The following is a 57,671-nucleotide window of genomic DNA, read 5'->3' on the forward strand; positions in this document are numbered from 1 at the left end:
ATGGCAGGAATATATCTTTTAATAATAACCGCTTGAAATATATGCACGATAAAATGAATAGCGCAGGCACTAAAGCAACCAAGCCATATCAGCCAAACAAATTTATTATCCGCCCATACAGCCAATATGCAAATTATTATGCACAAAACAAACTCTTCAAACACTCCAAAAGCAAAGGCTTCAGAACTAACGCTCCCATATCTTTTTAATACAAAAGGATAATTTTTCTCTAAAAAATTCCTATTTTTATCAAGCCAAAATCTAAGAAAAATAATCTCTTCAAAATCATGAAATACAAAAATGATCGGAAACAGCCAGACATATTCTTGCATAACTTATCCTTTGTATAATCTGCTTTGTAAACACAAGATAGTTAAATTTGTAGGATTAAATGCATAAATAAAGGCACGGCGATAAGCCGAGTTCTGTCGTGAGTGATTATTTATCTAATCCAAATTTCGCAATTTGGCTCTAGCGAAGGGTTTAACATAAGACTAAAACCATCCCTTCTTGCTGCAAGTCGGGTTTATATAGCCGCCATGCTTTCGCGTGGCGCTGGTGGGCTCTTACCCCGCCGTTTCACCATCACCGCCGAAGCGGCAGTCTGCTTTCTGTTACACTATCCCTTAGGTTTCCCTAGCCATCCGTTAGATGGGACTTTGTCTTATAGCAGCTCGGACTTTCCTCTTTTAAACCGAAATTTAAAAGCAATCACTTGCCGTGCCGATGAGATTATAGCGACTTTGCGCTTAAAATAACCGTTTCTTCATCCCGAATTAAAATCGCTTCGGAGTTATTTATCGCTTTTAGATCTATTTTCTCGCCAAAATTTGCAGTTATACTCCTGCACGCATCTTCAAACGGAAATTCGCCCAAATGAGGCAAGGTATAAAAACTCACTAAATTTAAGCCGCTAAGATCCTTTAACTCCACTAAATTTTCATCCATTAGCCCTATATACTCGATATCAGGCGATGTTATCACGGCGCCTGCCGATTCGCCGATATAAATTTTGCCGCTATTTACAAGGCTCTTTAGCTCGCTTATAACTCCTGATTTTTTAAACTCGCTTAAGAGATAAAAGGTGTTTCCGCCACATACGTAGATGAAGTCGTTTTGGCTAAATTTCTTCAAAATTTCCGTCTTGTCGCTTACCGAGATATCAAGCTCATCGACTTTCACGTCCGCATTTTTAAAGCACTCTTTTGCCTCATCTACGTAGAAATTCACCTCTTCAAATTTGCCAGCCGTTGATATGAAGCAAACACTCTTTCCCTCGCAGTCAAATTTATCCGCAAAGAGCTCAAAGACTCCTGCAAAATAAGAGCACAAAAAGATATTTTTCACGATTTTCCTTTTTGGTTGCTTTTTGATTTTTTAAAATTTTCTTGCTCTTCCTTGATCTCGCAAGGATCTTTTATGTATTCGATACTACTCTCAAGCTCGCTTTCCCACTCAAGCTTACCGTCTTTGTTTTTATCAAATTTTTCAAACTCCGCTTCGCTAAAATCTCCAAATTTAACTCTAAAATTCTCCATACTCTTTACATTTTTCCACTCGTTCATATCAAGTACGCCGTCTAAATCCATATCATTTTCATAGACGAAAGCTTCCGCAGCAGGAGGCGACTCGCAAGCCTTTGCAAATCCCAAAAAACAGGCTAGGCACCCTAAAACAATCACAAAATATCGCATATTATCTCCTTATTCGAAAATATCCTTATGCAAAATTTCTTCCAAAACCACAGTCGCATATGAGCCCTTTTGCAAAGTAAAATTTATGCCAAAATGCGCTTTTTCAGGATTGTATTTATATTGAACATTTTCAAGATAGCTCCAAGCAAAACGCCTGCTTCCGCTCATCTTAGCTTCAAATTCACTTGCCTCGCTAAAGATATCATCCTCTATCTTTTTAGCAAGCCCCTCGCTTTTATACGCCCTACTTCCCACGATAAGCCCGCAGCTGGTTCTATCTTTGAGATTAAATTTCTCAACCTCGCTTTGCAAATCCTCACACAAAAAATACTTGCCAAAAGGATAATGACCCAAAACTTCGCCACGAATTAGCTTAAAAAACTGCTTTTGACTCTTTAACTCCCTTATCTCGTCCGTACTCATAAATTTATAAATTTCAGCCAGCTCTTTTGCGCTAAATTCATCTGCAAATCGCGAAATTTCGATACGTTTACTAAGCCAGCGGTTAAAAAGATCGCTTTGATAAGCGGAGATTAAAAACTCGCTCATTTTTGGATTTTTAAGCTTTTTGCCATTTAGAGTTCCGTGCTTTAAAATTTCAAATCCACTAGCTGCATTATCGCCAAATTTGCCAAACCTCTGATAACCAAAATAGTTCGGATATCCGATCTCATCTAGCTTCTTAATAGCCTGCTCAAGCTTAAGAGCATCGGTTGCAAGGACCTTTTTAAGACGGATAAAAAAACTATTGCCCTTTAAATGACCTATTCTTAGCTTATTGTTATGAGCGTTCATGTTTAGAATTTTCATTTTATCGTGGCTAAAATTTGCCAAATTCGCCTCAAATTTACGCGGCATAGAGATAAATTGAGTAGTCATTCCCTGCTTATCCTTAAGCCCCGCATAGCCAAATTCTCTTATCTTAACGCCCGTAAAGTCGCTTAAAGCCTTTAGGGCTTCTTGTGTCGTCATATCTTTTTTGGAAATTTCAACGATAAGATGCTCGCCGTCTCCGCTAAATTCGTAAAGCGGTATTTCACGCACTACAAAATCATCCGAATTCTTGCTAAAGTAAGCATTTATAGGAGTGTGTGCGAGTGCATATAAGGGCTTAAAAGTGGTGTTGTTTTGCATGGTTTTTGTATCTTCCTTTTGTGATTTTTCCAAAAATATTTATTTTTACGCGAGCTTTTTTGGCTTCATTTTCTATCCTGCTCAGGTTTTTTGCGCTAAAGGTAAATAGCATTTCATACTCTTCCCCGCTTTTTAGCTCGTTTTTAGTGGGCTTTTTGCTAAATTTTACCCCTTTTTTGCTGGCTTTTGCGAGCCTTGCAAGATCGGTTTCAAGACCGTCGGAGATATCCATGGCTGAGCTTATAAATTTAGATGCCGAATAGAAAAATTTAGCCCTTAACTTAGGCTTTTTAAAGCGCGAATTTTTACCTATCTGAGCTCCTCTCATCAAGCTTTTTAGCCCCTTTAAACTCTCTCCAAGCTTACCGGTATAAGCTATAAGATCGCCTGTTTTTGCGCTGTTTCGATAAACCGCCTTACCTGATAAATGCGAGATAATCGTAACGCTTATAAAAATTTTATCCGAGCTTATCGTATCGCCGCCTATTATCGTTATGCCAAACTCATCGCAGGCGCGCTTAAAGCCTTTGTGCAAAAGCGAAATTTCAGCCTCGCTCATCTTTTTTGGCAAGCCAAGTCCTAAAAGAGCGTATTTAGGCACGGCATTCATCGCGATAGCATCGGATATATTTACGATCATCGCCTTATAAGCGATCTCATCGAGGCTAAGCCAACCAAGCTTGAAGTGGCTGTCCTGTGCAAACAGATCCTTGCTATAGACCCATTTGCCAACAACCGCGCCGTCATCTCCTATAAAAGAATTGCTAAATTTATCGATTATTCGCTGCTCTTTATCCATGCCACATTTTATAAAATTTGACGTTAAAATCTACTTCAAACGTTAGTTAAGCTAGAATTTTATAAACTACAAAAAAGCATTTTAAGGACTAGCATGCTTGAGGTTAAAATTTTTAGATTTAACGCCAAAAACGATGTTTTAAGATACTATAAGCCATATTTTTTCGATAGCTGCCACTTTATGGGTGTCGCCGAGCTACTTTACGAGATCAAAAAAAATGATCCTTATTTTGACTACGAAGGTTGCGAATTTGTAAAGATAAACGGCGTAGTAACGCCACTTTCCGCAAAGATGGATAGAGTTTTGGCTCGCTTTGGAGCAAATTTGACCATAGAGCCTCTTAGCACGAAAAGAGCGACTAAAGATCTGCTTATAGATGATAGCGATTTTTGGGCGAAATTTGAGCCATTTAGTAAATTTGCCTCAAAAGACGACAAAGCTTACTACGCGAGTTTAAAGCCGTATTTTTATGCGGGGTTTATGAGTGAATTTGAGCCAAATTTCATAGGTTTAAGCGCCATTATCTTTGCTAAATTTTTATGCGAAAAGTATCCTGATAAAAAAGATCAAGTTTTAGCCTTTGTAGATAACTCGAAATTTGGAGTTTGGATAGCTTGCGACTTAGAAAATTTTATCTTTGAAGGAGCAAACGAGCTTGCAAATGCCATTAGCTACGTAAAATCAAATTTAAAAGAGCCATTACGAAAACTGCTGGAGATAAAAGGCGAAAACGCGCTAACTAAATTAAACGCCAAACATGACTTTAAAGAGTTTGTTATCGCTACTTACGGAGAAATTTTGCCTGAAATCAAAACTTTAAAGGCGAAATTTATCACTCTTGAAAGCGCAAATTTACCCTGCGGGTTTGATCTGCTTGGATTAAATGACGAGTTTGCCTTTAAGCTTGCTAGTGAAATTTTATTTGAAGCTTTTGATAGCGGAGCTGATTTTTTACTGGTTAGTCACGAAAAAGCGTTTTATATGCTTGATACGCTTTATAAAAAGCTTGAGAAATTTGCAGGCAGAAAGGTAGAAAATTTCTACGTTTTACGTCAAAACGAGCTCGTGCAGATAGCAAACGGCGAAGTTCCGCAAAGCTTAAAAGATCACAAACTAAAAGTCCATCTGATATAACTTAGCCTCTTTTTTGTAATATTGTTACTGAAAAATCGTAGCGATGATAGTAGCATAAACAGAAAAAAGGATAAGCGATGGATAGACGAAATTTCTTTAAATTTAGCGCTGTTTCTGCGCTTGGAGCAACCGCTGTAGAGGCTAAAGCCTTACCTGATAAACAAATAGCCAGCATAATAGACGTAGATCTTTGCGACGGTTGTGCAAACGAGACTATGCCTCTATGCGTAAAAGCCTGTAAAATCAAAAATGAGCCTATATTTCCGGTTCCAAAAGAGCCAATCATGGACTATTGGCCTCAAACTAAGCACGAGGACTACTCAAAACAAAAGAATAATATCTCAAGGCTTACTCCATATAACTTCACATATATAGAAAAGCTCGAAGTGGACGGCAAAACGCTTCATATCCCTAGACGCTGCATGCACTGCGATCATCCTCCCTGTCAAAAGATCTGCCCATTTGGCGTTATAAGCAAAAGTGAAGAGGGTGCAGTAGATATAAATAAAGATTTTTGCGTGGGCGGCGCGAAATGTAGAGATGCTTGTCCGTGGGGAGTGCCTCAAAGACAAGCGGGAGTGGGAATATATCTAAAGGTAATGCCAAAACTTGCAGGTGGCGGTGTGATGTTTAAATGCGATATGTGCAAGGATCTGCTAGAACAGAACAAAAAACCGGCATGCGAGGTCGCCTGTCCTAAAAACGCTATAAAATTTGGAAAGCGAGATGAAATTTTCGCCATTGCAAATGAGATGAAGAAAACTCGCTTTATATACGGCATGGACGAAAATGGTGGTACATCAACCATCTATGTAAGCTCTATTGATTTTAATAAAATTGATAGGGCAATATCCAAAAAATATGAGAACAAGCCAAAAATGGGAATAATGGATATGAAAAATCATCCAAATCCTATGGAAAAATCCGAATTTTTAGCTACTGCGACTCTAGTAACTCCTCTTGCCGCAATAGGTGCCGCAAGTATAGCTGTCATCAAGAGTATAAAGGATAAAAAATGATATCAAATACCAATGAAACAAAACAAAAAATAAAAAGACAGAGCCTGCAAAACCGTATTATCCACTGGGGCATAGCTATAAGTATATTTGGACTGATAGTGACTGGAATTTTGCAAATGCCGGTTGCAAAAAGATACAATATAACCAAAATTTTTGAGTGGAGTGGGGAGTATTATTTCACACTAAGCCTACACTATGTATTCTCCATGGCGCTTATATTTTTTGCTTTTTATCACGTTATATATCATGCGATGAAGCGCGAATTTGATATATTTCCGAGAAGAGGAGATATTAAAAACAGCTTTCTTGTAATTAAAGCGATGATTACAGGCGCAGAAGAGCCGGCAAGCGATAAATATCTACCTGAACAGCGCATAGCGTATCTTGGCGGAGTGCTTATAATAGCGCTTTTGATAGTTACTGGTATGATAAAATCGTATAAAAATATACTTGGATTTGATATCTCAAACGATCTTTATATGTGGGCCGCCCTGCTTCATAATTTAGGCATGGTTTTAATAATTTTATTTATAATAGCTCATCTAATGGCTTTCGTTCCAAAAGCCAATCGCCCTCTTTTAAGTGGTATGTTTAGCGGTAAAATAGATGCGAAATACGCCAAACACAGACATAGCTTGTGGAAAGATATCAAAGACGAGTCTAATTTTTCTTAGACACTCGACTTTTGTTTTGCCAAATTCGCATACCTAATGCCAAATTTAGCAAATTCCTTTGCAAAAAATTGATTCAAATCCCTTAAGCTGTCATCATTCATCTCGATTAGCTTAAGGCGGTTTTTCTTGTAAATTTTAATCTTCTTTTTCTTGCGCTTAAGATAAGCTGGCGTTTCAAGTCCCCAAAATTCGATATAAACATCATACTTAACCAAATAAAAGTCGCTGATCACCCTTTGTCCGGCATTTGCCTTTTTCTCATAGACAAACTCAAATCCGCGATAAAAGAGCCAGTTTGCGATAACCAGCTCCGCGCGACTCTTTACCATATCGCCGCTATCGCTTTTATAGCGAGTTTGCTTGATCTTGGTTTTCTTTGAAAGCTTTATCAAAAGAGCTATCAGCACCAAAACAAGCAGCGAGATAACCGCTAAATCAAGGTCTATTTGCAAGAAATTTCTTTAAATTTACAGATGTTTTTAAGCGCCAAGATACTTTCGCCTGATCTCGTCGTTGCCTATCATATCTTTTGCAACGCCTTGCATAGCGATCTTTCCGTTTTCTAAAACATAGGCATAATCGCTTATCTTAAGTGCCGCAAAGGCGTTTTGCTCGACTAAAAGTATGGTTATACCCTCCTCTTTTAGCCTAACTATGGTATTAAAAACCTCTCCGACGATCTTAGGTGCAAGACCAAGGCTAGGCTCATCAAGCATCAGCAGTTTTGGCTCGCTCATTAGCGCGCGTGAGATGGCTAGCATCTGAGCCTCTCCACCGCTTAAAGTGCCTGCAAGCTGGCTCTTTTTATCAGCCAAACGAGGAAAGAGTCTATACATCTGAGAGCGTAGGTGTTCGTAGTTTTCGTCGTTATTAAAGGCTCCCATACGCAAATTTTCATCAACCGTTAGATTTATGAACACTCTTCTGCCCTCAGGCACAAGAGATATGCCGTGTCTAACGAGGGTGTGGGTTTTGTGCCTTCTGGTATCATAGCCTAAGAAATTTATCTCGCCTGTTTTTTTAACACTATTTAAAAGAGCGTTTAAGGTCGAGGTTTTACCCGCGCCGTTTGAACCGATAAGAGAGACGATATCGCCTGTTTTAACCTCAAAATCTATCCCTTTAACAGCTTCTATAAGTCCGTAATAAACGTGCAAATCTTTAACGCTAATCATTGAATAAAATCTCCCAAATAAGCAGACACGACCTTTTCGTTACGCACGGCGTCGCTTGGCTTACCCTCAAAAATTACCTTACCGTAATCAAGTACTAAAACGCGCTCGCAAAGGTGGTTTACAAATTTCATATCATGCTCTATAAGCAAAATACTAAGCTTGTATTTTTCCCTAAGCATAAAGATAAGCTCGGCAAGATCTTCGGTCTCTATAGGATTCATACCTGCCGCAGGCTCATCTAGCAGCAAGAGCTTTGGGTTTGTCGCCATAGCTCTTGCTATCTCGACCTTCCTTTGAACCCCGTAACTTAAACTTGTAGCAGGCTCATTCGCATAAACGCTTAAATTTAGCTCGTTAAGTATATCCATAGCTTTTTCGCGTGCGATTCGCTCCTCTTTATGAAAGCGTCCCATGTGCAAAAAGCTCTCGATAAAGCTATATTTTATATGTCCGTCAAGTCCGATTAAGACGTTTTCAAGCACGCTCATAGAGCTAAAAAGGCGGATATTTTGAAATGTCCTTGCTATGCCATGCCTAACGATAATGTTTGGCTTTTTGCCGTTTAGCGTAACGCCGTTAAATTTAACCTCTCCGCCGCTTGGTTCGTAATTGCCCGTGATGATATTAAAGATAGTCGTCTTACCCGCACCGTTTGGACCTATAAGACCAAAAATTTCACTTTCGTTTACATAAAAGCTTGTGTCGTTTATAGCGGTTACTCCGCCAAATTTCTTGCTGATATTTTTTAGCTCTAAAATCATCGCTTAAGCCTTTTGATAGCCGATCTAGCTACATCGGTTAGCTCTCTTTTGCCAAAAATTCCTTCTCTTGCAAAGAGCATGACAAGTATGAGAATAACCGAAAATACTATCATTCTAAGCCCAGGCATCGCGTCAAATGTATGACCAAACAGGCTTAGCGGCTCATCTAAAAATCTAAGCCACTCTCCGCCTCCTATCACCAAGATAGTGCCTAAAATAGCTCCAGTCATAGAGCCAAGCCCGCCAAGAACGATGATAATAAGCAGCTGGAAAGTGAGGTAAAAATCAAACTCATTAGGCACGATAGAGGCAAATGAGCACGCCCAAAGCCCTCCGCCGACACCTTCTAAAAACGCCGACGTGCTAAAAGCGGTAGTCTTAACGGCAAAGGTATTTACACCCATAGCAAGTGCCGCATCCTCGTCATCTCTTACGGCTTTCATCGCGCGACCGAATTTCGAATAAACTATATTTAGCACCATAATAACGCTAATAATAGCAATCCCGCCCGTATAATAAAGCGTAGCATGCTGAGGTATGGAGCTAAGTCCAAGCGAGCCGTTCGTGATGGACGGATAGTTGATGGCTAAAATTTTAATAATAAAACCAAAGCCAAGCGTAACGATAGCTAGATAATCTCCTCTTACGCGAAATACAGGAAAGGAAAGAACCAAAGCAAGTATAGTCGCACAAACTCCTGCAGCAAGTAGAGCTAGCAAGAAATTTGACGAGTGAAGCCAAAGGACAAATGCTGCAGGACTTTCAAGATCAAACTGATAGTTTTTAGCGTCCGCATCAAGAAGTATAAGAGCCGCTACGTAAGCTCCAACCGCCACAAAGCCATTTGGCTCAAGCGAAAACTGCCCCGTAACGCCGTTTATAAGGTTATAGCTAACCGCCAAGATAATAAAAATGGCGATATTGTTTAAAACCCTCAAAGAATAATCATCAAAAATATAATGAGATATAACTAAAAAACCCACAGCCAAAGCAAAAAATATGATATGCGTAATCTTAGGAACTCTCATCTAAAACCTACTCTTTTCAAAGTCATAGCCTAAAATTCCCGTAGGCTTAAATATAAGTATAAGAATCAAAAATATAAAAGCAAAAGCATCTTTAAAACCTGAAAATTCAGGGCTTAAAGATACTACGACAACTTCCGTAAATCCTATGATAAATCCTCCAAGCACGGCTCCGCCAACTGATCCTATGCCTCCAAGAACGGCTGCGGCAAAGGCTTTAAGACCTATCAAAACTCCCATCATAGGCTCGATGGACGGGTAGTTTAGCGACCAAAACACACCGCCGATAGCCGCAAGCATAGAACCAAGCGCAAATACTATAGCAATAATCAAATTTGCGTCTATTCCCATTAAATTTACGGTATGGATATCAAAGGCAAGGGCTCTTATCGCCATGCCGTATTTAGTGCGGTAAAGTATAAAAAGCGTAATAGCCAATAAAACAAGAGTGATGATAGGAACAAAAACCGCACTCATAGCCAAAGTAATATCTCCAAACGTTAATACCTTTTGCAGATATTGCGGTATGACAAAGGCTTTAGCCTCGCTACCAAAAATCACGTTAAATAGGTTTTCAAGTAAAAAACTAATGCCAATCGCAGTAATCAGTAGCGAAATTCTAGGCGCTTTACGAAGCGGCTTATAAGCTATCGTGTCCGTTATGATACCAAGGGCTGCGCATATGGTTACGGCAAAGACAACCGCCGCGATAAATGGCAAATTTAAAGAAACCATACCAAAAAAGCAGACATACGCACCAACCATCATGATATCGCCGTGAGCGAAATTTATAAGCCTCAAAACCCCATAAACCATAGTATAGCCTATGGCAATAAGCGCATACATACTGCCAAGGCTAAAACCGTTCACCATATTTTGTAAAAATAGTGAAAATTCCATCATCACTCCGAGTTTAAAGTATTTAAATTTTAAGGATTAACGTTTGCTTTAAACGTCGGTTTACCGCCAACTATCTCTTTCATTACGACAGAGCGGATGGCATTTCCCTTAGAGTCTATACTGATTACACCCGAAACGCCTGAAAATTCTTTAGTTTGGTGAATTTGATCGTTTACGCAAACCGAATCGCTAGGATCTGCACACTTATCCATAGCCTCAACCATTACAAAATAAGCATCAGCTCCAAGAGCCGTAAAGCCCGCTATATCTCTTGTGCCTTTATCTTTTTCATACTCGTCTAAAAATTTCTTTGAAAGCTCCGTAGGAGGGTTTGAAGCGTCAAACGAATCGCTAAAGATAAATCCGTCTACCGAATCTCCGCCAAGCTCGATAAAGGTCGGATTTGCCACACCGTCTGATCCAAGCATAGGTTTATTTAAATTTATCTGCTTGGCTTGGCGCGCTAAAAGCGACGCTTCAGGATGATACGTAGGCACATAGACGAAGTCTGGATTTTGGCTTTTTATCTGTGAAACTATCGCCTTAAAGTCCTTATCTCCGGAGCTTATTCTAAGCTTTGTTAAAACTTTGCCGCCGTTTTTGGTAAATTCAGCCTCAAACGTCTTAGCAAGCCCAAGAGAATACACCTGCGCTTGATCCACGACGATAACTGCAGTTTTATATCCTAGATCCTTTGCCGCAAATTCAGCCGCAGCCTTGCCTTGAAACGAATCCATAAAGCAAACTCTGCTACCGAATTTCACATTATCAAGAAGCTTATCCGATGTCGCAGCAGGAGCTATTACGGGAATTTTGTTTTTATCCGCTATCGCCATTACCTGCATAGTGTTAGCAGTAATTAGCTCGCCGATGATACCTACGGCTTTATTTTGTGAGATAGCCCTTGTGGTGGCGTTTGAAGTCTCAACCTTCTCGCCTCTTGTATCAAGCAAAACAACCTTGATCGTATCGCCGTTTTTTAGAGTCGGACGCATTTTATTTGCCAAGGTTACTCCCTCGTAAGCCGTCTGTCCATAAGCGGCAACAGCACCGGTTACCGGCATAACCGCAGCTATAGTTATCTCTTTTGCAAAGCCAAACGAACTGATAGCCGCCAAAGATAGCGCTAAAGTAGTTATCTTTTTCATTTTTACTCCTTAATAATTTATGTGTTACATTATATTACAATTTTAAGAGCAAATGAGTGATTTTGATACTATTATGATAATTTTAAATGCGTATTAGTTAAGAATTTACTCAATCTATATAAAAGTTATTGTTAATTAGTAACATTTTAGTAGGATATCTTATAGCAAAAAGAATTGTAAAAAATAAAAATATAAAATTTTACGCCCGAATTTAACAAATTTACTCAATCAAATTCGGGCAAGGGCGTAATCTATCCAAATATCTCAAATTTTTTAAACAGCTTCTCATCGTTTTCAACGATACCTCGCTCAATGAGGCTTCTTACAACTTCAGGAGTGCAATCAGTCTGCTTTGGCCACCCTCTTTCATAGCCGTCCTCAATCCCTTTTTGCGTGGCATCCACAAAAACCACGCTTTGTTTTATGTATATATCGCGCATAGCATCTATGTTATTAGTAACTCGCCAAACGAGCATATATGGATTTTCAAGATAGTTTTCAGCCCCTACGAAAACAACTATTTTAAAGTACTCTTTAAGCTGCATAAATTTATCAAGCGTCTCTTTTAAAGGGCATTTTTTATCATATTTGATGACGCAGATAGGAGATTTGGTGCCAGTTTTAAACTGCCTAATCTCAAGAACATCCCCATCAATCTCTTTAAACTTCTCAAGTAAAGTATCATCGGCTAAAATTTCCACCTCGCCTTCGCTAAAGTCCGCAGTCGCGTCTATGCCAAGCTTGCCTCCATAGCAAGAATTTGGGCTGGCATGGTCAAGCTGATCGCAAACTCCTTCTGTTATCAAAAGCCCTTTTACTCCAAATCTGTTTAAAACATAGTCGGTAAATTTATCATACTCGCTAGGATTTGGTGCGCTCTCATCTACAAACACCGCATGCTTGACAAAGCTCATCTGCCCAACACCCCAAAATGCATGCATAGCCTGCTTGGCATGCCCCGGATATAGCGTCTCAAGCTTTGCTAAGATAAGGTTGTGAAACACTCCATTTTCAGGCATATCATAATCAATCAGCTCAGGCACGGTAGTCTGAAGAAGCGGTAAGAAAATTCGCCCCGTAGCCCAACCCATATATTTATCCTCAAGTGGTGGCTTGCCCACAACGGTCGCATGAAAAATCGGCTCTCGCTTATGCGTAATTGCCGTAACATCCATCACGGGAAAAGGTTCAATTGGTGTATAAAAGCCCGTATGATCGCCAAAAGGACCCTCAAGCTGGGTCTTATCGGTATCAACAAATCCTTCAATAACAAAATCCGCATCATGTGGGATATAAATTTCATTTGTAAGAGATTTTACGAGTTTTGCAGGGCTTTTTCTGATAAAGCCGTAAAGAAGCAGTTCAAAAATGCCTTTTGGAAGAGGAGCCTGACCGCACCAGATATAAAGCGGATCACCGCCGATCGCTACGGATACAGGCATCTTCTTGCCGGCACGCTTATACTCGTTAAAGAAATTTGCGCCGTCTTTATGTATCTGCCAATGCATTCCAAGGCTATTTTTATCGTAAATTTGCAAGCGATACATGCCCAAATTCGCAAGCTCTCCATCAAGGCTTTGAGTATAAACTTGCCCCATCGTGATAAACGCGCCTCCATCAAGCTCCCAAGTCTTAAGCATAGGTAAGCTAAAGAGATCAACCTCATCACCCTTAAACTTAACTTGCTGGCACTCACCCTCACCGCTTAATCTTTTAGTAAAAATTTTTCTCATCCCAAAAAGATAGCTGGCAAAATTTAGCTTTTCTGAGAAATTTTTAGGCTTTTTTGGCTTTAGCAAAGCTGAAATTTCATCCGCCACCGCATCAGGCTCCACGCCAAAAATAAGCTTCGTAGCCTCAAAACTGCCAAATATATTAGTAAGCACGGGAGCAAATTTGCGTCCTGATTTTTTACAAACCGGATTTGTAAAAAGTAGTGCTTTGCTGTCATCTTTTTTCACCTCAATATAACTGGCATGCGCTATCTCAAGGTCGATATCTACTGGCTTATCGATGATTTTTAGGAGATTATGTTGTTTTAACAGATCGATGTATTTTTGCATAAATTTCCTTTTTTGTTTTATGTCGTCTTAAAAAGATACCATTTGGGGGCTATTTTTTCTATCATTATAAAGCGGTTTTTGTTCATCCTCGGCACATCTTCATCTTTTCGCACTCGTAAAAATCCCACCGCATTATCAACCATACCGCCGATTACGAGCATAAAAATACTTTCGTCATTTTCTATATGTGAAAAATGCAAAGTTTTTAAAATCCGCTTAATTTGCTCGTCTTTATCTGCTAAATTTGAGCTGTGAATCTCAAAAATTCGCTCAAATTTATCCAAATTTTGCTTGCCGAATTTTATAAGCTCGCTATCTTGCGCGACAGTAAGCTTTAGATTTTCAAGATCAAGATCTTTTCTAGCCTTATCGCCAATCTTTTCATAGTAATAAATCAGATCTTTCATAATGCCCGTCATCGCTAGCGATCTAACCGCATAAATCGCATCTTCAAGCATATAAACATAAAGATCAAGATGCTCGCCGCCATCATTTGAGCTTAAGCTAACCCTAAAGACATCAAATTCATCAGCCTTTCCAAGAGGGGCGATATCCTTTATATGAAAGCGCGTTAGATAAAAATCGCTATTACGCGCAGCCATTTCGCCTTTAAAGTGCTTAGCTTTATCAAAATTCGGATTTGTAAAAAAGCTCTCTTAAGAGCTCTAAATTTGAACTACCAAAGGCAATGGCAAAGCTTAAACCTAGAGCTGCAAGCGCTCTCATGCTTCGTTAGCCATCTCCTCGGCGCGCTTTAAAAGCTCTTTTGCACCGCGAGCGATAAATTCACGCGCAAGCTCTTTGCCTGCGTTTGCAAATTCGCTCTTTTGAACGCTTAAACTCTTTTGTAAAACTTCGCTTCCATCAGGAAGTCCCACAATCGCATTTATATGAATTTGCTCTTTATCAAGCTTTGCGTTTATACCGATAGGCACTTGACACCCACCCTCAAGCAGCGTCACGAAGTCGCGCTCCACCGTTGTTTCTATAACGGCTCTTTCATCGCGCAAGAACTCTATCGATTTTAAAATTTCCTCATTTTCTACAGCCTCTATCCCAAGCGCACCCTGCCCCATCGCAGGTATCATCTGACTTAATTCAAAAGGATAGACAAATTTAACCTCATCTTTTAAATTTAGGCGGTTTATGCCCGCCATAGCTAGGATTATCGCATCAAATTCGCCCTCTCTTAGCTTTCTTAGTCTGGTTTGGACGTTTCCTCTAAGCGAGATAATTTCTAAATCAGGACGCATTCTTAAAAGCTGCATTTTGCGCCTTAAGCTCGTAGTTCCTACTTTGGCACCCTTAGGCAGATCTTCAAATTTACCAAATTTTTCGCTTATCATAGCGTCGCGCACATCTTCTCTAGAACATATCGCGGCAAGCACAAGCCCATCGGGAAAAGCTACAGGCACGTCTTTTAGACTATGAACCGCGATATGAGTTTCGCCTTTTAGCATGCTATCTTCAAGCTCTTTAGTAAAAAGCCCCTTGCCGCCGATCTTAGCAAGCGGAGTATCAAGTATCACGTCGCCCTTTGTCTTCATACCGACAAGCTCTACCTCTATATCTTTATGAAATTCTAAAATTTTAGCCTTGATATGCTCGCTTTGCCACATTGCAAGGATACTTTTTCTCGTTGCTATTTTTAAATTTTTCATTTTTTACCTTTATTTATATTTGCGCTCTTCTTCGACAACTTCAACATCTATGATTTCGCCATCTTCCTCCTTATGCTCTCGTCTATAGCTATAATATTCGCCTTCACGCTCTTTTTTAAGCGGTTGGTTTTTTAAATTTGAAAAAAGAGCAAAGATGATTACAACCACGCCAAGCAAGTCGGTAGCAACGCCCGGGATAAACAGAAAAAATCCTCCGATAGGCATGCCCAGCACTCCAAATACATCACTTGGCTTAAGAAATACGATCCTTGAAATAAGTTGGAAAAATCCAACCTGAAACATAAAAAACATGCCCAAAACAGCCGTAGCGATAACCTCTAAAACAAGAGGTAAAAATCCATATTCGCTAATGAAAAAATAAGCGCATATCACCTCGATCGCAACATAGGGCATAAAAAGAAGTCTTAGCATAGCGCCTCTTTGATCTTTGCTAAAATTTGATCTTTATGAACCGGAGTTTTTTGCAAATTTGCGCGTTTTACAAACTCAACTTCGCCGTTTTCAAGCCCCTTGCCAACGACCACTCCGAAAGGAATTCCAATAAGTTCAAATTCGCTCATCTTAACTCCAAATCTCTCATTTCTATCATCAAGCAAAGCTGAAATTCCAAAGCTTCTAAGCTCGCTATAAAGCTCATTTGCAAATTTTACCCCAGCCTCATCTTTTAAATTTGAGATGATGATATGTACGTCAAACGGCGCACACTCTTTTTTCCAGATGCAACCCTTATCATCGTGACTAGCTTCGCACATCACGGAAACCAGCCTGCTAACGCCTATGCCGTAGCAACCCATATAAAACGGCTTTGCTTTACCATTTTCATCAAGAAAAGTGGCATTCATCGCGGCTGAATACTTCTGTCCAAGCTGAAAGATGTGCCCAACTTCAATGCCTTTGCTAACGCTGAGTTTCCCGCCACAGTGCGGACATCTATCGCCCTCTTTTACGGCTACAAGGTCTTTGAAGCGGTCACTATTAAAGTTAGTAACGCTAACTCCTACGAAGTGGTAGTCTTTCTCGTTTGCACCGCAGATCATCTGAGTTTCGCCCTCAAGCTCTCTATCGATAAAAAACTCTACGCCATGAAGCCCAACCGGCCCGCAAAATCCAGCCACAAGACCGGCTTTGCTTATCTCTTCTTCACTAGCATCTGCTATCTCAAGCGCACCGCATGCGTTGGTCGCCTTAACCTCTTGAAGCTCGTCATCGCCGCGGATGAAAAAGACCACAACCTTTTCTTCATCTTTATAAATAGCCTTTTTTATAACCGCCTTTATAGTGTAAAACTCGCTAACTCTAAAAAATTCAGCTATATCTTTGATGCTTGTTGCGTTAGGTGTATAAAATTTACTAGCATCAGCCTCAGGTCGCTCAGCATCACAGCTTCGTTTTTGCCTCTTTGCAGCCTCTATGTTTGCCGCATATTTACAGCTATCACAAACCAAGATATCATCTTCGCCGTTGCTTGCAAGTACCATAAATTCCTTACTTCCGCTTCCTCCAATAGCCCCGCTATCGGCCTCAACGGCACGGAAATTTAGCCCCAAACGGGTAAAAATTCTAGAATATGTCTCTTCCATAAGATCGAATTCGCGCTTTAAATCATCCTCATTTGAATGAAAGCTATAAGCATCTTTCATCACAAACTCTCGTCCGCGCAAAAGACCAAATCTAGGCCTTGCCTCATCTCTAAATTTAGTATTAATCTGATACAAATTTAGCGGCAGCTGCTTGTAGCTAGTAATTTTGCCGCGCACAAGAGCTACCACAGCCTCTTCGTTGGTTGGGCTTATCACAAAGTCATTGTCCTTGCGATCCTTAAATCTCAAAAGCTCCTTACCAAAGACATCAAACCGTCCACTCTCTTTCCAAAGCTCACCCGCAGTAACGACACTCATAGTTACCTCTTGAGCTCCGGCGCTATCCATCTCTTCTTTTACTACGTTTCTTATCTTATCAAGCACGATTTTACCAAGTGGCAAGAAGTTATAAAGCCCACTTCCTGTCTGCTCTATAAACCCTGCTCTAAGCAGAAATTTATGGCTTGGCAGACTTGCATCCTTTGGAGCCTCTTTTAAGGTCGGTACATAAAATCTAGAAAATCTCACTACTCACTCTCCCATTCAAATTCGCCATCTTCAATATGCGTGTGGTTCTTTATATCAAAGACATTTTTTGTAAATTTTATTATATTTTCAGAGTTGCTATCATCAGCCAAAGATTTTAATTTCATAGTTGGCGCATGTAAAAATGCCTTAAACACTTGATGAATCAGCTTATACGCCTCATCGTGATCACTATGCTTTAAATACCCTTTTTTGATAGCCTTTTCAAGCTCTTTTTGAGCGCACTCTTTAGCCTGCTCTCTAATACCCTTTATCACAGGGGTTATAGCAAGCTCTCTTAGATGCCTAAAAAAATGAGTCGTATTTCGCCCTACTATAGTATAAGCAATCTGCGCCTGCTCCTCTCTAAGAGCTAAATTTCTACTCACAATCTCTTTTAGATCGTCAACTGCATAAATTTTAATATTTTCGCTTGGCGTTACAGCTATATCTCGAGGTACGGCGATATCAAAAAAATATCTATCAAAATCTCTTTTTTCTATCATCGAATCAAGTATTACAGGATAAGGAGAGGCCGTAGCTGAGAATATCAGCTGATATTTGTTTACATATTCTTTTAAATTTTCAATAGAGTCATATTCGTTATTATCACCTAAAGACATGGCCAAAGCCTTTGCCTTATCGATATTTCTGCCGATTACTATTACTCTGGCACCGCTACTTATGATATGCTTTGCGGCAAGCTCTGCCATCTCTCCTGCGCCTACTATTACGGCAACCATTCCATTAATATTACCGTCAAACATCTCCTTGGCTTTTTGAGCGGCGACACTTGAAACAGATACCGGATTTTTAGAAATTTCAGTCTTATTTCTAACCTCTGCAGCACATTTAAAAGCGGCTTCCATGGCTCTACCAAGCTTCATTCCGCAATTTCCATTTGCGTAAGCAAATTTAAAAGCCTCTTTTAATTGTCCTGCTATTTGGGTCTCACCTATAACCAAGCTATCAAGCGAGCTAGCTACAGCAAACAAATGATGTATCGCTCCATTATCCTCATAGATATCAGCCCTAGTATAAAGCTCTTCATAATCTATTCCGCACAGCAGAGATATACAAGATATTATATGCTTACTAGCTCCCTCTATCTCCTTTACGCTAGCGATAATTTCGACTCTATTGCAGGTATTTAAAACCATACATTCATTAATATTTTGGCTTGAATTTAAGAGCCTTAAAATTTCTGTCTTTCTCTCTATATTAGAAAACGAAAGCCTCTCTCTAACTGAAATATCAGTATTTTTATGTGTAAAACTTACGCTTGTATAATGCATTAAAATTCCCTATCGATCATACTGCTAACCATATGATCAAGTTCACTAATATTATATTGAGCTATGCTTTCTAAAGCCTTTTTACCAAGCTCTTTGGCCTCTTTTATCGAGCGTTCTATAGAGCTGGTTCTAGACATTTTAGATTTCACCCAATCAATTTGAGCACTGTTTAGCTCCGCTTTAAAAAGATTCATAAGCCTTCCTCTATCCTCATCACCTAAATTTTCATAAAGATAGATATATGGAAGAGTTACTTTGCCCTCTTTTAAATCACTTAGATTAGGCTTACCCAAAGTTTGGGCATCTTGAGTAATATCTAAAATATCATCGACTAGCTGAAAAGCTAATCCCAAATTTTTACCATAATTTCTAAATTTTTCCTCATCAAGCCCAGTCAAATTTGCACCTACCGCAGCAGTAGCCTCTATAAGCACTGCGGTTTTATAGTAAATCATGGTGCGATAAGCCTCTTTATCGGTATTAAAATCTCTAGATAGCTCTACATCCATCATCTCGCCTATACTTAGTTTGCAGACTGCATCTGAGATATTTTGAGCTATTTTTGGATCAAACTTAGATAGTTCGTAAAAACCTTTAGAATATAGTATATCGCCTAGCATTATGGCTCTTTTTGTACCAAAAGTAGCATTTATACTAGGCTTGCCTCGCCTTGTATCAGAATTGTCTATCACATCATCATGAAGCAAGCTTGCAAGGTGTATAAGCTCTATTATAGCACACAACCTCAGGCTCTCCTCACTCTCTCCGACAATTTTTAAAAGCAACTTTGATCTAAGCTTTTTACCTGAGCTAACATTCCTAAAAATTTCACTAGCTCGGTCATATCCAAGATCATCTATAAATTGATACATTATTTCATCAATTTTATCCATAACAACTACCTCTTTACAGGATCTAAAAATTCTACGTCAAGACGTTTTTGATCATCTTTTATATAAACTTTAAAAAAACCTTTGCCATCTTTAAAATTTTCAAATTCAAGATATAGCCATGCAATATCCATCCGAGGCTGTCTAAAATCTGGTATTAAGCTCTGTTTATAAAGACTCAAACCACGCCTAAGAGACATAACAAGCTGACGAGGATAGTTGCGATATCTGGTGTGAAGAATTATATTTGTGTTATCGAACAAAGTCCATCGAAAATCAAAGCTATCTCGATCATCTGTGCCTTTTTCTGTCACAAAAACTCTCGCCCACTCATCCTTTTTAAGCTCAAACAAATGTTGTTCGCTAAAGCCTAAATCAACGGCATTTGCAAAGGCTAAAAAAAACATAAAAAAAACAGAGAGTATTTTACTCATTTTGACTTAAAATATCCCCACTAAGTCCGATGTAAATATCATTTAAGCCTTCATAAATTTCGGTTTGATTTTGAGATATGAATGCGTTTTGCTGAATTTCATCAAATCCATTACGCTCGCAATATATGCTCATAGCCACAAATCTTTCAAGTAGTTTTTCAGTCTCGTTCTCTACTAAATTTCTGTTTGCGTTAAATAAAATATCAAAAAATTTATCTCTTGGATTTTGAGCAAAGATATCATAATCCATAAATTTCCTTTAAATAAATTTTAAATTTATTATAGCCAAACAAACTTTCATTTTGATTATAAAACAGGCTTTTGATTTATGAGTATATTAAAATAAAATAATATTAAATAATATTAATGTCTAAAAATAAGCTGTAAATTTTAAAACTAAATTTTGATATTTTTTACAAGGTGCCAGAGTAAATTTTGAATCCAGATAAGCATTTTTAAGTACAGTGCCAAAGTAAAATTTGAAATTAAAAAAGGATTTTTAGCCAAGAAATTTAGATTCAAATTTTTTAAATTTTAAAGATATAAATATTTAAATTCAGCTTAATTTTACTATATTTTAAGCTGAATTTATATGTAAAATAATTTATATTTTTATATGTATTATTTTATGTAGTTATTACAAAGATTCGATATATTGCCAAGCTTTTTCTATATCGTATATATTGACTGCGCTCTTACTTTCGCTACCAAATCCCCAGCATACATTTATATACTCTACTTTGGCACCATTGGCTGCAAGCTCATCTTTATGACTATCTCCGACAAACAAAACCTTATCAAATCCAGCCATCTCTTTAACTAAATTTATCATAGTCGGATCAGGCTTTTGCGGTACATCTTTACTGGCTCCAATGATATGATTAAAATATTTATAAATATTATTTTTTACTAAAATATCGTTTAGGGTTTCTTGCGGTGCATTACTGGCAAGTGCTACAAAATAGTTTGCCTCCACGCACTTTTTAAGCAGCTCTTCTACGCCCTCATAAGCCCTTGCGTATCTGTCGTAATTTATCTTAAATTTAGTCTCAAAACCATCTCTTAGCTTTGAATTTATGACGTTTAGTCCGTAAAATTCTTTGCCTAGATCTCGCCCTACCTCATTTATCGCTTTTACTATAAAGTCTTCAGCCAAATCACTATCAAACCCAAGCTCTCTACGAACCTCATTAACCGTCACGCAAATCGCTTTTGAGCTATCTATGAGAGTGCCGTCCATATCAAAAATTATCGTTTTCAATCCTCATCCTTATATCTATTTTTATGCTTATCTTTTTTATATGTTTTAGAATTTTTTAGTTTCTCAAGCGAATTCGCAGCGTCTAAAAGCTCGTTTCTATCATTATTTGCTATGATTAAATTTACAAATTTTTCAAGCGCTTTTGAATATGCCGAGTCAAGATATACAGGCTCGATTTTAGCTAAAATTTCAGCATTCTTAGCAACTCTTACTCTAAACTGCTCCTCGTCATAATCCTCTCTTTTAAGCCCATTTATGGCTGATTTTGCAAATTTTTCAAGTCCGCGCAGATATTTTACGCGCTTAAATTTATCATATCCTACAGTGTTCATCTTACTCTCCAAATCAAAGTGCAATTATACCCTACTTTTGTCTTTCGAATTTCAAGCTAAATTTTAGTGCTTAAAGCCGCTACGTTAATAAAATGTAACCTTTTTATCTGTATAATACCGAAATTTAAATTTATCATAAAGGCAAACAATGAAACAAGAAACCATTGCCACGCACTTTGGCTACGACACCAAAATCGGCACAGGCTCGATGGCGGTACCTCTTTACCAAACTACGGCTTATGATTTTGGCACTGCCGAGACTGCGGCAAATCGTTTTGCGCTAGCCGAACTTGGACCAATTTACACAAGACTAAACAACCCTACGACAGATATTTTTGAAGCTAGACTTGCAGCTCTTGAAAACGGCGCGGCTGCTATAGCTACGGCAAGCGGACAGGCTGCTATATTTTACGCGGTTGCAAACATCGCAGCAGCAGGCGAAAACATCATCGTAGCCAAGAAAATTTACGGCGGCTCAAACACTTTGTTTCACCACACGCTAAAAAGATTTGGCATAGAAGCAAGAGCCTTTGATAGCGACAGCGCGGACGATCTTGAAAATTTGATAGACGGCAAGACTCGAGCGATATTTTTTGAAACGCTCTCAAATCCGCAAATCGCCATCCCAAATATCGAAAAAATAGTCGCTATCACAAATAAACACGGCATCATAACCATAGCCGATAACACCGTGCCTACACCGATCCTACTTCGCCCTATAGAACACGGCGTGGATGTCGTAGTGCATAGCGCAAGCAAATACATGAGCGGTCAAGGGCTAAGCATTGCAGGTGCCGTGATAGCCAGCAAAGAGCTAAACTCAAAGATAGTTTCAAGCGCCAGATACGCGCACTTTAACGGACCTGACGAGAGCTATCACGGACTCATATATGCAGAACTTGCCGAGAGTTTTGACATCTATACGCTTAGGATGAGGCTTTCGCTTATACGCGATATAGGCGCTACGATTTCACCATTTAACTCTTGGCAGCTGATACAAGGGCTTGAGACGCTTGCTCTTCGTATGAAAAAACACTCTGATAATACATTAAAAATCGCTGAGTTTTTAAATTCTCACGAAGCGGTTAAGAGTGTCACATATCCAGGGCTCAAAAACGACGTAGGATATGAAAGAGCTCAAAAATATTTTGACGGCGGCATGGCAAGCGGACTACTTTGCTTTGAGGTTGATAGCTTTGAGCGAGCTAAAACAGTGCTTGATAGGGTTAAAATTTTTAGCATTGTTGTTAATATCGGTGATTCTAAATCTATCATCACTCACCCTGCATCAACCACACACCAGCAAATTCCGCCTAGCGAACTAGCTAAGATCGGAGTGCCTGCAGGACTTATCCGCCTAAGCATAGGCATAGAAGACGCTGATGATCTAATCGAAGATCTAAAACAAGCTTTAGAAGCTTAATCTTAAAAATTTACGAGAGAGTTTATGCTCTCTCACTTTTAGCTAATCTTTCATTTTAATCTTAAAAACAAGCTATAATTACAGTGTAAGATAAAAATATACATGTGTACAACAACTTAATATTTATTTAAATTTATTAAAAATTAAAATGTTAAAAAATTGAGTATACTAGAAAGCATATTTATATGATTTTAGATGAAAAATATAAATTTCATAGAAAAATTAGATACGTATTAGCTCTGCCTATGGTTTTTCTATTTAGTTGGTGGATATATGGCATGTCTTGGGCTATACTTTTATCTATTAAAATAAATTCATATTTACAAACAATAATCTCTTGTTTTATAACCGTAGCTTTTATGTTTTTCGCACTAAAATATTTATACAATAGATATAAAGTTTATTTATATAGTAGATTATTTATTAAAAATCCTAGTCTAAGTATCTTTATATTTACTATAGAAAATTTGTCTCTCTGTATATTATATTTTAGCTTTTTATTTTCATATTTCATAGGTGGCTTAACCGGCAATAGTGGCATTAGCGTAGTATTTGCATTTTTCATTGCGCCAATATGCATAAGCGTATTTATAATTTCTTATATGTTTAACGAAAGAAAAATAAACTAGCTATATATTTAATAGTCTATTGGGAAATTTAGCAAACTATCAGTGTATAAAAGCTTGCTACCAAATTCAGCAAATAGCATTTATAGTAAATTATTATGTTAATTCGAACGTGAATTTACTAATTCTGCGGAACAAAATAAGTTTTTAAAATTTCGTTGTATTTGTTTTCATCTTCGCATTGAATAAGCAGCAAATCTCCCTCTTCAAATACCGATGAGCCCGTAGGCTTGATGTATTCGCCCTTGCGTTTGATAAGCAGGATAAGAAAATCGCTCGGCAACTCAAGTTCCGCTAGGTTTTTCTCGATGATTTCCGAGCCAAAATGTATTGTATATTGCCTTAAGGTATGATAGAAGATTGGCAAGTTTGACGCCTCAGCCTCCTCGACCTTGTCGTCATCTTTTACTCCACATTTTACTGCCGAAAACTCAAGGGTGGCACCTTGAACAGCCAAAGATATTAAGACTACAAAAAAGATAGTATTAAATATCAAATTTGAATTTGGCAGATTACTTCCATAAGGATATGTCGCAAGCACGATAGGCACGACACCTCTAAGACCTACCCATGAGATGAAAATTTTCTCTTTGATATTATATTTTGAAAACAGAAGGGATATAAATACGCCCACAGGTCTAGCAACAAACATCAACCATAAAGCTATTATAAAACCCATAAATGCTACAGATGGAAGCTCTGATGGGAACACAAGCAGTCCAAGTGTCAAAAATACAACTATCTGCATAGTCCAAGCAATACCATCGTGAAATCCTACGAGACTCTTTTTATGAGCGAATTCTTTTTTATTTATAAAAATTCCAGCTATATATACAGCCAAAAATCCGTTTCCGCCAATCTTTGTAACAATAGTATATATAAGCAGTGCCCAAGCTATTGAAAATACCGAATAAAGTCCAGAATACTCAAGTCTTAATCTATTAAATATAGATGGCAACAAGAATCCAAATATGTAGCCTAATATGCCACCTATTAAAAACTGCTCCGCAAGTATAAGTGCTATATTTGCAGGTGTCGGAGTGGTTGATAAAGATATCATTTGAATCATAGTCATAGTAAGAAAGATCGCCATAGGATCGTTTGAGCCAGATTCTAGCTCAAGAAGGGGTCCTAGATTGTTTTTAAGCGAAATTCCTTTGGCTCTTAAGATGGCAAATACCGCCGCTGCATCAGTAGATGAGATAATAGAACCTAATAAAAATGCTTCCATCCAGCTAAAATTTAAAAGATATCTTGCCAAAACGGCAACAGTGCCTGCAGTTAGTATGACTCCGATAGTCGCTAAAACTATACCACTTACCATTATAGGTCTAACTGATTTAAAATTTGTATCAAGACCACCGGCATACAATATGAATATAAGAGCTATGGTGCCAATCTCTTGAGCCACTCTATGATTTGTGAAGTCAATTCCTAAAAGCCCGTCAGATCCGGCCAGCATGCCGACAGCTAAAAAGACAATAAGAGATGGAATACCAAATTTATCAGAAACCTTACTAAAAACAATGCTTGCTATCAATAAAATAGCAAAAAATAGTAAAAAATTTTCCAAACTCCACCTCATACATAAGCCGATAATTAAAGCTAAATTTTAATTATCTGTATTTGAAATTATATCAAAAGCAACCTTATTTTAATAAACATTAGCCCTTGTCTTTATGTTCATAAAAAATAAGATCAAAACTATTCTTGCGTTTAACAAGGGCTTTTTTAGATGGAATAGTGCCTGTATTGTTAAGCCTATCCACTTCACTTCTTAACTCATCTATAGTTTGCTCAAACTGATCAAGCTGCTCTTTTAGCTGCAATATCACATCAACTCCAGCCAAATTTACACCTAAATCACGAGTCAGACGAAGTATCATCTTGATACGGTCCAGATCTTTTTCAGAATATAGCCTCATACGACCATCGGTTCTAGAAGGCTCTACCAGTCCCTCGCGCTCGTATTGACGCAAGGTCTGAGGATGTATGCTAAGCACTTTGGCAACGACACTTATTAAATAAACCGGTTCATCATATCCACGCATCTTATCTCTCCGGAAGTTTTTCTTTCATAATCTCAATCAAATTACTATCAAGCGAATTAGTATCTGGCAACGCAACCTTAGTCTTTAGGTATAAATCGCCATATAGCCCGCTCTTTCTATTTTTTACACCATAGCCCTTTATTCTTATCTTTTGTCCTGACTTTGAATTCTCGGCAATCTTTATAGTAACATCTTTTTGCAAGGTAGATATTGTGACCTTGCCACCAAAAAGCATTGTTTTAAGTGGAATTTCAGCCTCTTTATAAAGATCATCTCCATCTCTTTCATACTCACTGCTTGATTCAATATTTACAGTTAGTATTAGATCGCCCATCTCTCCACTTCTAGCACTCTTGCCCTTGCCTTTTATTCGAAGTTTTTCTCCATCATTTATACCATTTGGAATTTTTATCTTTAGACTATCCCCGTTAAGATTTATTCTATGCTCACCACCTAAAATAGCAACCTCAAATGGTATATTTACTCTGGCTCTTATGTCTAAATCTTGAGCAAAGCCACTAAAGCCATCATCAAATCCTGAGCTTGAAAATCCACTAAAGCCGCTTCTAGAAAATCCTCCAAAGCCTCCGCCGAAAATATTTTTTAATATCTCGTCAAGATCGCCCATATTGGCTGAACTGCTTGCAAAGTCATGGAAATTTTGTCCTCCAAACATAGTATCGCCGTATTGATCATATTGAGCCTTTTTCTTCTCATCGCTTAAAATTTCATAAGCTGCATTTATCTCTTTAAATTTATCTTCTGCACCAGGCTCTTTATTTATATCCGGATGATATTTTCTTGCCAATCTGCGGTATGCTTTTTTTATCTCGTCGCTAGTTGCGCCTTTTGAAATGCCCAAAGTATCATAAAGACTATTACTCATTTCATATCCTTAAAGCAATTTTTTTTATAATTATTGTAGCATAAAACTTTAGTCTATGTCAATCAAGTATACTAATTTTATATATTTACAATAGGCTAAAAAACATTAACTTTGCGTTAAGTGGGATACTTTATAATCCTTTTTTAAAATACTAATTATAAAAGGATTAATAATAATGAAAAAAATAGTTGTGATATCGCTTGTTGCAGCTTGTTCTATATTTGCAGCAACAATAAATTTTAATGAAGCCAAAGATGAATTTACAAGATTAAATCCGGAGAACTCTGATGGAGTTATACTCTCTTATAATAGCTCTATTTCTGAAGCTAAAAAATCAGTAGTAAATATATCCACTACAAAAACTACTACTGCAGGCAGTGGATTCGACCAGATGTTTAACGATCCTTTTTTTAGAGACTTTTTTGGATTTAACTTTAAAATCCCCCAAGATAAGCAAAAGAGTGCATCTTTAGGCTCGGGAGTAATAATATCAAGCGATGGATATATAGTAACAAATAACCACGTAATAGAAGATAGCGATGAAATTTTAGTAACCTTGCTAGAAAGCGAAAAAGAGTATAAAGCAAAGATTATAGGCACAGATCCAAAGACAGATCTTGCGATAATAAAAATAGAAGCAACCAATTTAAAAGCTATCAAGATTGCAGACTCATCTAAGATAATGGAGGGTGATATTGTATTTGCCATAGGAAACCCTTTTGGAGTTGGAGGAAGCATAACTCAAGGTATAATCTCCGGACTAAACAAGGATAATATCGGATTAAATCAATATGAAAATTTCATTCAAACCGACGCATCTATAAATCCTGGAAACTCAGGTGGCGCGCTTGTAGATAGCAGAGGTGCTCTTGTAGGTATAAATTCAGCTATTCTATCAAGAAGCGGTGGTAATAACGGAATAGGCTTTGCGATCCCTTCAAATATGACTAAAGAGATAGCCAAAAAGCTTATCGAGGATGGTAAGATCGAACGTGGATATATAGGCGTTATGATATCAAATTTAACAACCGAGCAAAAAGAAATTTATAAAAACAAAGAAGGAGCGCTAATAAGCAGTGTAGAAAAGGGGCTTCCTGCCGATACAGCAGGACTTAAAAGAGGGGACCTTATAATACAAATAGACGATAAGCAGATAAAAAACGCAAACGATCTTAAAAATACGATAGGCTCTCTTACTCCTAATAAAGAGATCACTCTAGTATATGAGCGTTCAGGTAAAATAGAAACGACAAAAATAAAACTAGCCAATATGCAACAACCCAATACAGGAATGAGAGATAACTCCTCTATAAGCGGACTGAGCGTAGCTCCCATAAACGATGAAATAAGATATAGATATAAAATTCCTCAAGATATAGTAGGCGTACTAGTAACAGATGTCAAGACAAACTCAAACGCCGATAAATTTGGCTTCCAAAAAGGCGATATCATAATACAAATCGGTGAAGAAAATATAATAAATCTCAATGATTTTAACAAGGCTCTTTTAAATTCTAAGAACAAAAAAACTCTTGTATGGGTAAATAGAGGCGGAGTTATTCAAGGACTTGTTATTAAATAAATTTAAGGGCGTAAGATTACGCCCAACTTTTTTCTTTATATAGTTTTATAAATTTTCTGTTATAATCGATATCAACTTAAAATAAATTTTGGAAATATGGCATGATAAACATTTTGATGATAGAAGATGATTTTGAACTAGCTGAAATTTTAAGTGAGTACCTTGAAAACTATGATTTTAGGGTTACCATCGCGGAAGAACCTTATATAGGTCTTTCTACTTTAAATACTAGCAAATTTGATCTTGTAATACTTGATCTCACTCTGCCTGGTATTGATGGGCTTGAAGTATGCAAAGAGATAAGAAAAAGACATAACATTCCTATCATAATCTCAAGCGCAAGACATGATATTACCGATAAAGTTAATGCTCTTGACAATGGAGCGGACGATTATCTACCCAAACCTTACGATCCTCAAGAGCTACTAGCGCGTATTAAAAGTCATTTAAGACGCCAAAATGTAACTATAGCGGAAGAAAAAAAGCAGAAAAACAAGGATCTGGTTTTAAATGAATTTGAGCATATTATCACCCTCAAAAACGAGCCTTTAAACTTAACCGCTGCAGAATTTGATATCTTAAAATACTTGATCAAAAAAGAAGGTGGGGCTATCACGAGAGAAGAGCTTATATATAATTGCAAAAGTATTAATGAAGACTCATCAAATAAAAGCATAGATGTAATAATAGGCAGAATCAGAGCCAAACTTGGTGAAAATCCAAAAGAGCCTACATATATACATGCGATTAGAGGTATAGGCTATAAGCTTATTCAATAAATTTAGCCTAAAATGAAACGTTCATCAGTTTTTTATACTATTACTTTTATATTTATACTTGCGTCTACAAGCATATTTCTGGCCTTTTTATGGCTAATGGAGTATGATAAGCAAAACTACACAAGAGAGTTGAATGCAAAATACTCTACAATAGCCAGAAATACGCTATTTTATATGAGTGGAATTATAAACGACAAAGAGTATGAACGCCAAATCGAAGGCATCAGAATGCCTGAGATTATAGATCAGAAAGAAAAAGAAAAAATTTTAAAAGATGCTACGATTTTAGAGGAAATTTCAGCAGATATTGGTTCAAGCGCTATTATGCTATATGAAAAACATCACTATTTAAAAATTAAACATATAGATAGAACCCTACTTTTAAAAGACAACGAATACCAACCCTATAGATATGATATTATCAAAATTATTTTTTCCATAGTTGCACTTATCTTACTTGCAGCTTACATCTTTGTTATTAGAAAGTTAAAGCCACTAAGAAAACTAAAAAGACAGATAGATATATTTGCCAGAGGAGATATTGACAAGATTAAAGATGTAAGTAGCGGTAATGATGAAATTTCGGAAGTTTCAGAGGCTTTTTATAATGCGGTTTGTCAAATTAGGCACCTCAATAACTCAAGAAAATTATTTTTAAGAAATATTATGCACGAGCTTAAAACTCCTATCACAAAAGGAAGAATAACCGCTGAAATGATACAAAAAGATAAAAATCAAGAAAGACTCGTGTCGGTATTTGTAAAGCTTGAAAGTCTTATAAACGAATTTGCCGCTGTCGAACAAGTAACATCAAGCACCGCTCTAAGCAACACCAAAATTTGCCTGATAGACGATGTGATAGATGAAGCTCTTGATATAGCGATGGTGGAAAAAGATAGTGTAGTCATAGAGAAAATAGAAAATATTAGCATAAATATTGATTTTAAACTCTTTGCGATAGCTATTAAAAACATGATAGATAATGGACTAAAATACTCCAGCGATAAACATGTAAAAATAGCCATAGGCGATAAAGATATCAAGTTCATAAGCAGAGGCGAAAAACTATCAAAAGATCTAAAGCACTATATAGAGCCGTTTACTAAAGGTGAAGATGCCAAAAAAAGCTTTGGCTTGGGGCTTTATATAGTAGATAATATACTTGAGGCACATAAGCTAAATTTGACATATAGGCATGAAAATGGATTTAATATATTTAGCTTTGAAAATTTAGAGAGTGTAGTAGTTAAAAAATAAAAAACTATTTTATTCGTTTCTTAATGTTTCAAGCACATTTATCTGGGCTGCTTTTTTAGCAGGATAGTATGACGAAAACGCCACTATCACAATGGCTCCAACAAGTATAAGCGACAAGTCAATTAAAGATAGCTCCATTGGTAGTTTAGCACTTCCATACACATCCGCAGGCAAATTTATAATATCAAAACTTCCCAGTAGCCAAACCCCAAATAGTCCTAGCATAAGTCCAAACACTATCCCGCTTCCTCCTATAGTAGCACCTAATGCAAAAAAGCTTTTTTTAATATCTCCTTTGCTTGCGCCAAGAGAGAGCAAAAGTGCTATTTCGTGACGACGGTTCATGACAGTCATCAGAAGTGAGCTAACTATATTTAAAGAGGCAACCAAAATAATCAGCATTAAAACTATAAAAAGGGCACGCTTTTCTAATGCAAGAGCCGAAAAGAAATTTCCGTTTTGTTGCCACCATCCAATCGCTCTTAAAGAGAGCGGAAGTTGAGCTGAAATCTTACTTATATCATCAAACGGTTTATCAGAATAGACATGAATTCCGTCATATCTGCCCTCTTCGTAGTCTAAAATTCTACGCAAAGCTTCTACAGAAGTGTATAGATAGCTCTTATCATACGCCACAAGTCCGGAGTCAAAGCTAGATATGACATCAAAACGCTTCATTTTTGGTATCAGAGCAAATCCTCCTGGATCGCCTTTTGTAAATATCAATGTTAGCTTCTCTTCTCCGCTAAGCACAAAATCATTTTTAATAGCACTTCCTACAAGCAACTCATATCCACTTATTTCCTTATCTTTAAGCCCTTCTTTGACAACGGAATTTATACTCTTTTCATCGGTAGAATTTACACCAAAAAGCATTCCACCCTCTAAGCCGCTACTACCCTTTATTATAACCTGAGTCATAATATAAGGACTAAATTTAAGATTTGGAAATTTGGCTTTTAACTTGTTTACATCGGCATCTTCTATACTTGCACGTATGTTTGAAAGGATGGTTATAGGATAGTTCATCGTAAATAGCTTACGCTCAAATTCCTTATCAAATCCATTCATTATGGCCATTGCCACTATAAGCACCATAAGCCCTATGCTAACTCCCAAAAAAGCCAAAATAGCAGAGAGAGTGATAAAGGGCTGGCTTTTATCAAAGCGTAAATATTTAAAAAGAAGATACTTAACTAAACTCATCTAAGCAAAAATTCCCTTTTTAGGACCGCTTTTACCACAACACTCTTTATATTTTTTGCCACTTCCGCAAGGGCATGGCTCATTGCGAGGTATTTTTTTTGCTCTTACTTCATTTGTTGCAGTATCTTTGTTTTCTTCGTTTGAGTATTTAAGCCCTCTATTTTGCTCTTCTTGCATCTTTTGCATAAGCCTTTGCTCAGCATCAACCTCTTCTTGGCTCTTAAATCTAACAGCCTGAAGCATCTTGATACCCTCAAATTTAATGCGTGATACAAGCTCCATAAATAGATTAAAGCTCTCTTTTTTGTATTCTGTTAGCGGATCTTTTTGATTATATCCTCTAAGTCCAATTCCGGTTTTTAGTATATCCATCTGATAGAGATGCTCTCTCCACGCATTATCCACCACTTGAAGGCAAAGCACTTTCTCTAAATATCTTCTTTGGTCATCAGCTATAACACTCATCTTTTCTTCATATTCAGACTCTAAAATTCCCTCTATCTTTTGAGCTAAATCGTTAAAATCAAGCTCTTTTAGTTCGTCTGCATTTATTGCCAATCCGTTTTCGGAAAGTATTGAGACAAGTTTATCTATGTCAAATTCACTTCTAACACCGCCTACAAAAATTTCAGCCTGCTCAAGCAAATTTATTACATATTCGCCTCTATTTTGTTTGATTTTTTCACCAATATCAAATTCAGGATCAAGTAGCTCGTTTCTAAATTTATATACGGTCTTTCTCTGTTCATTTGCGACATCATCATACTCTAGGATATGTTTTCTGGCCTCAAAGTGCAGACTCTCAACCTTCTTTTGAGCATTCTCTACTGCTCTTGTAACCATTTTAGAATCGATACTCTCGCCCTCATCTATTCCAAGCCTATCCATTATACTTTTTATGCGGTCGCTTCCAAAAATTCTTAAAAGATTATCCTCTAAGCTTAAGTAAAATCTACTCATCCCAGGATCTCCCTGACGACCAGAACGCCCTCTTAGCTGATTATCGATTCTTCTGCTCTCGTGTCTTTCCGTGCCTATTATATATAATCCGCCAAGATCTCTTACTTCGTCGTTTATCTTGATATCTACACCGCGTCCGGCCATATTAGTAGCTATGGTAACAGCTCCTTTGACACCTGCTTCGGCTATGATTTGGGCCTCTTTTTCGTGATTTTTGGCGTTTAACACCGAGTGAGGGATCTTTTCTTTTACAAGCAATTCATGCAAAAGCTCGCTTCTTTCAATGGAAGCCGTACCTACAAGCACAGGCTGGCCTTTATCGTGAGCTCTTTTTATCTCGTCTATTACGGCCTTAAATTTCTCTTTTTGAGTCTTATAGATAAGGTCGTTGTGATCAATCCTTATTGTAGGCACGTTTGTAGGTATCGAAATAACATCTAATTTATAAATTTGAGAAAACTCTGTCGCTTCCGTCTGTGCAGTTCCCGTCATACCGGAAAGCTTATTATATAGCCTAAAGTAATTTTGGAATGTAATATCTGCAAGCGTTTGGCTCTCTTCTTTTATCTGCACACCCTCTTTGGCCTCAAGCGCTTGATGAAGCCCTTCGCTAAAACGTCTTCCCTCACTCAATCTACCGGTAAATTCATCAACTATTACCACTTCATTATCTCTTACGACATAGTGTACATCTCTTTCAAATAAATTTCTAGCCTTTAGGGCCTGATCTAAATGGTGGCTTAAGATCGCATTTTCAAGGTTATATAAATTTTCCACACCAAATAGTCTTTCAGCCTTACTTATACCCTCTTCGGTTATGGCTATTGTTCTATTTTTCTCATCTACCACAAAATCGCCAGTAGCCTTATCCTGAGGAGTTGCAGGCGCTTCTCCTTTTATCATCTGTCCAGCTACCTCGTTTGCCTTGATATAGCCATCAAGAGTGCGGTTAGTAGGACCTGAGATAATAAGCGGGGTTCTAGCCTCATCTATAAGGATACTATCTACCTCATCCACTATTACGAAGTTATGCTCTCTTTGAACCTTGTCTTTAAACTCCATCTTCATATTGTCACGCAGATAATCAAACCCAAATTCGTTATTTGTGCCATAAGTTATATCGCTGGCATAGGCAGCCTTTCTAACCTCATCATCATACTCGCCGCCCAAAACTACTCCTACGCTAAGTCCAAGAAAGTTATAAATTTCACCCATTTGGGTTGCGTCACGCTTGGCTAAGTAGTCGTTTACCGTAACTACATGCACACCCTTACCGGTCATTGCGTTTAATACGACAGGAAGGCTTGCTACAAGAGTCTTTCCCTCGCCCGTCTTCATCTCGGCTATTCTTCCGTCATTTAGCACCATGCCACCTATTAACTGAACATCAAAATGACGCATATTTAAAGTTCTCTTGCTCGTCTCTCTAACAATGGCAAAGACATCGTTTAATACTTCATCAAGAGTTTTTGCTCCGTCTTGAATAGCTGATTTAAGCTCATTAAAGCTAGCCTTTAGCTCCTCATCGCTCATAGCTTGATATTTTGGCTCAAGCGCATTGATATCTTTGACTCGTTTTGCGTATCTTTTTACCTCTCGATCATTTTTCGTCCCGAAAATTTTCTGCATAATGCCAACTATCATCTATCCGCCTTATTTTAGTTATTTTATAAAGCTTAGATTTTACCATTTATTTAATTAAACTTAGCTACAATTCGCACCTAAAAGGAAAGTAATGAAAAAATTTATACTGTTTTTATCCCTTTATATAGCCTCGTTTTCATCCCCTCTCGACTTTAACACAATCCAAGGCGATTTTACACAAACAGTTACAAGCAACAAAACTTCAATCGATTATAGCGGCAAATTTTATCTTAGAAACGACAATAACGCACTTTGGATATATACTAGACCGACAGCAAAAAAAATATATTTTGATAATAAAAAAGTAGTAGTTTTGGAAGAGGCATTAGAGCAAGCCATAATCTCAAGAGTAAAAAATATGCCAAATTTGGGAGATATTTTAAAAGAGGCCAAAAAGATCAAAGAGGGTCTATATAAAGCTGATTTTGATGATACTGAGTATTTTTTGACTATGAAAGGTAGCCATCCATCAAGAATCGACTATGAAGATAGGCTTGGAAACAAGATAAAAATAATCTTTCAAAACGTAGTCAAAAACTACCAGATAAGAGATGAGCTTTTGACTCCGGTTATCCCGTCACACTACGATGTGATAAACCACTAAATTTATTCGCCAAAGTCTTTGCCGAAATTTTTAATGGAATTTAGATCAAGAGGCTTTAGTTCTATCTTGCCGTCTTTTCGTATTATGAGATCATCCTCGTCATTTTTGCTTTTATCTTTGTTTTTTGTAAGATAGTTTCCCTGCTCTCTTATAATCTGTAAAATTTCTTCCAATTTTGGCTCGCGTACTATCTTAAGCGAGATTATAAGCACCTCATCAATATCCACGGAGTGTTTTTTGGCGGTATATTTAGCAAATGTCTCCTTAAATTTCTCCTTGCCCATAGAGGTAAGCAGATCCTCTACATAAAAGCTTCCTATAACTACATTAAGCCCATCAAAGATATAAGCTTCATTATCGCTCACATCTCTGCCTGAAACTCTAAGGCTAATTGTTACTTTTTTTATCGAATTTTGACTATCTTTTGAGTATAAATCGGCTTCAAAATTTTCTATATTAAGTAGATCTGCAAATCCAAAAACCACCAAAAAAAGTGGCAAAAAGAGCTTTTTCATATCTCCTCCCTAATATTTTCAAAGACATTTTCTCTATAAAATTTATCAACTTCTTCATCAATTTTAACAACACTTCTTAAATAATCCCTAAAATTTTGTCCTCTTTGATATATCAGCCTTAGCTTTTTAGGATCTGTAGCCCTAGATAGTGCGACATAAAGCTGTCCGTTTGCAAAGATATGATTTAGATCGCAAACCAAGCCATCTATGCTCATCCCTTGCGACTTATGGATTGTTAAAGCGTAAGCCAGCTTAAACGGAAACTGCAAAAAAGAAGCCCTGACCCTTTGCTCTATGTTATCATCAATAAGCTCAAATTCTGTAAGCTCAAATCTGCTTGGCATCACCTCTATTATCTCGCCGTTTGTCTTTTGCACTATGACGCTTTCTATACTGTTGCCATCTTTTAAAATTTGCATTATTACTCCGCGCTCACCATTATAGTACTCACCCCATTTGTTAGTGACAAAAATTACTCTGGCACCCACCTTAATATGCAAAATTTCAGGCACGCTAAGGCTATTTATCCAGTTTTCAAGGCTCTTTTCGTGTAGTTTTTCATCGTGAATTTCAACCAAAGCATTTGATATCTCAAGCTTGCTATCAAGCTTTTCAAGCATTGCCGCATTTAGTCTATCAGCCTCATAGTTTCTACCAAAAAGCACACTAGTGTTATCATCTATATCAAATTTATCTACGCATAAATTTTCAATATATTTTATAACTTTCTCATCTAATCTACCCACTCTTAAATTAGATAAAATTTCATAAAACTCTAGATCTTTTGTCCGTTTTGATTTTACTAACTCTATGTTTTTAAGACCGAATTCACTCCACGCATAGGAGCTAAATGCGTATACGAATTTAAATAAGGAATTTGGGTTAGACTCTTTTTTCTGCACTGGAGGAAGCTGGTAAAAATCGCCCACGAGCATTATTCTACCTACAAATTTAGAGTTTATAAGCCTATAGTAAATCATCTCCATAAGCCCTGCGCTAACCATAGATATCTCATCTATCACGAGTAAATCACAGTTATCAAGCACAGCTTTTACCTTGCTTAATTGTGATTTTTGCTTTCTATCAAGCCCTCTTAGCTCCTCTAAATTTGAGCAAATCCCGAATTTAAAAAAACTATGCACACTAACTCCACCGACACTAACGGCGCTTATGCCCGTGCTTCCTAGCACCACTACGTTTTTAAGCTCATTTTTGTAGTGTTTTATAACAGAAGTTGTTATATAGCTTTTGCCTACTCCACCTCTACCGGTTAGAAATAGATTTGACCTCTGCAAGATCTTTAAAATCTGATTTAACAATGATTTTCCTAATTTTTTGTAAAATTATAGCCTAAAACAAAGGAGATAAATTTGAAACGGATAGTTTTTCTAATTTTTATAGCAATATTTTTTACCTCATGCTCAAAGAGTTCTTTGGTACCTAAAAACGATGCTGAAAAATCACTTAATAAAGAGAGTATGGGTAGAATCTCCTATCTAAATTTAGATATAGAACAAAACGAACTATCACTTCCTACAAACCAAAAAAACATTAAATTTGACGCAGAAGCTCTACTGAAAAAACGCTTCGGAGTGCTTTATCTAAAAAAGCCACCTGTTAGTAAAAAAGAGGCTTTTTGGGCTATAAATTTATACAAAAACTCTAAAAACAGACAGTATTACGGATTAAATTTCAAGCCTACCAAGGATGAGTGGTTTAATGAGCTTCAAACTAACGCAAACACTTCAGCCTTTGGCACCCTTTCACTGCCGGCCATTACGACAGCTAACACGAGTCTTAGAAATCTGCCGACAGATGAGCCTATCTTTATAAATCCGGCACGTGCAGGAGAAGGTTACCCCTTTGATTATCTGCAGCTTTCGACCATATCTATAGGAACTCCCGTTTTGCTCTCGCACTACTCACTAGATAGAGCTTGGGCGTTTGTGGGAAGCGATAATGCCTGGGCATGGATTAAAGCTAACGACATTCAAATTTTAAGCCACAAAGAAGCAAAAGAGCTAACAAGCTCAAATTTTATAACCATAACAAAAGATAGATCTGCAGTTTATGACGAGGATGGAAATTTCTTGTTTTTTGGTCGAATAGGTGCGATTTTACCTTTTGCAAAACAGGATGAATATAAATTTTACGGGCAAATTCACACTAGAGCTGGAGTAAAAAAATATGAAATTTCAAAGCAAATTTCAGCCACATATCCGCTTATCTTCAATGACCAAAACATCAAAAAACTGGCTTCAAGTATGCTAGAACAGCCTTATGGCTGGGGAGGTTTTGGAGATAACCGCGACTGCTCTTTATTTACACAAGATTTCCTAGGAGGGTTTGGAATCTGGCTTCCTAGAAATTCACGGGCTCAAAGTAAAATAGGCAGACAAATTTCACTAGAAAACTTATCAAATGAAGAAAAAATAAGAAAAATAAAAGATGAAGCCTTGCCATATATGACCTTGCTTCACTTGCCGGAACACATAATGCTATATGCCGGCACAAAAGACGATAAGCCAATAGCCATTCATGACATGTGGGGGTTAAAGACCAAAAATGACGGAAGGGCTTTGGTGGGAGGAGTGGCGATAACCTCACTTGAAATCGGGCAGGATAGAGAGGACATAGATAGTAAAAATTTGTTAATTTCCAAGATAGACTCTATGAACATCTTGGCATCTGAGCCAACTTTTAAAGATATTATAGCCAAGGCCTATAATGTGAATATAAGTGAAAATTCGGTGATTTTCAAAGACGGCACTAGTGAAATTTTTAATGACGGCAAGATAAAAAACAAAGAAGAGCTGCTAAATAGCGCGGATATAGAGGATATTTTTACAGAAGAATATCCATTGTTTGAGCCATTAACCTTGCCCGTAAATGATGCTGGAAGATATAGAAACTACGGGCTTTTAGATAAAATTTACGGAGACGATGAAAAAAGTATAAGAAAAAATTTAGTAGATGTGGTATGGCTAAAAAACCACATAAATAAAAGGTTTAAATTTAACTCTCAAAATGGCGCATCAAAGGCTCTTGAAGCGGTCTCTAAAAAGCTTGACGAGCTTGTTAGCAAAGAGCCTGAGATGCTTAAATTTTTAGATAACCCATCTGGCACCTTCAACTACCGATTGATTGCTAAAACAAATCGCAAAAGCGCGCACGCTTACGGCATCGCAATAGATATAAATACCGACAAGAGCGATTATTGGCAGTGGAGCAAGGATGGCGTCTATAAAAATCAAATTCCAGAAGCAATAGTTAGGATATTTGAAAAACACGGATTTATTTGGGGCGGTCGCTGGGTCAGCTTTGACACGATGCATTTTGAGTACCGCCCAGAATTTTTATATAGGTGGTAATTTTATAAAATTCCCGCCTCTTTTTTTACCTTATCTGCATACATCTGTCTTAAAATAGGAACATATTTGCCTATTTTACCTCCATTTATCAACTTGCCGTCAGCTTTAATGACTGGCAGAAGCAAAAGTGTAGCCGCAGATATAAAAACTTCATCAGAATTATATACATCACTCATTGTAAATGCACGCTGCTCAACCTCAAGGCCGGCTTTATCGGCAAATTCCAAGATATTTTTTCGACGAATCCCTGGCAAAATTTCATTTGAAAGAGGTTTGGTTATCAAAACACCATCTTTGATAATAAATGCACTTGAGCTTGTAGCCTCAGTAACAAAACCGTCCTCTACCATAAATCCCTCGTAAGCGCCTCTTTTTACCGCCTGCTCTTTGACATAGCATTGAGCCAGAAGCGAGATAGACTTGATATCTCTGCGCTTCCATCGTATGTCTTCAACACTTACTATTTCTATACCTGTTTTTGAATCCGGATTTTCGATAATCTTTTGTTTGTAGCAAAATACAAAAATAGTAGGCTTAAGTCCCTTTAGAAACTTAAAATTTCTCTCTGCCACTCCACGGGTTATCTGCATATATACCCCGCCTTCTTGCAAGCTATTTTTGCTTATAACCTCTTTTAATATCTCTTCAAATTCACTCTTTGAGCAAGGCAAATTTAATTCAATGGCCGCTAAACTATTATCAAATCTATGCCAAAAATCCTCTCTATCTACAAGCTTTCCATTAAGAACCGGCACAACCTCGTATATTCCGTCTCCAAATATAAATCCTCTGTCAAAAGCACTTACTTTAGCCTCATCGGCTTTTACAAATTCTCCATTTATATATACAATTCCGTTCATCACATATCCTTTGATTAAAATTGTATAATTTTAACTTAGAGATCATAAAAAAGCCCATAAATATAAATTTGTCAAGCCTTAAGTCGCTTATTAAATTTTTTTTTGATATAATTAAAAGGAAATTTACGAAAAAGTATGAGAAAATGAGAGATAGTGAGCTTAAAAAAATAATTTTAGAAAATATTTTTGTAGTGTCAAAGAAGCCTGTATTATTTCGTGATCTGCTTGAGGCAAACTGCCTTTTTAACGAGGGAATGCTTATTGATCCGGCTAAGTTAAATTTCAAATTTAGATATTTTAAAACATATCTTGTCTATGGAATAATATGTATTTTGATAGTAGGGACACTTTTGACATTGACTCACAATCTATTCACAAGGCTTGATTTTCACCTATCTATAATAAGCTCTATTATATCCACAGCTCTTGTATTTATTGGATTTGACATGTTTAAAATTTGGGCAAGAAAGGCCATCAGTAAAGAACTTATAAAAAAGGCTTGGGCTATACATTTTCCATATTTTCCTTATGAAAAATACTCCACTAGAGTTGAAATGATATATAACGAAGCTACAAAAAACGAGATTCCGAGAAAAGATTTAGAAAAATATGTATTGGAAAGATTGGTAGCGCAGTCTGAGACAGGGATAAAATAACTTATTTCAAATTTAACTGATCAGAGATCTGGTGCTTATATTTGATCTGTTCAACTCTTAGCCTAAGATCTCTATTTTCCTCTAAAAGCACATCTCGCTTACCACTTAAATCAGCTATCTCACGGCTTGTGTAGTAAATTTGATTTGTTATATAAATTTTAGGTAAAAATATAGTGAAAGCTATTAACATAATTATATAGACTATTAAAAGAGTGTTGAAATCTAAATTTTGCTCTACTTTTTGGCTCTCTTCATGAAGGGCTAGTAAATCCTCTTTATCTTGCATTATTGCCTCTTAAAATTTTAAACACTCTCATCTTTGCACAACTACTTCTTGGGTTTTCTTTTGTCTCTTTAGAGGATGCCATTATAGCTTTTTTTGTTATTATTTCGCCTTTTGAGTGATTATTTCCGCAAGTACAGCGCATTGCGACATTGTCACAGATACAACTTTTAGCCCACTTTTTAAATCTTGTTTTTACTATCCTATCTTCTAGTGAGTGAAAGCTTATTATAGCCACCACACAGTCATCAATATCTGAATTTTCTATAGCGTCAAGCAGAGTCTCAAGCTCCGCTAATTCGTTATTTACTTCTATTCTAATTGCCTGAAAAGCCAAGGTAGCAGGACTTATGCTTCTATTTTTTAAAAATTTAGTTCCTATTATATTTGCAAGCTCACTAGCGCTCTTTATCTCGCCATTTCTTCTTGCCAAAACTATCTTTGATGCAATCTGTTTTGCGTTTGCAAGCTCACCGTAATCTCTAAAAATTTGAGCCAATCTATCCTCGTCATAAAAATTTACAACATCAAAGGCTGAAATTTGAGAATCTTTATCCATTCTCATATCTAAAATTTCACTTTTTAGACCAAAACCTCGATCGTCTTTGTCAAGTTGAAGAGATGAGACTCCAATATCTGCTAAAATTCCGCGAACCTCTTTTGTGTCGATTTTATTTAAAATTTCAGAAAATCTACTCTTGTAAATTTTAACTCTACCGGCAAATTCTTTAAGTCTGCAAGAGGAAAATTTAATAGCTTCATCGTCTCTATCGCAGGCTATTAAATTTACATTTTTATTGTGAGTCAAAATAGCACTAGAATGACCCGCGTAACCAAGAGTGCAATCCACTATACTTCCGCATTTAATATCATCAAAAGTAGACAAAACTTCCTCTAGCAAAACGGGAATATGTGGCGATTCCAAAGTTATCCTTGTAAAATATATTTTTTATGTATAATAACAAAAAACAAATTCATCAAAGGTTAAGTCATGGATTTAAAATATTCAGCCGAACAGATAAGTAAAATTTCACTCTCTATGTTTAGGAAGAATTTTTTAGGTATTTTTCATGGCTCAATATCTGCCAGAATAGAGTTTGAGCAGTTTTTGATAAACAAAAAAAATGCTATTTTTGATAATCTTAAAGAGGAAGATTTAGTCCTTTTAAATTCTAAAAAAGATTATAGATGGAATGATGCAAGCTTAGATGCTGACATACACATAAATATTTACAAAAACATTAATGAGGCCAAATATGTCTGTTATGCGATGCCACCTTATTTAACCGCATATACCCTAAATCACACTTTTATAAAACCAAAAGATTATTTTGGATATATGAAGCACCACGAAATTCCAATATATGATCCTAAGCAGTTTGATGACTGGTATGAAAGAGCAGATACTGAAATTTATCGCTATTTGAAAGAAAACAAGACAAATATTATGATTATAAAAGGGTATGGAGTCTATGTTTATAACAGAACAGCATACCAGCTCGCAAAAGATGTTGCAATCCTTGAAAATACGTGCAAATTACTTCATATAGCACATTCATACGAAATATAGATAACTAACAGTGTTAAAATGTTAGTAAATTTATAAATTTTACATATTATAAAGTGCGAATTTAAGGTTACATTCACATAAATTCGGTAAAATAAAATCTAAAATTTTAATTGTTAGCTTAAAGGGAACTTAATGATAACTTGGATGCAAAAGCATAAAAAATACTTAGTGGTCACTATTTGGATAAGCACTATAGCGTTCGTCGGAGCAGGCTTTGTCGGATGGGGAGCTTATAGCATGAACACCGAAAAATCTACTTCGGTAGCCAAAGTCGGACATAGAGCGATAAGCGTCCAGGAATTTCAAAATAAATATGGCGAATTATACTCTTATTACAACCAACTGCTTGATGGAAAACTAACAGAAGAAAAAGCCAAAGAGATGGGGATTGAAAATTTAGCCATAGAATCCTTGGTGCAAGAAAATTTGTTATTAAATTTTGCTGACGATTTAGGGCTTGGCGTAAATGATGATGACATAGTTAAATACATAGTCGCCGATCAAAATTTTCATATTGACGGCAAATTTAGTAAAGATCTTTACAATGACGTTTTAAAAAGAGTTAGAATAAATCCTGCGGATTATGAAAAAAATCTAAAAAGAGTAGTATTACTTGACAAATTAAGACATGCGATCAATTTACCTACAAACAAAGACGATATAGATATGATGACATCTAGTTTCTTAATGCAAGATAGAGTTTCTTTACAAGTTATAAAAGCGGCAGAAAATGAGATACTCATAGATGAAGACGGAGTAAAAAAACTATGGGAAGAAAGCAAGACAAACTACAAAACTAAAACAGAATATAATCTAGAAACAAGTTTTATAACTGCTATCAGTGCCGATGTGAACGTAACAGAATTAAAAGAATTTTACAACGAAAATAAAAATTCATATAAAGATAGCGAAGATAAAATCCAAGAATTTGAGACGGTTAAAAAAGATGTTTTAAAAGATTATAACTTCAAAAGTACAAAAAAAACAGCACTAGAAGAGTATCTTTTAGTCAAAAAAGGCGAGAAAAAACTTAGCGATAAACAAACGGTATTAGAAGATGACTTTAGCTTTCCTATAATAGACGAACTAAAAAACTTAAAAGCCGGTGATATAATAAAGCCTTTTGAATTTTCTAAAGAGAATCAAGATGGATATATGATAGCCAAGGTTATAGAAGTTAAAAAACCTGAGGTTATGAGCTATGAGCAGGCAAAAGAACAAGTATTAGTGATCTATAAAGAGATCAAAGGGAAAGAGCTAATAGAACAAAAGGCTAAAAACCTACTAAAAGAGGGCTTTAAAGGTAAGGACATAGGCTTTATAAGCAGAGATTCTGATTTAAACATAGAAGATCTAAGCAGTACAGAATTTAATGCTTTTGTTAGTAACTTGTTTGATAGCAATAACAAAAAAGGATATATTTTATTAGACAATAAAGCCGTTGTATACGAAATTTTGGAACAGCAGTTGCTTGATAACAAAAAAGAAAATGAGTATAAAGATATAGTAACACAAAATGTTAGTTATCTTAAAAATAGCGAACTCATTAAAGATCTAACAAGTGCGTTACAAAAACGTTATCAAGTAGAATATTATTACAAAAGGTAGTGATCTTGAGCACTAAAATTCTAGGCATCGATGTCGGTTCTATTCAAGTATGTGCCGTAATAGCTCAGCATGACGAAAATGGACTCAAAATAATCGGCATCGGAACAGCAAAAACACAAGGTATAAAAAAAGGCATCATAACAAATATCGAGTTAGCCTCCAAATCTATAAAAAATGCTTTAGTGGATGCCCAAAGAATAGCTGGAACTTATTACGAAAAGGTTGTAGTATCAATATCTGGCGCATACACAAAGAGTGTAGACAGTAACGGAGTTGTAAATATACCAAATCACGAAATAGGAATCAAAGAGATAAATCGCTCAATGTTTGAATCAGACAGAAGAGCCCTGATTCATAATGATTACGAAAAACTTCATATACTTCCATACAACTTTAAAGTAGATGATCAAGAGCATATAGAAGATCCTTTGGGAATGAACGGAAGCAGACTTGAGGTTCAAACCCATATAATAACGGCACAAAAATCTTCACTTAGCAATCTAAGAAAAGCTTTAAATTTAGCCGGAGTCGAGCCTGACAATATAGTTCTTTCAAGTTATGCTTCGGCTATAGCTACCTTAAATCAAGACGAAAAAGATCTAGGAGTAGCTCTTATAGATATGGGAGGTGCTACTTGCGATATGATAGTTCACTCCGGAAATTCTATAAGATATAACGAATTTTTAGGTGTAGGTTCTGCAAATATCACAAACGATCTTTCAGCAGCGCTTCACACTCCGCTTTTAAAAGCCGAAGAGATAAAGATAAACTACGGCTCGCTTATCAATAGAGCCAACGAGCTAGTTGAAATTCCTCCTATAAACGATGACGGAAAAGTTCAAGAAGTATCGCTTGATGTCATATCAAACGTTATTTATGCAAGAGCCGAAGAGACGCTTATGATACTTGCAAAAATGTTAGAAGATAGCGGTTATAAAAACTCTATTGCAGCAGGAGTCGTTCTGACAGGTGGTATGACAAAGCTTGAAGGCATAAGAGATCTGGCGTCTGCCATCTTTGATAACATGCCTATTCGAATAGCAAAACCAAGAGAAACAGAGGGGCTTTACGAGATCATGAGAGATCCTGCTAACTCTTGCGCTATAGGTCTTTGCATGTATGGTGCAGGGTATTTTACGCCTTATGAGATAGATTCTGAAAAAAAGATGAGATACAAGGATGAGTCTATTATAAAAAATAAAAATTTGAAAAATATAGTCCAAGATTCAAAGAATCAAACTACAAACACACAAAATGAGGCCAGTAATAAAATGTTTCAAGGAAGTGTTTTGGATGATGAGTTTGATATAGAAGACTTAAAAATCGAAGATAAACACGAATTAGCTGACATTGCGAATATTAACAAAGAGAAAAAAGATAGTTGGTTTTCGCGAATTTGGCAAAAAATGACACAACTATTTTAACTAGGAGATGATGCATGAGTGGCTTTACTGTAGAGGAGAAGAAAAATACTTACGGCGCTAAGATAAAAGTCGTAGGTGTTGGTGGTGGCGGCGGAAATATGATAAATCATATGATAAGAGAGAGCGGTGGAAATATAGACATTGATCTAATTGTAGCCAATACCGATGTAAAAGCTCTTGATAACTCTTTGGCGTATACCAAGCTTCAATTAGGAGAGCGAAAAACCAAAGGTCTTGGTGCCGGAATGATGCCTGAAGTGGGACGAGAAGCCGCACAAGAGAGCTACGAAGAGATCAAAAGCACACTCGAATATTCAGACATTGTATTTATAGCTTCAGGTCTTGGCGGCGGCACAGGTACTGGAGCGGCTCCTGTGATAGCTCAAGTTGCTAAAGAGGTAGGCGCTCTAACTATAGCTGTCGTAACAACTCCTTTTCCTTTTGAAGGTAAGAAACGTAAAAAATTAGCAGATATAGGTCTTGAAGAGCTTAGAAAAGAGAGTGACTCTATAGTAGTTATTCCAAACGAAAAACTACTAACCCTTATAGACAAAAAAGCAGGCATCAAAGATAGCTTTAAAATAGTAGATGACGTATTAGCGCGCGCCGTAAGCGGTATGAGCACAATAGTGCTTGGATCAGGAAAAAGCGATATTAACCTTGACTTTGCAGACGTTAAAAAGGTAATGGAGCATAGAGGAATGGCTCTAATGGGAGTTGGGGAGGCTGAAGGTGAAGAGTCCGCTCAAGAAGCTATCAAAAATGCTATCCAGTCACCTCTTCTTGATGATGTTTCTATAAATGGCGCTATGGGAGTGTTGGTTCACTTTAGAATTCACCCAGAATGTCCGATGTCTGATATAGATGAGGCTATGACTATTATAAACGAGGCAGCCCACGAGGATGCTGATATAATTTTTGGTACAACATCAGATGATAATATAGAAAATAACAAAGTTCAAGTTACGATAGTTGCAACAGGTTTTAGGAGTAAAGATGAGATAAAAACCACTCCTGAGCAAAATAACCAAGCCTTCTCAGGTAATCCGTTTTTAAATCAAAGACTACATAAACTTAAAGTAAGCGGCGGGTATGATAGTGAAGAGGCTCAAGCCATACTTGAACTGCCTACATACATCAGACACCAAATGGACTAATAAATCCTCAAATTTTAGATCCGCACAAGCCACTCTGCGGATCTAACCTCTTTTATATCAAATTTTAAACCCAAATTTATTTAAGCAAATTTTAAGCCCCAAGAGCTGCCTTTACCTCATCGCTTGCCATCGAGATATTCCACGCAGGCTCCCAGACCAAATTTATATCACATTCATTTACGCCCTCAACGCTTAAAGTCGCGCCCTTAACCCAGCTTAAGATAAGCTCGTGAAGCGGGCAGGAGCGAGTTGAAAGCGTCATCGTAACAACCGCCCTACCATCATTTTCCTCAACATCATATATAAGCCCCAAAGACACTATGTCAAATCCAACTTCGGGATCAACTATACTTGAAAGCGCCTTATAAATTTTATCCTTCATTTTGAACTCCGAATTTAGTATATTTAAAAAAGTTTATTACATTAACCACAACTAGCACTACGCTCAATGCAAGGCAAATTTGACTTAGCAAATTTAAACCTCCAAAATAAGCCGCAACCGAAGCCGTCTGAAGTGCCAAAGATAAATTCGCCACCCATTTTATCATCATATCATCAAGCAAAGGCGCCTTAGCCTTGCCTACAAATTTCGCCACATAATGATACCAGATCAAAAACGGCATAATCTTATAAAGATGTCCGACGATAAAGGCGTATAAAAAGCCAAAAGTAAGCGTAAATACGGCAAATTCTATCTTATCAAGAGCTATACAAACTATGCAAACAAACAGCCAAACAAGAGCGAAAAAGACATTTAAATTCCAGTAGTCATAAGCCTTTCTAACTCTTTTTTTAAGTATCAAAAGCGCTTCAAGCAAAAAGCAAATCACACTCAAAGCTATCAATATAAGAGCGAATTCAAGGCTAAATTTAAGCGCCACACCGCCTGCTAAAAATAGCGCGATAGATAGCTTGCTAAGATAAAATTTAAGATCGTGCACAAGAGCAAACATAGGCAAAAGCACGCTTGCAACACCAACTATGATCAAAAACACAAAGCCAAGTACAAAGTAGATGTGGTAATGCAAAATCAGCTCAAAATCAAGCGCAAATTTACCGGACAGTATCAAGATAAGTATGAAGCCAAGCACGACTCCCACAAGCAAAAATAGAGCCGAAATAAGCAGCGCAACAACAGCCAAACCGCCCTTTTTAGCCCCTAAAAAGCTAAGCGCGTAAGTAACGGTAAAAAATAGTAGCGCGATAAATAAAATCCCGCCTCCAGCATGGATAAGCGCCATTTTCTCAAGATACATCCCAAGGCTTAGCACTAAAACGCCAACCGAATATAAAAACAAATTTAAAAAAGCAAATTTTATAGTCGAAAAAGCTTTTTCAAGAATGACGGAAGTAAGCTGATAGAGCGCGCCGATGATGATGCTCATTACAAAGCCAACAAGATATACGTGGAAAAATCCGGCAGTTTTAAGGCTTATAAGAGCATTTAAATCAACTCCAAAAAACACAAACACGCTTGCAAGCAGGAACAAAATCCCCACGATAAAGTATCCGCCTACCAGACTAAACGGCGGAGCAAATGTATTTAGTAGCATTTAGCCACCGCATTTTACGTTTGTATCTAGAGTTTGTGCACTTGCGCCCTCTTTTAGGCTGATTATTACCTTTACCTCTTCGCCTTCAAGTTTTTCGTGCGAGATGTCGTAGCTATGCTCGATTTTTGGGATGAGAGCGACCGGATAGTGGTGATTTATCATCATTACTTTACTTTTGCTATCCGCTATCAAATTTAAAGCCACAAGAGCATTTACCATAGGCTCAGGCGGCACGCATTTTCTCGAATCAAACCCGATATACTCCACTCCGTCTTCGCTAAATTTATAAAAAGGCAGCGTTGCGCCCTCTACTTTGATCTCGGTTGCGTTTTTGAAAAATTCATTCATTTTTTATCCTTGTTTAAAATTTAGGATAATTATACTCTTAGATTTAGCGTGGATTTATTGATTTAGTTCAAGATATGTTTAATTTATGGAGCAAATATTTAATTTAATAAAGCAAATTTAAGCCAAATTTCTTTGTCAAAGCGGCTTAAATTTGCTAATTTATTAAATTCTTAATGTAAAAAGTGCCTAACCCCCGTAAAGTATAGAGCCATACCGTGCTCGTTTGCAGCCTGCACAACCTCATCATCACGGATACTGCCGCCCGGCTCTATAATGGCTTTTACGCCTACTTCAGAAGCGATATCTATACTATCTCTAAACGGGAAAAACGCCTCGCTAGCAAGCGCACATCCGTTAAGATCGATGCCTAGATCTCTAGCCTTATTTACCGCAGCCCTTGCGGCATCCACACGGCTTGTCATACCCATACCGATAGCAACCATGGCTGAATTTTTCACATAAACCACGCAGTTGCTCTTAGTAAGTGCAGCCACTTTCCAAGCTATCTCAAGGTCTCTTAGCTCCTCTTTGCTCGCCTCGCGCGTTGTTTGTAGCTTCATATTTTCAAGCTCGCTAGGCTTAACCTCGTCGCTTTCTTGAAAGACAAATCCGCCGTCAACATGCTTAAAGTCGTATTTGTCGTTTGCTCTTGTTAGGAATTTATTTCCCTGAGAGAAAATTTTGATACGTTTTTTGGATTCAAAAACCGCCAAAGCCTCTTCATCGACATTTGCAGCAATTATCACTTCGACGAAAATCTCATTTATCTTTTCGGCTAAAGCCTTATCAAGAGTTCCGTTTATCGCCACAACTCCGCCATAAGCCGAGATGGGATCGCATTTTAGCGCTTCGGTGTAGCTTTCAAGCAGGCTTGTTTTTACCGCAAAGCCACAAGCGTTTGCGTGCTTGACGATAGCTACCGCAGGTGCTTCATCAAAGCTACTTGCAAGCATCAAAGCCGCGTTTATATCGGTCATATTATTAAAGCTTGCTTCGCCCTTTAATGCTTTAAAGTTATTGCTAAAGAAATAATCAAACTCATACAAAGCGCCTTTTTGGTGCGGGTTTTCTCCATATCTTGTGTCAAACACCTTGCTAGCGGAGATAAACTTCATCTCGCCAAAGCCGCCGTTAAACCGCTCGTTCATGTAGTTTGCTATCATCGAGTCGTAGGCTGCTGTGTGCTCATAGGCTTTTATCATTAGCGAGCGTCTAAATTCGAGCGCATTTTCTCCGTTTCTTAAATTTTCAAGCACAGCTTCATAGTCAAGCGGACTAGTTACGATATAGACATCTTTAAAATTTTTAGCCGCACTTCGCACCATCGCAGGTCCACCTATATCGATATTTTCTATGATCTCTTCAAAGTCATCGGTTCTAATGGTAGTCTCTTTAAATGGATACAAATTTACGCAAACAAGATCAATCCCTCCGATAGAGTTTTTCTCGGCTTGCGCTACGTGGTTTTTATCATCTCTTTTATGCAAAATTCCGCCGTGAATTTTAGGATGAAGGGTCTTTACCCTACCCTCAAACATCTCTGGGCTCTTTGTGTACTCGCTCACTTCAAGCGAATTTATACCGCTTTGCACAAGCAGCTTATGCGTCCCGCCCGTTGAAAGTATCTCAAAGCCAAGCGAAGCAAGCCCCTTGGCAAACTCCACAACCCCTTCTTTATCGCTCACACTGATTAACGCTCTCATTTCCTCTCCTCTTTTTGATATATCTTAAAATTTCAAGTTCGTTTAGCTCTTCATATCGCCTTGGCACAAAGCTCTCATCGCGCTCAAATCCAAATTTCTCATACATTTTGATAGCTATTTCAAGCTCTTTGTTTGTATATAGATAAATTTCATCAAAATTTTCATCACAAAATTTAATCGCCTCTTTTAAAAGCTCTCTTCCAATGCCTTGGTTTTGAAATTTTTCATCAACTATAAGCCACCTAAGCAGAGCTGCGTTTTCACTCTCATCAACGGCTATACAACCGACCAAAGCGCCATCTTTTACGCAAGTAAATAGCTCTCGTTTTCCGCTTTTAAGACTAGCTACAAATTCGGCTATATCTTTAGCTATCTTCGTTTCAAAAGCCTTGCCAAGATCAAATCTTTTTGCGTAATATTTCGCATTAAGCGAGATTATATCGCCCACACAGCCGCTTGTGTAGCCTTTAGTTATTTGCACTGCTAGCCTTTATCTCCTCGTAAGCTTCATTAATCTCTTGAAGCTTTCTGGTTGAGCGCTCGATGATCTCCTCGCTCTCGCCCCTGCCCATCAAGATATCCGGATGATACTTTTTCACAAGCTCGCGGTAGCGCTTTTTAACATCGCTAAACGCTGCATTTTCACGAAGCCCTAGCACTCTATACGGACTCTTTTTATAATATGAGTCATCTTTTCTTTGCTCATATCTTTTTTGATCATAAAATCTATCAAATTTATCAAATATCTCTTCCAATACTCTATCCGATATATTAAAGGCATCGGCTATTTGAGAAATTACAATTCTTTCCGCATTTAAAATTCTGCCGTCTATATAAGCTAAATTTATAAGAAACGAAACCTTAGCAATAGCGTCATTTTTACTTAGCTTAAATTTTTCATAATACTCTCTAGCAACGTCATAAACATTATTTAAATCCTCTTTTTGAGTGTTATAAATTTGCTTTAATTCATCTCTTTTTCTTGTATCACCACCTAACATAGAGGTTATATCGTCAAGTATCTCGCTTACTAGCTGAGCTTCCAGCTCACTTACCCTTCCATCGCTTTTAGCAACTTTTGCAAGCAAGCTTACTATATATTTAGCCTCTTCAAATAGGATTTTTTTTCTTGAGTTTTTAACGTTTTGCCTCATATTTTGAGGATTCTTACCAAAATCAAAGGCAAGCAGATATATGGCAAGAACAATAAGTATAACAATAAAAAAATTACCCACTATTGCGCCTATTTTACCAAAGGTGATAGATAGTATTTTTTAGTTTGCCGTTAACAAGCTCGTTCTTGCGCCATGAGCTCTCATCGTTCATGACGTTCCAGCGGCGCTCATCAGGACGATAAAACCAGTCTTTATCTATCTGATAATATATCTGCTTGCCGTTTGCTTCGATGATATTTGCGATGTTGTTATCATGATAGCTGTTTTCATCAAAGTCCGTAAACGCCCTTTGTCCCATTTCCGAATAAAGCAAAGTAAGCTCTTGAAGCATCTCATTTAGCTCATCATCCATCTTTTTTACATGAAGCCCGATCTCTTCGGCCTCACGAAATAGTATAGGATACTCATGAGCCGGATAATCGCTGTTTAACCTTTCTGAAATTTTTAGAATTTTCTCCTCATCATCGATGTGATAACGTAAAATTTCACGACAAATTTTAAGAGAAAGAGAGCTGGCGCGATCAACCGCACCAAAAACTAGTGGATGGATGTATTCATACAGCGATTTATACGGGTTTTCATCCTTATCTTTTTCATTTGTTTTCCATAGCTTTATCACGCGGCTTAGCTCGTCCATAGATACGCTTACAAGCTCGTTGTTTTTATTTGCAGGGCTTAGCTCATGCTTAAGCGAGGTATCAACGGGAGTTAGATACGCAAGCGGACCCATGACGATCTCGTTTGCGCCAAGCGCCATCATAGTCGCGGCAGAAGCGCAGTTTGCAGGTACAAGAGCTGTTATGTTTTTGCAATAATTTCTAAGAGTGCTGATGATGCGAAGCGAGGCGATACCGCTACCGCCGTCACTTTTGATAAACAAAAAGGCGTTTTCTATCTTTTTGCCTTTTAAAATTTCATACATCGCGCTTGCGTCGTTACCGCACACACTGCCCGCATTTGAGTTGTAGTAGGTTATCAGCGAACCGCCAAGCTTAGCCTCTATCGCTTTTATAAGTTGCTGTGTTTCGTTAAATAAAATCGGAGGCTTAGCCACATTTCGCTGACCCATTTTCTGCTCTCTTTCCTGATCTTTTTCCTCAGTCTTCTTGTTTAATAACCCTAGCAAACTCATTAAAGTAAACCTCGCTCATCTCTTTTAAATTTTCGCTAACGCCGTCGATCTCAAATTTATCTCCGCCGGTTACGCCTATCTTACTTATCTTAAGTCCGAATTTGCCTGCTAGTTCGCTAAATTTGGCTTCGTCTTTTACGCCCACAACTGCGCGCGAAAAGCTCTCGTCAAATATCCATCTACTATCGCTAAATTTGCACTCGCATTTTGCGCCTACGCCACTCATGCAAGCCATTTTAGCTAGCGTCATAGCTACTCCGCCCGTGCCGACTGAGTTTGCAAATTCCAAAATCCCTTCTTTATTTGCCTCTATCACAAGCCCCCAAAGCGCTCTTTCTTTTTTATAGTCGATCTCTTTTAGCTCGCCGCTAACCGAGTTGTATAAATTTTTCATATAAAGACTTGCGGCAAATTCGCCTGTCGTTTCACCTATTAGATATATCGGTGTGCCCTCTTTTACAAAGACGCTCGGTAAATTTTTATGAGCGCTTTCATTTACGCCTACGCTTACGATAGCAGGTGTCGGATACACACTTACGCCGTCCGTGTCGTTATAAAGGCTCACATTTCCGCTTACAACTGGAGTCATTAGCTCTCGGCACGCCTCTTTGATACCCTCGCAACCTTGTGCAAACTGCCACATAAATTCGGGATTTTCAGGATTTCCGTAGTTTAAGCAGTCGGTTATAGCAAGAGGCATAGCACCGCTCATAGCTACCTTTCTACCGCTTAGAGCAACCGCCATAGCAGCGCCTATTTTTGGATTTACATAATTGTGGCGAGGGCTGCACTCCATACCCATAGCTATGGCTCTGCCGCTCTCTCTTACGCGGATAACGCTAGCGCCTAAATTTCCAGGCTGCTTGATCGTATTTGTCTGGATATTTGCATCGTATTGATCGTAGATCAAAGACTTATTTAAGATATGCGGATCGCGCAAAAGCTTGTTAAAGGCAGTTTCGTTATCAACTTTTTCAAATTTATCCAAATTTATATCTTTTATCTCGTCAAGATAAGCCGGCTTTTTCGTAGGACGATCAAGCACCGGAGCAGCCTGCGCAACAGGATCTATCGGAATTTCGCCTGCAAGTTCGCCATGCCAGTAAAGCTGCATCTTGCCGGTATCGGTTACCTCACCTATGATCTCAGCGTCCAAGTCCCATTTCTTAAATATCTCTACAACCTTTTGCTCGTAGCCTTTTTTGGCACATATCAACATTCTTTCTTGGCTTTCACTAAGCATAAGCTCATAAGGCGTCATGCCGCTTTCTCTCATCGGAACGCGGTCAAGATACATCTTCATACCGCTTCCGCTTCGTCCGGCCATCTCAAAGCTACTTGAAGTAAGGCCTGCTGCGCCCATATCCTGAATGCCTATGATGTAATCTTTCTTAAATAGTTCCAGACACGCTTCAAGAAGCAGTTTTTCTGCAAACGGATCGCCAACTTGAACAGTCGGACGCAAGGATTTATTCTCATCGTTAAAGCTATCGCTTGCCATAACGGCTCCGCCAAGTCCGTCGCGACCGGTCTTACTGCCTACGTATATTACGGGATTTCCTATACCTTCAGCCTTGCCGTAGAAAATTTCATCACTCTTGCAAAGCCCCAAAGCAAAGGCATTTACAAGGATGTTTCCGTTAAAGCTCTCATCAAAGCTCACTTCACCGCCAACAGTCGGGATACCCATGCAGTTGCCGTAGTGAGAAATTCCTGCCACTACGCCCTTTACAAGATATCTTTGGTGGCGCGCTACGCTTGAGCTACCGCTAATTTGTCCAAATCTAAGCGAGTTCATGTTCGCCACGACTCTTGCGCCCATAGTAAATACATCGCGCAAAATTCCGCCCACGCCAGTGGCTGCACCCTGATAAGGCTCGATAAAGCTTGGGTGATTATGACTCTCCATCTTAAATACGGCTGCAATCCCATCGCCCACATCTATAACGCCTGCGTTTTCGCCGGGACCTTGCAAGACCCAAGGAGCTTTGGTCGGAAAACCGCTTAGGTATTTTTTGCTTGATTTGTAGCTGCAATGCTCGCTCCACATAGCAGAAAATATCCCCAGCTCAAGCAAATTCGGCTCACGCCCTAAAATTTTTAGTATATTTTCATACTCGCCGTCGCTAATTTTATGCGCTTTTATCGTAGCCTTATCCATTTTATCCCTTCAGAAAAAATTTTAATTATTTTACTGAAACAAGCATAAAAACTTCATAAACCAAGAGGCTCATAAAGAATGTCAAGCCTAAAATTTACACATCATCAAATTTAAAATTTGAGCTGAAAAATAGCTCTTTATTTTTTGCCACGACAACTATGGCTATAAGCAAAAGTATAGCCGTTTGTATCACTTTGCTATCAGGATGAGTTGCAAAAAGATGAAAGAGGATGGCTATGGTTATGTTTCTGTTTGTCTTAAAATAAAGCCGGTTCATTAAGATCACGAAAACAAACAGGCTTACGATAAAATTTAAGCTATATAAAAGCCCGCCAAAAGCCACTTCGCTGTGATAATAGCCTTTGATAAAAGACAAGGGCAAGTGCCAAAGCGCCCAGTAAAAAGCAAATATCATAGATGAAGCAAAAGGCTAAATTTCGCCCTTAGTGCGTCGGTACCGTAAGTGTGTCAGGCAAGCCCTTCGGCAATCGCAGCAAAAATCAGTATAAACCATGAGTTAAACAAAGCGGACTCAAAGCTGGTTTTACTTGAGATATAAAACTGCTCCAAACCATGCCCAAAGATAAGCGATATAAATTGCGCCATAACAAGCGCTATAAAAGTAAGAAACAAAGCTAAGAATAGATAAAATTTGTTTACGTTTTTAAGGCTAAATCTATGTCTTATGTCTTTAAATTTGACCCCTTTGCTAGTCAATAGATAAAAAGCAACAAGGCAAGGAGATATAAGTTCTACGATGCTTAAAACACCTTGTAAAAAAGTAAAATTTAAAGCCTCAGGCAACCTGCTTAAATAAGCCGCACTAAAGAAAAATATCCAAGGAATGATAAGCAGCAAAGAAAAATAGAGCTTTGTCGTATCTTACATCAGGCTTTGAAGTTCGCGTGTTTTTCATAAATTTATCTTAAATCACTTCATAAATATAACTCAAAAAGCAGTTTTTGCTCTAGTTTTGGTGCAAGTTTTTTTAAATTTATTTTCCAAGGCAAAAACTACTAAACATCTCATCAAGTATCTCGGCTCTCTCAAACGGCTTTGTGATGGACGAGATAGATGCGATCGCCGAGTTTATCTCATAAGCAAACAGTTCAAGCTCGCTTTCACTGAGCAAATTTAAAGCTCTTTTTATCGCCTCGCTTGTGTTTTTGCAGCATTGAATTTGACGTTTTGAATTAAGCAAAATTTCATTTACCTCTTGGCTGTCAAGATATATTTCAAGCCTTTTAACTATCTCTTCAGCACTATTTTTTGCCGAAATTTTAAGAGGATCGCTAAGCTTTGAAGTTTGAAATTTAAGCTCTAAATCACATTTGTTAAGTATGTAAAATATCTTTTTTTGAGACTCTCTAAGCAAATTTAGTATCTCAAAATCCTGCTCATCAGCTTCATTTGATGCATCAAACACGGCTAAAACTATATCGGCTTCTTCAATAGCCTTTAAAGAGTGCGTTATACCGATCTGCTCGATCTTGCCTGCATTTTTTCTAATGCCTGCAGTGTCTATAATGCGAACCAAGTGAGTGCCTATGCTTAGGCTTTCTTCTATGCGGTCGCGAGTAGTGCCGGCCTCATCACTTATGATCGCTCGCTCGTAGTTTAAAAGAGAGTTTAAAATCGAGCTTTTGCCGACATTTGGTTTGCCAACTATCGCTACTTTAAAGCCTTCGATAAGCCCTTTGCGACTTTTGCTTATAGATACGATTTTATCAAGCTTTTGATGATTTAGCATAAGCATGCTTTTGATATCGCTCATCAAATTTTCAGGCAAATCATCATCTGCATAATCAATGCTAGTCTCGACAAAAGCAAGCGTCTTAACAAGCTCGCTTCTAATCTCATCTACAAATTTACCGAGATCGCCTTTCATAGCTCTAGCTATGATTTTAGCGGCACTTTCGCTTCTTGCATTGATTAAATTTTGTATGCTTTCGGCTTTACTTAAGTCCATCTTGCCGTTTAAAAACGCACGCTTGCTAAATTCACCCGGCTGCGCAAGTCTAACTCCTAAATTTATGAGCCTAGAAAGGATCAAATTTGCCACCATAAATCCGCCGTGAGTCTGAAACTCAACCACATCTTCTCCGGTAAAGCTAGCAGGCGCTTTAAAGTATAAAATTATGCCTTCGTCTATAAATTCATCGTCTGAGTAAATTTTAGCTAAAGTTGCAAATCTTGGTTTTAACGTTTGAAGTTTGGTAAGTTTAAGAGCTAGACTAAGGGCATTTTCGCCGCTTAGCCTAACTATGCATATAGAGCCAACTCCGTGAGCTGTGGCGATGGCTGCGATTGTATCATTCATGCTTTTTTACAAAATCATTAACTACTACGAATTGCTTATCTCCATCGCTTTTTATACCTACATATTTATCTGGAAATTGCTCGCGTAGTTTTTCCAGTGCGATTTTGACTAAAATTCCATCAAGTGGCTTAGTTTTGGCTTTTTTAGATGAGTTAACCCTCTCTATTATGCCTTTTAAATACTCATCCATGGACGCCTCTTGATTTTTTAAGAACTCAGCTATCTCAAGACGAACTGAAATATTATATTTAGACCCTATCCAGTTATAGATAAGGTATGAAATCGCCTTATATCTATATCCTTCCTTGCCTATAAGAAGTGCTGCATCCTCACCGTCAAGCTCTATCAGTATAGTCTCGTCATTAAATTTACTAACCTCTATCCTATCTATTTTAAAGCAACTAGCGTTTAAAAGATTTGTCAAATTTTCTCTTATCTCAGGTAAAACTTTCTCTATATCGGCTTTTGGCTTTTGCTCTTTTGCCTTATTTTCGCTAGTTTTATCTTCTTTATCATCAAATTTATCATCGAAGTCACTTTTATTAAAGGTATCAATGATCGAATTATCAAGAATATTTTTACAACTCTCTTTATTCGCTTTTGGCTTTTGCTCGACTTCTTGACTAGGCTCTACATATAAATGAGTTTGCTCAGATTCATCAAATTTAAAAGCATTATCGGAAATATTAGCAGATGTGGTTTTTGAAGCCTCTTCTTTTTTATCCGCTTTTGCGGAATTTCCGTTTAAGGTCTGTTTTTCATCCCTGTTTTCATGATTTCTTTTTTTGTTTCTATTGCGTTTTTTATCGTTTGATCTTTCAGATTTTTGAGAATTTTTGCTATCTTTTTTATTTTCAACATGCTCACTGCAATTTTCAGAGCTATGTTCTTTATTCTCGACTCTATCTTTTTTATGTTTTTTTTCGAATTTGGAGCTGTTTTTTGAACCCTCTTTGTCTTTTTTCTCTTTATTTTCTCTATAAGCCTCTATTATTGCCGTTTTTTTAAAAAAGCCCAAAAATCCAGAGCTTGGATTTTGAATAATCTTAATATCAAGCTCAGTAACAGAGCAATTAAGCTCAGCGGCAGCCTTCTGAAAGGCCTCTTGTAGATTATTAGCCTCTATACGCATTATGCTTTTACCTCCACTTTTTTGTGTTTTTCAAAGAGCTTGTTTACAAAAATTTGTTGAATAACCGAACAAACGTTATTTATGAACCAATAAAGAGTAAGTCCCGCAGGGAATGTCACAAAGAAGAATGTAAAAATCAAAGGCAGGAATTTCATAATCT

Annotated in this window: 59 protein-coding genes and 1 other RNA gene (2 of these 60 cut by a window edge); 14 read left to right on the forward strand and 46 right to left on the reverse strand. The window is 37.5% G+C overall.

Going from position 1 to position 57,671, the window contains the following annotated elements; translation table 11 throughout:
- The 6 genes from CDOM16190_RS04110 to CDOM16190_RS04135 form a co-directional block, all read right to left on the reverse strand.
- Nucleotides 1-332: the 5' portion of an HXXEE domain-containing protein gene (locus CDOM16190_RS04110; protein WP_170019000.1), read on the reverse strand. 184 nt of this gene lie to the left of the window's left edge; 332 of the gene's 516 nt are visible here — the first part of the coding sequence; it begins with the start codon at nt 330-332; the stop codon falls past the left edge of the window.
- A 66-nt stretch (nt 333-398) separates the two neighbouring features.
- Nucleotides 399-727, reverse strand: an RNA gene (gene rnpB, locus CDOM16190_RS04115) — RNase P RNA component class A.
- Between the two features lie 5 nt (nt 728-732).
- Complete coding sequence (locus tag CDOM16190_RS04120; RefSeq protein ID WP_170019001.1) at nt 733-1,347, reverse strand: Type 1 glutamine amidotransferase-like domain-containing protein; 615 nt, start codon at nt 1,345-1,347, stop codon at nt 733-735.
- Nucleotides 1,344-1,694, reverse strand: a complete 351-nt coding sequence (locus tag CDOM16190_RS04125; protein WP_170019002.1) for a CREC-EF hand family protein — start codon at nt 1,692-1,694, stop codon at nt 1,344-1,346. The genes CDOM16190_RS04120 and CDOM16190_RS04125 overlap by 4 nt, the downstream gene beginning before the upstream one ends.
- Before the next feature lie 9 nt (nt 1,695-1,703).
- Nucleotides 1,704-2,828, reverse strand: coding sequence for a tRNA pseudouridine(13) synthase TruD (gene truD, locus CDOM16190_RS04130; RefSeq protein ID WP_170019003.1), 1,125 nt, complete (start codon nt 2,826-2,828; stop codon nt 1,704-1,706).
- Nucleotides 2,806-3,627, reverse strand: a complete 822-nt coding sequence (locus CDOM16190_RS04135; protein WP_170019004.1) for a thiamine-phosphate kinase — start codon at nt 3,625-3,627, stop codon at nt 2,806-2,808. Before CDOM16190_RS04135 ends, truD begins: the two co-directional genes overlap by 23 nt.
- Before the next feature lie 93 nt (nt 3,628-3,720).
- On the opposite strand from CDOM16190_RS04135, the gene CDOM16190_RS04140 reads away from it, so the two are divergent.
- The 3 genes from CDOM16190_RS04140 (at nt 3,721) to CDOM16190_RS04150 (ending at nt 6,454) form a co-directional block, all read left to right on the forward strand.
- On the forward strand, nt 3,721-4,761 hold the full coding sequence (locus CDOM16190_RS04140) for an HdrB C-terminal domain-containing protein (RefSeq protein WP_170019005.1): 1,041 nt from the start codon (nt 3,721-3,723) through the stop codon (nt 4,759-4,761).
- 77 nt (nt 4,762-4,838) lie between these two features.
- On the forward strand, nt 4,839-5,780 hold the full coding sequence (locus CDOM16190_RS04145) for a 4Fe-4S dicluster domain-containing protein (RefSeq protein ID WP_169973921.1): 942 nt from the start codon (nt 4,839-4,841) through the stop codon (nt 5,778-5,780).
- Nucleotides 5,777-6,454, forward strand: a complete 678-nt coding sequence (locus CDOM16190_RS04150; protein ID WP_170019006.1) for a formate dehydrogenase subunit gamma — start codon at nt 5,777-5,779, stop codon at nt 6,452-6,454. Before CDOM16190_RS04145 ends, CDOM16190_RS04150 begins: the two co-directional genes overlap by 4 nt.
- On the opposite strand, the gene CDOM16190_RS04155 is transcribed toward CDOM16190_RS04150, so the two are convergent.
- The 17 genes from CDOM16190_RS04155 to CDOM16190_RS04235 form a co-directional block, all read right to left on the reverse strand.
- Nucleotides 6,451-6,906: a helicase IV gene (locus tag CDOM16190_RS04155; protein ID WP_249934111.1), complete on the reverse strand. Its 456-nt coding sequence runs from the start codon at nt 6,904-6,906 to the stop codon at nt 6,451-6,453. The two genes, CDOM16190_RS04150 and CDOM16190_RS04155, sit on opposite strands and share 4 nt — an antisense overlap.
- Nucleotides 6,907-6,933: 27 nt before the next feature.
- On the reverse strand, nt 6,934-7,629 hold the full coding sequence (locus CDOM16190_RS04160; RefSeq protein WP_170019007.1) for an ABC transporter ATP-binding protein: 696 nt from the start codon (nt 7,627-7,629) through the stop codon (nt 6,934-6,936).
- The gene (locus tag CDOM16190_RS04165) at nt 7,626-8,390 is read right to left on the reverse strand and encodes an ABC transporter ATP-binding protein (RefSeq protein ID WP_170019008.1); all 765 of its coding nucleotides are present in this window, start codon (nt 8,388-8,390) and stop codon (nt 7,626-7,628) included. Before CDOM16190_RS04165 ends, CDOM16190_RS04160 begins: the two co-directional genes overlap by 4 nt.
- Nucleotides 8,387-9,418 (reverse strand): branched-chain amino acid ABC transporter permease, encoded by a 1,032-nt coding sequence (locus tag CDOM16190_RS04170; protein WP_170019009.1) that lies wholly within the window; start codon nt 9,416-9,418, stop codon nt 8,387-8,389. Before CDOM16190_RS04170 ends, CDOM16190_RS04165 begins: the two co-directional genes overlap by 4 nt.
- Nucleotides 9,419-10,315, reverse strand: coding sequence for a branched-chain amino acid ABC transporter permease (locus CDOM16190_RS04175; protein ID WP_170019010.1), 897 nt, complete (start codon nt 10,313-10,315; stop codon nt 9,419-9,421).
- Between the two features lie 29 nt (nt 10,316-10,344).
- Complete coding sequence (locus CDOM16190_RS04180) at nt 10,345-11,463, reverse strand: ABC transporter substrate-binding protein (RefSeq protein WP_170019011.1); 1,119 nt, start codon at nt 11,461-11,463, stop codon at nt 10,345-10,347.
- 251 nt (nt 11,464-11,714) lie between these two features.
- Nucleotides 11,715-13,526, reverse strand: coding sequence for a menaquinone biosynthesis decarboxylase (locus CDOM16190_RS04185; RefSeq protein WP_170019012.1), 1,812 nt, complete (start codon nt 13,524-13,526; stop codon nt 11,715-11,717).
- Nucleotides 13,527-13,543: 17 nt separating this feature from the next.
- A complete protein-coding gene (locus tag CDOM16190_RS04190; RefSeq protein ID WP_170019013.1) occupies nt 13,544-14,128 on the reverse strand; it encodes a hypothetical protein in 585 nt (194 codons plus the stop codon).
- Between the two features lie 120 nt (nt 14,129-14,248).
- Complete coding sequence (gene hemC, locus CDOM16190_RS04195; RefSeq protein ID WP_170019014.1) at nt 14,249-15,187, reverse strand: hydroxymethylbilane synthase; 939 nt, start codon at nt 15,185-15,187, stop codon at nt 14,249-14,251.
- A gap of 9 nt (nt 15,188-15,196) precedes the next feature.
- Nucleotides 15,197-15,619, reverse strand: a complete 423-nt coding sequence (locus CDOM16190_RS04200) for an FxsA family protein (RefSeq protein ID WP_170019015.1) — start codon at nt 15,617-15,619, stop codon at nt 15,197-15,199.
- On the reverse strand, nt 15,613-17,316 hold the full coding sequence (locus CDOM16190_RS04205) for a proline--tRNA ligase (protein WP_170019016.1): 1,704 nt from the start codon (nt 17,314-17,316) through the stop codon (nt 15,613-15,615). Before CDOM16190_RS04205 ends, CDOM16190_RS04200 begins: the two co-directional genes overlap by 7 nt.
- A complete protein-coding gene (hemA, locus tag CDOM16190_RS04210) occupies nt 17,316-18,608 on the reverse strand; it encodes a glutamyl-tRNA reductase (RefSeq protein WP_170019017.1) in 1,293 nt (430 codons plus the stop codon). Before hemA ends, CDOM16190_RS04205 begins: the two co-directional genes overlap by 1 nt.
- Complete coding sequence (locus CDOM16190_RS04215) at nt 18,608-19,501, reverse strand: polyprenyl synthetase family protein (RefSeq protein WP_170019018.1); 894 nt, start codon at nt 19,499-19,501, stop codon at nt 18,608-18,610. Before CDOM16190_RS04215 ends, hemA begins: the two co-directional genes overlap by 1 nt.
- Nucleotides 19,502-19,506: 5 nt before the next feature.
- Complete coding sequence (locus CDOM16190_RS04220) at nt 19,507-19,932, reverse strand: hypothetical protein (RefSeq protein ID WP_170019019.1); 426 nt, start codon at nt 19,930-19,932, stop codon at nt 19,507-19,509.
- Nucleotides 19,925-20,182: a DUF2018 family protein gene (locus CDOM16190_RS04225; protein ID WP_170019020.1), complete on the reverse strand. Its 258-nt coding sequence runs from the start codon at nt 20,180-20,182 to the stop codon at nt 19,925-19,927. Before CDOM16190_RS04225 ends, CDOM16190_RS04220 begins: the two co-directional genes overlap by 8 nt.
- A 387-nt stretch (nt 20,183-20,569) precedes the next feature.
- Nucleotides 20,570-21,193, reverse strand: coding sequence for an HAD family hydrolase (locus tag CDOM16190_RS04230; protein WP_170019021.1), 624 nt, complete (start codon nt 21,191-21,193; stop codon nt 20,570-20,572).
- Nucleotides 21,190-21,525 carry a hypothetical protein gene (locus tag CDOM16190_RS04235; protein ID WP_170019022.1) on the reverse strand — a complete coding sequence of 112 codons (336 nt, stop codon included), beginning with the start codon at nt 21,523-21,525 and terminating at the stop codon, nt 21,190-21,192. The genes CDOM16190_RS04230 and CDOM16190_RS04235 overlap by 4 nt, the downstream gene beginning before the upstream one ends.
- A 148-nt stretch (nt 21,526-21,673) precedes the next feature.
- Here CDOM16190_RS04235 and CDOM16190_RS04240 point away from each other — a divergent pair, with 148 nt between their 5' ends.
- On the forward strand, nt 21,674-22,948 hold the full coding sequence (locus CDOM16190_RS04240) for an O-acetylhomoserine aminocarboxypropyltransferase/cysteine synthase family protein (RefSeq protein ID WP_170019023.1): 1,275 nt from the start codon (nt 21,674-21,676) through the stop codon (nt 22,946-22,948).
- 747 nt (nt 22,949-23,695) lie between these two features.
- Here CDOM16190_RS04240 and CDOM16190_RS04245 read toward each other — a convergent pair.
- The 3 genes from CDOM16190_RS04245 to CDOM16190_RS04255 all read right to left on the reverse strand — a co-directional run bounded on the left by CDOM16190_RS04245 (nt 23,696) and on the right by CDOM16190_RS04255 (nt 26,511).
- On the reverse strand, nt 23,696-25,147 hold the full coding sequence (locus CDOM16190_RS04245; RefSeq protein WP_249934112.1) for a potassium/proton antiporter: 1,452 nt from the start codon (nt 25,145-25,147) through the stop codon (nt 23,696-23,698).
- A gap of 91 nt (nt 25,148-25,238) precedes the next feature.
- Complete coding sequence (locus tag CDOM16190_RS04250; protein WP_169973883.1) at nt 25,239-25,625, reverse strand: heat shock protein transcriptional repressor HspR; 387 nt, start codon at nt 25,623-25,625, stop codon at nt 25,239-25,241.
- Between the two features lies 1 nt (nt 25,626).
- The gene (locus CDOM16190_RS04255; protein ID WP_170019025.1) at nt 25,627-26,511 is read right to left on the reverse strand and encodes a DnaJ C-terminal domain-containing protein; all 885 of its coding nucleotides are present in this window, start codon (nt 26,509-26,511) and stop codon (nt 25,627-25,629) included.
- 175 nt (nt 26,512-26,686) lie between these two features.
- On the opposite strand from CDOM16190_RS04255, the gene CDOM16190_RS04260 reads away from it, so the two are divergent.
- From CDOM16190_RS04260 to CDOM16190_RS04270, 3 genes are all read left to right on the forward strand, one after another.
- Nucleotides 26,687-28,093 carry a Do family serine endopeptidase gene (locus CDOM16190_RS04260; protein ID WP_170019026.1) on the forward strand — a complete coding sequence of 469 codons (1,407 nt, stop codon included), beginning with the start codon at nt 26,687-26,689 and terminating at the stop codon, nt 28,091-28,093.
- Nucleotides 28,094-28,194: 101 nt separating this feature from the next.
- Nucleotides 28,195-28,872 carry a response regulator transcription factor gene (locus CDOM16190_RS04265; protein ID WP_170019027.1) on the forward strand — a complete coding sequence of 226 codons (678 nt, stop codon included), beginning with the start codon at nt 28,195-28,197 and terminating at the stop codon, nt 28,870-28,872.
- Nucleotides 28,873-28,884: 12 nt separating this feature from the next.
- Nucleotides 28,885-30,129, forward strand: a complete 1,245-nt coding sequence (locus CDOM16190_RS04270) for an ArsS family sensor histidine kinase (RefSeq protein ID WP_170019028.1) — start codon at nt 28,885-28,887, stop codon at nt 30,127-30,129.
- Nucleotides 30,130-30,138: 9 nt separating this feature from the next.
- On the opposite strand, the gene CDOM16190_RS04275 is transcribed toward CDOM16190_RS04270, so the two are convergent.
- A complete protein-coding gene (locus CDOM16190_RS04275) occupies nt 30,139-31,335 on the reverse strand; it encodes an ABC transporter permease (protein WP_170019029.1) in 1,197 nt (398 codons plus the stop codon).
- Nucleotides 31,336-33,939: a preprotein translocase subunit SecA gene (gene secA, locus CDOM16190_RS04280; protein WP_170019030.1), complete on the reverse strand. Its 2,604-nt coding sequence runs from the start codon at nt 33,937-33,939 to the stop codon at nt 31,336-31,338.
- Between the two features lie 91 nt (nt 33,940-34,030).
- On the opposite strand from secA, the gene lolA reads away from it, so the two are divergent.
- Complete coding sequence (lolA, locus tag CDOM16190_RS04285) at nt 34,031-34,543, forward strand: LolA-like outer membrane lipoprotein chaperone (protein ID WP_170019031.1); 513 nt, start codon at nt 34,031-34,033, stop codon at nt 34,541-34,543.
- Nucleotides 34,544-34,545: 2 nt separating this feature from the next.
- Here lolA and CDOM16190_RS04290 read toward each other — a convergent pair whose 3' ends face one another.
- Together CDOM16190_RS04290 and CDOM16190_RS04295 are read right to left on the reverse strand one after the other, a co-directional pair.
- Nucleotides 34,546-35,058 carry a hypothetical protein gene (locus CDOM16190_RS04290; protein ID WP_170019032.1) on the reverse strand — a complete coding sequence of 171 codons (513 nt, stop codon included), beginning with the start codon at nt 35,056-35,058 and terminating at the stop codon, nt 34,546-34,548.
- On the reverse strand, nt 35,055-36,377 hold the full coding sequence (locus CDOM16190_RS04295) for an ATP-dependent DNA helicase (RefSeq protein WP_170019033.1): 1,323 nt from the start codon (nt 36,375-36,377) through the stop codon (nt 35,055-35,057). The genes CDOM16190_RS04290 and CDOM16190_RS04295 overlap by 4 nt, the downstream gene beginning before the upstream one ends.
- A 51-nt stretch (nt 36,378-36,428) precedes the next feature.
- On the opposite strand from CDOM16190_RS04295, the gene CDOM16190_RS04300 reads away from it, so the two are divergent.
- Complete coding sequence (locus CDOM16190_RS04300) at nt 36,429-38,429, forward strand: SH3 domain-containing protein (RefSeq protein WP_249934113.1); 2,001 nt, start codon at nt 36,429-36,431, stop codon at nt 38,427-38,429.
- A 2-nt stretch (nt 38,430-38,431) separates the two neighbouring features.
- On the opposite strand, the gene CDOM16190_RS04305 is transcribed toward CDOM16190_RS04300, so the two are convergent.
- The gene (locus CDOM16190_RS04305) at nt 38,432-39,289 is read right to left on the reverse strand and encodes a D-amino-acid transaminase (protein ID WP_170019034.1); all 858 of its coding nucleotides are present in this window, start codon (nt 39,287-39,289) and stop codon (nt 38,432-38,434) included.
- A 143-nt stretch (nt 39,290-39,432) separates the two neighbouring features.
- On the opposite strand from CDOM16190_RS04305, the gene CDOM16190_RS04310 reads away from it, so the two are divergent.
- A complete protein-coding gene (locus CDOM16190_RS04310; RefSeq protein WP_169973861.1) occupies nt 39,433-39,945 on the forward strand; it encodes a hypothetical protein in 513 nt (170 codons plus the stop codon).
- Between the two features lies 1 nt (nt 39,946).
- On the opposite strand, the gene CDOM16190_RS04315 is transcribed toward CDOM16190_RS04310, so the two are convergent.
- Both CDOM16190_RS04315 and rsmH read right to left on the reverse strand, forming a co-directional pair.
- Entirely contained in the window at nt 39,947-40,231 is a 285-nt protein-coding gene (locus tag CDOM16190_RS04315) for a hypothetical protein (RefSeq protein WP_169973859.1), read from the reverse strand.
- Nucleotides 40,221-41,153: a 16S rRNA (cytosine(1402)-N(4))-methyltransferase RsmH gene (rsmH, locus tag CDOM16190_RS04320; protein WP_170019035.1), complete on the reverse strand. Its 933-nt coding sequence runs from the start codon at nt 41,151-41,153 to the stop codon at nt 40,221-40,223. The genes CDOM16190_RS04315 and rsmH overlap by 11 nt, the downstream gene beginning before the upstream one ends.
- 66 nt (nt 41,154-41,219) lie before the next feature.
- Between rsmH and CDOM16190_RS04325 the strand changes: the two genes are divergently transcribed.
- The 4 genes from CDOM16190_RS04325 to ftsZ all read left to right on the forward strand — a co-directional run bounded on the left by CDOM16190_RS04325 (nt 41,220) and on the right by ftsZ (nt 45,987).
- Nucleotides 41,220-41,798: a class II aldolase and adducin N-terminal domain-containing protein gene (locus tag CDOM16190_RS04325; protein WP_170019036.1), complete on the forward strand. Its 579-nt coding sequence runs from the start codon at nt 41,220-41,222 to the stop codon at nt 41,796-41,798.
- Between the two features lie 132 nt (nt 41,799-41,930).
- Nucleotides 41,931-43,406 carry a peptidylprolyl isomerase gene (locus CDOM16190_RS04330; protein ID WP_170019037.1) on the forward strand — a complete coding sequence of 492 codons (1,476 nt, stop codon included), beginning with the start codon at nt 41,931-41,933 and terminating at the stop codon, nt 43,404-43,406.
- A gap of 5 nt (nt 43,407-43,411) precedes the next feature.
- Nucleotides 43,412-44,830 (forward strand): cell division protein FtsA, encoded by a 1,419-nt coding sequence (gene ftsA, locus CDOM16190_RS04335; protein ID WP_169973851.1) that lies wholly within the window; start codon nt 43,412-43,414, stop codon nt 44,828-44,830.
- A 14-nt stretch (nt 44,831-44,844) separates the two neighbouring features.
- Entirely contained in the window at nt 44,845-45,987 is a 1,143-nt protein-coding gene (ftsZ, locus tag CDOM16190_RS04340) for a cell division protein FtsZ (protein WP_169973849.1), read from the forward strand.
- Nucleotides 45,988-46,078: 91 nt separating this feature from the next.
- On the opposite strand, the gene CDOM16190_RS04345 is transcribed toward ftsZ, so the two are convergent.
- The 13 genes from CDOM16190_RS04345 to yidC all read right to left on the reverse strand — a co-directional run.
- The gene (locus tag CDOM16190_RS04345) at nt 46,079-46,369 is read right to left on the reverse strand and encodes a metal-sulfur cluster assembly factor (protein WP_169973847.1); all 291 of its coding nucleotides are present in this window, start codon (nt 46,367-46,369) and stop codon (nt 46,079-46,081) included.
- Nucleotides 46,359-47,540: a peptidase M50 gene (locus CDOM16190_RS04350; RefSeq protein ID WP_170019038.1), complete on the reverse strand. Its 1,182-nt coding sequence runs from the start codon at nt 47,538-47,540 to the stop codon at nt 46,359-46,361. The genes CDOM16190_RS04345 and CDOM16190_RS04350 overlap by 11 nt, the downstream gene beginning before the upstream one ends.
- Complete coding sequence (locus CDOM16190_RS04355; RefSeq protein WP_170019039.1) at nt 47,541-47,888, reverse strand: hypothetical protein; 348 nt, start codon at nt 47,886-47,888, stop codon at nt 47,541-47,543.
- A gap of 170 nt (nt 47,889-48,058) precedes the next feature.
- Nucleotides 48,059-49,591: a bifunctional phosphoribosylaminoimidazolecarboxamide formyltransferase/IMP cyclohydrolase gene (purH, locus tag CDOM16190_RS04360; RefSeq protein WP_170019040.1), complete on the reverse strand. Its 1,533-nt coding sequence runs from the start codon at nt 49,589-49,591 to the stop codon at nt 48,059-48,061.
- On the reverse strand, nt 49,563-50,072 hold the full coding sequence (locus tag CDOM16190_RS04365) for a GNAT family N-acetyltransferase (protein WP_169973839.1): 510 nt from the start codon (nt 50,070-50,072) through the stop codon (nt 49,563-49,565). The genes purH and CDOM16190_RS04365 overlap by 29 nt, the downstream gene beginning before the upstream one ends.
- Nucleotides 50,059-50,826, reverse strand: a complete 768-nt coding sequence (locus tag CDOM16190_RS04370; RefSeq protein WP_349644376.1) for a TerB family tellurite resistance protein — start codon at nt 50,824-50,826, stop codon at nt 50,059-50,061. Before CDOM16190_RS04370 ends, CDOM16190_RS04365 begins: the two co-directional genes overlap by 14 nt.
- 13 nt (nt 50,827-50,839) lie before the next feature.
- Entirely contained in the window at nt 50,840-51,898 is a 1,059-nt protein-coding gene (locus tag CDOM16190_RS04375; protein ID WP_170019041.1) for an SDH family Clp fold serine proteinase, read from the reverse strand.
- Nucleotides 51,864-54,059: a phosphoribosylformylglycinamidine synthase subunit PurL gene (gene purL / locus CDOM16190_RS04380; protein WP_170019042.1), complete on the reverse strand. Its 2,196-nt coding sequence runs from the start codon at nt 54,057-54,059 to the stop codon at nt 51,864-51,866. The genes CDOM16190_RS04375 and purL overlap by 35 nt, the downstream gene beginning before the upstream one ends.
- Nucleotides 54,060-54,153: 94 nt before the next feature.
- Nucleotides 54,154-54,474 (reverse strand): hypothetical protein, encoded by a 321-nt coding sequence (locus CDOM16190_RS10570; protein ID WP_211437402.1) that lies wholly within the window; start codon nt 54,472-54,474, stop codon nt 54,154-54,156.
- Nucleotides 54,475-54,527: 53 nt separating this feature from the next.
- The gene (locus tag CDOM16190_RS10575) at nt 54,528-54,917 is read right to left on the reverse strand and encodes a hypothetical protein (RefSeq protein ID WP_211437403.1); all 390 of its coding nucleotides are present in this window, start codon (nt 54,915-54,917) and stop codon (nt 54,528-54,530) included.
- Between the two features lie 136 nt (nt 54,918-55,053).
- Nucleotides 55,054-56,379 carry a tRNA uridine-5-carboxymethylaminomethyl(34) synthesis GTPase MnmE gene (gene mnmE, locus CDOM16190_RS04390; protein WP_170019043.1) on the reverse strand — a complete coding sequence of 442 codons (1,326 nt, stop codon included), beginning with the start codon at nt 56,377-56,379 and terminating at the stop codon, nt 55,054-55,056.
- Nucleotides 56,372-57,511 carry a Jag N-terminal domain-containing protein gene (locus CDOM16190_RS04395; RefSeq protein WP_170019044.1) on the reverse strand — a complete coding sequence of 380 codons (1,140 nt, stop codon included), beginning with the start codon at nt 57,509-57,511 and terminating at the stop codon, nt 56,372-56,374. The genes mnmE and CDOM16190_RS04395 overlap by 8 nt, the downstream gene beginning before the upstream one ends.
- Nucleotides 57,511-57,671, reverse strand: partial view of a membrane protein insertase YidC gene (yidC, locus tag CDOM16190_RS04400; RefSeq protein ID WP_170019045.1) — the final stretch only. The gene runs 1,399 nt beyond the window's last position; 161 of the gene's 1,560 nt are visible here — the last part of the coding sequence; its start codon lies off the right edge, out of view; its stop codon occupies nt 57,511-57,513. The genes CDOM16190_RS04395 and yidC overlap by 1 nt, the downstream gene beginning before the upstream one ends.

Source organism: Campylobacter sp. RM16190, assembly GCF_012978835.1.
GTDB lineage: Bacteria > Campylobacterota > Campylobacteria > Campylobacterales > Campylobacteraceae > Campylobacter_A.

Bases quoted from the DNA above. Each gene is read 5' to 3' on its own strand.
- CDOM16190_RS04255 (WP_170019025.1), bottom strand. From the start codon at position 26,511: ATGAGTAATAGTCTTTATGATACTTTGGGCATTTCAAAAGGCGCAACT.
- CDOM16190_RS04145 (WP_169973921.1), top strand. From the start codon at position 4,839: ATGGATAGACGAAATTTCTTTAAATTTAGCGCTGTTTCTGCGCTTGGA.
- CDOM16190_RS04140 (WP_170019005.1), top strand. From the start codon at position 3,721: ATGCTTGAGGTTAAAATTTTTAGATTTAACGCCAAAAACGATGTTTTA.
- CDOM16190_RS04330 (WP_170019037.1), top strand. From the start codon at position 41,931: ATGATAACTTGGATGCAAAAGCATAAAAAATACTTAGTGGTCACTATT.
- CDOM16190_RS04310 (WP_169973861.1), top strand. From the start codon at position 39,433: ATGAGAGATAGTGAGCTTAAAAAAATAATTTTAGAAAATATTTTTGTA.
- CDOM16190_RS04150 (WP_170019006.1), top strand. From the start codon at position 5,777: ATGATATCAAATACCAATGAAACAAAACAAAAAATAAAAAGACAGAGC.
- CDOM16190_RS04180 (WP_170019011.1), bottom strand. From the start codon at position 11,463: ATGAAAAAGATAACTACTTTAGCGCTATCTTTGGCGGCTATCAGTTCG.
- secA (WP_170019030.1), bottom strand. From the start codon at position 33,939: ATGATAGTTGGCATTATGCAGAAAATTTTCGGGACGAAAAATGATCGA.
- CDOM16190_RS04135 (WP_170019004.1), bottom strand. From the start codon at position 3,627: ATGGATAAAGAGCAGCGAATAATCGATAAATTTAGCAATTCTTTTATA.
- CDOM16190_RS04240 (WP_170019023.1), top strand. From the start codon at position 21,674: ATGAAACAAGAAACCATTGCCACGCACTTTGGCTACGACACCAAAATC.
- purH (WP_170019040.1), bottom strand. From the start codon at position 49,591: ATGAGAGCGTTAATCAGTGTGAGCGATAAAGAAGGGGTTGTGGAGTTT.
- CDOM16190_RS04190 (WP_170019013.1), bottom strand. From the start codon at position 14,128: ATGGCTGCGCGTAATAGCGATTTTTATCTAACGCGCTTTCATATAAAG.
- CDOM16190_RS04215 (WP_170019018.1), bottom strand. From the start codon at position 19,501: ATGGATAAAATTGATGAAATAATGTATCAATTTATAGATGATCTTGGA.
- purL (WP_170019042.1), bottom strand. From the start codon at position 54,059: ATGGATAAGGCTACGATAAAAGCGCATAAAATTAGCGACGGCGAGTAT.
- hemC (WP_170019014.1), bottom strand. From the start codon at position 15,187: ATGAAAAATTTAAAAATAGCAACGAGAAAAAGTATCCTTGCAATGTGG.
- CDOM16190_RS04175 (WP_170019010.1), bottom strand. From the start codon at position 10,315: ATGGAATTTTCACTATTTTTACAAAATATGGTGAACGGTTTTAGCCTT.
- CDOM16190_RS04315 (WP_169973859.1), bottom strand. From the start codon at position 40,231: ATGCAAGATAAAGAGGATTTACTAGCCCTTCATGAAGAGAGCCAAAAA.
- CDOM16190_RS04350 (WP_170019038.1), bottom strand. From the start codon at position 47,540: ATGCTACTAAATACATTTGCTCCGCCGTTTAGTCTGGTAGGCGGATAC.
- CDOM16190_RS04250 (WP_169973883.1), bottom strand. From the start codon at position 25,625: ATGCGTGGATATGATGAACCGGTTTATTTAATAAGTGTCGTTGCCAAA.
- CDOM16190_RS04125 (WP_170019002.1), bottom strand. From the start codon at position 1,694: ATGCGATATTTTGTGATTGTTTTAGGGTGCCTAGCCTGTTTTTTGGGA.
- truD (WP_170019003.1), bottom strand. From the start codon at position 2,828: ATGCAAAACAACACCACTTTTAAGCCCTTATATGCACTCGCACACACT.
- CDOM16190_RS04185 (WP_170019012.1), bottom strand. From the start codon at position 13,526: ATGCAAAAATACATCGATCTGTTAAAACAACATAATCTCCTAAAAATC.
- CDOM16190_RS04345 (WP_169973847.1), bottom strand. From the start codon at position 46,369: ATGAAGGATAAAATTTATAAGGCGCTTTCAAGTATAGTTGATCCCGAA.
- CDOM16190_RS04260 (WP_170019026.1), top strand. From the start codon at position 26,687: ATGAAAAAAATAGTTGTGATATCGCTTGTTGCAGCTTGTTCTATATTT.
- CDOM16190_RS04265 (WP_170019027.1), top strand. From the start codon at position 28,195: ATGATAAACATTTTGATGATAGAAGATGATTTTGAACTAGCTGAAATT.
- CDOM16190_RS04165 (WP_170019008.1), bottom strand. From the start codon at position 8,390: ATGATTTTAGAGCTAAAAAATATCAGCAAGAAATTTGGCGGAGTAACC.
- CDOM16190_RS04395 (WP_170019044.1), bottom strand. From the start codon at position 57,511: ATGCGTATAGAGGCTAATAATCTACAAGAGGCCTTTCAGAAGGCTGCC.
- hemA (WP_170019017.1), bottom strand. From the start codon at position 18,608: ATGCATTATACAAGCGTAAGTTTTACACATAAAAATACTGATATTTCA.
- CDOM16190_RS04275 (WP_170019029.1), bottom strand. From the start codon at position 31,335: ATGAGTTTAGTTAAGTATCTTCTTTTTAAATATTTACGCTTTGATAAA.
- CDOM16190_RS04160 (WP_170019007.1), bottom strand. From the start codon at position 7,629: ATGATTAGCGTTAAAGATTTGCACGTTTATTACGGACTTATAGAAGCT.
- CDOM16190_RS04200 (WP_170019015.1), bottom strand. From the start codon at position 15,619: ATGCTAAGACTTCTTTTTATGCCCTATGTTGCGATCGAGGTGATATGC.
- CDOM16190_RS04170 (WP_170019009.1), bottom strand. From the start codon at position 9,418: ATGAGAGTTCCTAAGATTACGCATATCATATTTTTTGCTTTGGCTGTG.
- CDOM16190_RS10570 (WP_211437402.1), bottom strand. From the start codon at position 54,474: ATGATATTTGCTTTTTACTGGGCGCTTTGGCACTTGCCCTTGTCTTTT.
- CDOM16190_RS04235 (WP_170019022.1), bottom strand. From the start codon at position 21,525: ATGAACACTGTAGGATATGATAAATTTAAGCGCGTAAAATATCTGCGC.
- ftsZ (WP_169973849.1), top strand. From the start codon at position 44,845: ATGAGTGGCTTTACTGTAGAGGAGAAGAAAAATACTTACGGCGCTAAG.
- CDOM16190_RS04375 (WP_170019041.1), bottom strand. From the start codon at position 51,898: ATGAGTTTGCTAGGGTTATTAAACAAGAAGACTGAGGAAAAAGATCAG.
- mnmE (WP_170019043.1), bottom strand. From the start codon at position 56,379: ATGAATGATACAATCGCAGCCATCGCCACAGCTCACGGAGTTGGCTCT.
- CDOM16190_RS04305 (WP_170019034.1), bottom strand. From the start codon at position 39,289: ATGAACGGAATTGTATATATAAATGGAGAATTTGTAAAAGCCGATGAG.
- CDOM16190_RS04225 (WP_170019020.1), bottom strand. From the start codon at position 20,182: ATGGATTATGATATCTTTGCTCAAAATCCAAGAGATAAATTTTTTGAT.
- CDOM16190_RS04270 (WP_170019028.1), top strand. From the start codon at position 28,885: ATGAAACGTTCATCAGTTTTTTATACTATTACTTTTATATTTATACTT.
- CDOM16190_RS04355 (WP_170019039.1), bottom strand. From the start codon at position 47,888: ATGAATGAATTTTTCAAAAACGCAACCGAGATCAAAGTAGAGGGCGCA.
- CDOM16190_RS04325 (WP_170019036.1), top strand. From the start codon at position 41,220: ATGGATTTAAAATATTCAGCCGAACAGATAAGTAAAATTTCACTCTCT.
- CDOM16190_RS04290 (WP_170019032.1), bottom strand. From the start codon at position 35,058: ATGAAAAAGCTCTTTTTGCCACTTTTTTTGGTGGTTTTTGGATTTGCA.
- CDOM16190_RS04220 (WP_170019019.1), bottom strand. From the start codon at position 19,932: ATGAGTAAAATACTCTCTGTTTTTTTTATGTTTTTTTTAGCCTTTGCA.
- lolA (WP_170019031.1), top strand. From the start codon at position 34,031: ATGAAAAAATTTATACTGTTTTTATCCCTTTATATAGCCTCGTTTTCA.